The sequence below is a fragment of the Oleiharenicola lentus genome (assembly GCF_004118375.1).
Classification (GTDB): domain Bacteria; phylum Verrucomicrobiota; class Verrucomicrobiia; order Opitutales; family Opitutaceae; genus Lacunisphaera; species Lacunisphaera lenta.
Genome location: NZ_SDHX01000001.1, coordinates 1432983 through 1490653, shown reverse-complemented (window position 1 = coordinate 1490653; position 57671 = coordinate 1432983). Strand labels below are relative to the sequence as shown.

43 protein-coding genes and 2 tRNA genes (2 of these 45 cut by a window edge) are annotated in these 57671 nt (G+C 64.0%); 16 read left to right on the top strand and 29 right to left on the bottom strand.

Annotated features, from left to right (window positions below):
- From ESB00_RS06190 to ESB00_RS06155, 8 genes are all read left to right on the top strand, one after another.
- On the top strand, positions 1-398 hold the 3' portion of the coding sequence (locus ESB00_RS06190) for an ExbD/TolR family protein (protein ID WP_129046851.1). Its footprint begins 34 nt before the window's first position; 398 of the gene's 432 nt are visible here — the last part of the coding sequence; its start codon lies off the left edge, out of view; the stop codon is at positions 396-398.
- A gap of 5 nt (positions 399-403) precedes the next feature.
- Positions 404-1057 carry an energy transducer TonB gene (locus ESB00_RS06185; RefSeq protein ID WP_129046850.1) on the top strand — a complete coding sequence of 218 codons (654 nt, stop codon included), beginning with the start codon at positions 404-406 and terminating at the stop codon, positions 1055-1057.
- A 9-nt stretch (positions 1058-1066) separates the two neighbouring features.
- A complete protein-coding gene (locus ESB00_RS06180; RefSeq protein ID WP_129046849.1) occupies positions 1067-2449 on the top strand; it encodes a tetratricopeptide repeat protein in 1383 nt (460 codons plus the stop codon).
- A gap of 30 nt (positions 2450-2479) precedes the next feature.
- Positions 2480-3019, top strand: a complete 540-nt coding sequence (locus tag ESB00_RS06175; RefSeq protein ID WP_129046848.1) for a hypothetical protein — start codon at positions 2480-2482, stop codon at positions 3017-3019.
- A gap of 20 nt (positions 3020-3039) precedes the next feature.
- On the top strand, positions 3040-3582 hold the full coding sequence (locus tag ESB00_RS06170) for a hypothetical protein (RefSeq protein WP_129046847.1): 543 nt from the start codon (positions 3040-3042) through the stop codon (positions 3580-3582).
- A gap of 207 nt (positions 3583-3789) precedes the next feature.
- Positions 3790-5283 carry an ammonium transporter gene (locus ESB00_RS06165; protein ID WP_129046846.1) on the top strand — a complete coding sequence of 498 codons (1494 nt, stop codon included), beginning with the start codon at positions 3790-3792 and terminating at the stop codon, positions 5281-5283.
- Positions 5284-5304: 21 nt separating this feature from the next.
- Complete coding sequence (locus tag ESB00_RS06160) at positions 5305-5643, top strand: P-II family nitrogen regulator (protein ID WP_129046845.1); 339 nt, start codon at positions 5305-5307, stop codon at positions 5641-5643.
- A gap of 249 nt (positions 5644-5892) precedes the next feature.
- Positions 5893-6585 (top strand): TorF family putative porin, encoded by a 693-nt coding sequence (locus tag ESB00_RS06155; RefSeq protein ID WP_164976071.1) that lies wholly within the window; start codon positions 5893-5895, stop codon positions 6583-6585.
- A gap of 78 nt (positions 6586-6663) precedes the next feature.
- On the opposite strand, the gene ESB00_RS06150 is transcribed toward ESB00_RS06155, so the two are convergent.
- The 10 genes from ESB00_RS06150 to ESB00_RS06105 all read right to left on the bottom strand — a co-directional run bounded on the left by ESB00_RS06150 (position 6664) and on the right by ESB00_RS06105 (position 21544).
- Positions 6664-7875, bottom strand: coding sequence for a pyridoxal phosphate-dependent aminotransferase (locus ESB00_RS06150; protein WP_129046843.1), 1212 nt, complete (start codon positions 7873-7875; stop codon positions 6664-6666).
- Positions 7876-7913: 38 nt separating this feature from the next.
- Positions 7914-8987: a 3-isopropylmalate dehydrogenase gene (gene leuB / locus ESB00_RS06145; RefSeq protein WP_129046842.1), complete on the bottom strand. Its 1074-nt coding sequence runs from the start codon at positions 8985-8987 to the stop codon at positions 7914-7916.
- Positions 8984-10588: a citramalate synthase gene (gene cimA, locus ESB00_RS06140; protein ID WP_129046841.1), complete on the bottom strand. Its 1605-nt coding sequence runs from the start codon at positions 10586-10588 to the stop codon at positions 8984-8986. The genes leuB and cimA overlap by 4 nt, the downstream gene beginning before the upstream one ends.
- 3 nt (positions 10589-10591) lie before the next feature.
- A complete protein-coding gene (locus tag ESB00_RS06135) occupies positions 10592-12208 on the bottom strand; it encodes a 2-isopropylmalate synthase (RefSeq protein WP_129046840.1) in 1617 nt (538 codons plus the stop codon).
- A 224-nt stretch (positions 12209-12432) separates the two neighbouring features.
- Positions 12433-13443 (bottom strand): ketol-acid reductoisomerase, encoded by a 1011-nt coding sequence (ilvC, locus tag ESB00_RS06130; protein WP_129046839.1) that lies wholly within the window; start codon positions 13441-13443, stop codon positions 12433-12435.
- Positions 13444-13491: 48 nt separating this feature from the next.
- Entirely contained in the window at positions 13492-14055 is a 564-nt protein-coding gene (gene ilvN / locus ESB00_RS06125) for an acetolactate synthase small subunit (RefSeq protein ID WP_129046838.1), read from the bottom strand.
- Between the two features lie 12 nt (positions 14056-14067).
- Positions 14068-15924 carry a biosynthetic-type acetolactate synthase large subunit gene (gene ilvB, locus ESB00_RS06120; RefSeq protein WP_129046837.1) on the bottom strand — a complete coding sequence of 619 codons (1857 nt, stop codon included), beginning with the start codon at positions 15922-15924 and terminating at the stop codon, positions 14068-14070.
- A gap of 36 nt (positions 15925-15960) precedes the next feature.
- Positions 15961-17631, bottom strand: coding sequence for a dihydroxy-acid dehydratase (gene ilvD, locus ESB00_RS06115; RefSeq protein WP_129046836.1), 1671 nt, complete (start codon positions 17629-17631; stop codon positions 15961-15963).
- Positions 17632-17987: 356 nt separating this feature from the next.
- Positions 17988-20477 (bottom strand): bifunctional aspartate kinase/homoserine dehydrogenase I, encoded by a 2490-nt coding sequence (gene thrA, locus ESB00_RS06110; protein ID WP_218938690.1) that lies wholly within the window; start codon positions 20475-20477, stop codon positions 17988-17990.
- The gene (locus ESB00_RS06105) at positions 20474-21544 is read right to left on the bottom strand and encodes an alpha/beta fold hydrolase (RefSeq protein WP_129046835.1); all 1071 of its coding nucleotides are present in this window, start codon (positions 21542-21544) and stop codon (positions 20474-20476) included. Before ESB00_RS06105 ends, thrA begins: the two co-directional genes overlap by 4 nt.
- A 338-nt stretch (positions 21545-21882) precedes the next feature.
- On the opposite strand from ESB00_RS06105, the gene proB reads away from it, so the two are divergent.
- On the top strand, positions 21883-22647 hold the full coding sequence (gene proB, locus ESB00_RS06100) for a glutamate 5-kinase (protein WP_129046834.1): 765 nt from the start codon (positions 21883-21885) through the stop codon (positions 22645-22647).
- A gap of 5 nt (positions 22648-22652) precedes the next feature.
- Positions 22653-23924: a glutamate-5-semialdehyde dehydrogenase gene (locus ESB00_RS06095; RefSeq protein ID WP_129046833.1), complete on the top strand. Its 1272-nt coding sequence runs from the start codon at positions 22653-22655 to the stop codon at positions 23922-23924.
- 206 nt (positions 23925-24130) lie between these two features.
- Here the strand turns inward: ESB00_RS06095 and ESB00_RS06090 are convergent, their stop codons facing one another.
- Positions 24131-26134 (bottom strand): alpha-L-arabinofuranosidase C-terminal domain-containing protein, encoded by a 2004-nt coding sequence (locus ESB00_RS06090; protein ID WP_129046832.1) that lies wholly within the window; start codon positions 26132-26134, stop codon positions 24131-24133.
- A gap of 260 nt (positions 26135-26394) precedes the next feature.
- Here ESB00_RS06090 and ESB00_RS06085 point away from each other — a divergent pair, with 260 nt between their 5' ends.
- A complete protein-coding gene (locus ESB00_RS06085) occupies positions 26395-26655 on the top strand; it encodes a hypothetical protein (RefSeq protein ID WP_129046831.1) in 261 nt (86 codons plus the stop codon).
- 32 nt (positions 26656-26687) lie between these two features.
- Complete coding sequence (locus ESB00_RS06080; RefSeq protein ID WP_129046830.1) at positions 26688-28328, top strand: hypothetical protein; 1641 nt, start codon at positions 26688-26690, stop codon at positions 28326-28328.
- On the opposite strand, the gene ESB00_RS06075 is transcribed toward ESB00_RS06080, so the two are convergent.
- The 5 genes from ESB00_RS06075 to gltB (ESB00_RS06055) form a co-directional block, all read right to left on the bottom strand.
- Positions 28314-29081, bottom strand: coding sequence for an NIPSNAP family protein (locus ESB00_RS06075; protein WP_129046829.1), 768 nt, complete (start codon positions 29079-29081; stop codon positions 28314-28316). The genes ESB00_RS06080 and ESB00_RS06075 overlap by 15 nt on opposite strands.
- A 226-nt stretch (positions 29082-29307) precedes the next feature.
- Positions 29308-30423: an endo-1,4-beta-xylanase gene (locus tag ESB00_RS06070; RefSeq protein WP_164976070.1), complete on the bottom strand. Its 1116-nt coding sequence runs from the start codon at positions 30421-30423 to the stop codon at positions 29308-29310.
- Positions 30424-30602: 179 nt separating this feature from the next.
- Positions 30603-32093, bottom strand: coding sequence for a glutamate synthase subunit beta (locus ESB00_RS06065; RefSeq protein WP_129046827.1), 1491 nt, complete (start codon positions 32091-32093; stop codon positions 30603-30605).
- Between the two features lie 121 nt (positions 32094-32214).
- On the bottom strand, positions 32215-36825 hold the full coding sequence (gene gltB, locus ESB00_RS06060) for a glutamate synthase large subunit (RefSeq protein ID WP_129046826.1): 4611 nt from the start codon (positions 36823-36825) through the stop codon (positions 32215-32217).
- Positions 36826-36914: 89 nt separating this feature from the next.
- Positions 36915-41522, bottom strand: coding sequence for a glutamate synthase large subunit (gltB, locus tag ESB00_RS06055; protein ID WP_129046825.1), 4608 nt, complete (start codon positions 41520-41522; stop codon positions 36915-36917).
- A 336-nt stretch (positions 41523-41858) separates the two neighbouring features.
- Between gltB (ESB00_RS06055) and ESB00_RS06050 the strand changes: the two genes are divergently transcribed.
- Positions 41859-41935 (top strand) — tRNA-Pro (locus tag ESB00_RS06050).
- 35 nt (positions 41936-41970) lie between these two features.
- On the opposite strand, the gene ESB00_RS06045 is transcribed toward ESB00_RS06050, so the two are convergent.
- Positions 41971-42822 carry an MBL fold metallo-hydrolase gene (locus ESB00_RS06045; RefSeq protein ID WP_129046824.1) on the bottom strand — a complete coding sequence of 284 codons (852 nt, stop codon included), beginning with the start codon at positions 42820-42822 and terminating at the stop codon, positions 41971-41973.
- A gap of 60 nt (positions 42823-42882) precedes the next feature.
- Between ESB00_RS06045 and pyrE the strand changes: the two genes are divergently transcribed.
- Complete coding sequence (gene pyrE, locus ESB00_RS06040; RefSeq protein ID WP_129046823.1) at positions 42883-43452, top strand: orotate phosphoribosyltransferase; 570 nt, start codon at positions 42883-42885, stop codon at positions 43450-43452.
- A gap of 103 nt (positions 43453-43555) precedes the next feature.
- Here pyrE and ESB00_RS06035 read toward each other — a convergent pair whose 3' ends face one another.
- The 12 genes from ESB00_RS06035 to ESB00_RS05980 form a co-directional block, all read right to left on the bottom strand.
- Positions 43556-44968 (bottom strand): Do family serine endopeptidase, encoded by a 1413-nt coding sequence (locus ESB00_RS06035; RefSeq protein ID WP_129046822.1) that lies wholly within the window; start codon positions 44966-44968, stop codon positions 43556-43558.
- A gap of 69 nt (positions 44969-45037) precedes the next feature.
- A complete protein-coding gene (locus tag ESB00_RS06030) occupies positions 45038-46441 on the bottom strand; it encodes a phospholipid carrier-dependent glycosyltransferase (protein ID WP_129046821.1) in 1404 nt (467 codons plus the stop codon).
- Positions 46442-46593: 152 nt separating this feature from the next.
- On the bottom strand, positions 46594-47541 hold the full coding sequence (locus ESB00_RS06025; RefSeq protein WP_129046820.1) for a ribose-phosphate diphosphokinase: 948 nt from the start codon (positions 47539-47541) through the stop codon (positions 46594-46596).
- A gap of 40 nt (positions 47542-47581) precedes the next feature.
- Positions 47582-48610 (bottom strand): UDP-3-O-(3-hydroxymyristoyl)glucosamine N-acyltransferase, encoded by a 1029-nt coding sequence (gene lpxD, locus ESB00_RS06020; protein ID WP_129046819.1) that lies wholly within the window; start codon positions 48608-48610, stop codon positions 47582-47584.
- 104 nt (positions 48611-48714) lie between these two features.
- Positions 48715-49371: an OmpH/Skp family outer membrane protein gene (locus ESB00_RS06015; protein WP_129046818.1), complete on the bottom strand. Its 657-nt coding sequence runs from the start codon at positions 49369-49371 to the stop codon at positions 48715-48717.
- Between the two features lie 31 nt (positions 49372-49402).
- Complete coding sequence (gene bamA, locus ESB00_RS06010; RefSeq protein ID WP_246026414.1) at positions 49403-51787, bottom strand: outer membrane protein assembly factor BamA; 2385 nt, start codon at positions 51785-51787, stop codon at positions 49403-49405.
- Between the two features lie 31 nt (positions 51788-51818).
- Positions 51819-53243 carry a replicative DNA helicase gene (gene dnaB, locus ESB00_RS06005; protein WP_129046817.1) on the bottom strand — a complete coding sequence of 475 codons (1425 nt, stop codon included), beginning with the start codon at positions 53241-53243 and terminating at the stop codon, positions 51819-51821.
- Between the two features lie 146 nt (positions 53244-53389).
- Positions 53390-53866, bottom strand: coding sequence for a 50S ribosomal protein L9 (gene rplI, locus ESB00_RS06000; protein WP_129046816.1), 477 nt, complete (start codon positions 53864-53866; stop codon positions 53390-53392).
- 42 nt (positions 53867-53908) lie between these two features.
- Positions 53909-54367, bottom strand: coding sequence for a single-stranded DNA-binding protein (locus ESB00_RS05995; RefSeq protein ID WP_129046815.1), 459 nt, complete (start codon positions 54365-54367; stop codon positions 53909-53911).
- Between the two features lie 28 nt (positions 54368-54395).
- A complete protein-coding gene (locus ESB00_RS05990) occupies positions 54396-54692 on the bottom strand; it encodes a 30S ribosomal protein S6 (RefSeq protein WP_129046814.1) in 297 nt (98 codons plus the stop codon).
- Positions 54673-55272, bottom strand: coding sequence for an aminoacyl-tRNA hydrolase (gene pth / locus ESB00_RS05985; protein ID WP_129046813.1), 600 nt, complete (start codon positions 55270-55272; stop codon positions 54673-54675). Before pth ends, ESB00_RS05990 begins: the two co-directional genes overlap by 20 nt.
- Positions 55273-55331: 59 nt before the next feature.
- On the bottom strand, positions 55332-56108 hold the full coding sequence (locus tag ESB00_RS05980) for a 50S ribosomal protein L25 (protein ID WP_129046812.1): 777 nt from the start codon (positions 56106-56108) through the stop codon (positions 55332-55334).
- A 192-nt stretch (positions 56109-56300) separates the two neighbouring features.
- On the opposite strand from ESB00_RS05980, the gene ESB00_RS05975 reads away from it, so the two are divergent.
- Positions 56301-56375: transfer RNA gene (locus ESB00_RS05975), tRNA-Asn, on the top strand.
- Between the two features lie 102 nt (positions 56376-56477).
- Positions 56478-57671, top strand: partial view of a glycosyltransferase gene (locus tag ESB00_RS05970; protein WP_129046811.1) — the beginning only. It continues 2865 nt past the right edge of the window; 1194 of the gene's 4059 nt are visible here — the first part of the coding sequence; its start codon is at positions 56478-56480; its stop codon lies beyond the right edge, outside the window.

Genomic DNA, 57671 nt, shown 5'->3' with positions numbered 1-57671 from the left:
AGAAGGCGCGCATTGAGATCATTCCGCTCATCGACGTCGTCTTCTTCCTGCTGGCCACCTTCGTTCTCTTCACGCTCTCGTTAAACCGGATTCAGTCGGTCCCGGTGGACTTGCCGGTAGCCGCTCCTCAATCCTCGACTCCGCCTGACCCAAACAGCAACGTGACCATCCAGGTCTCCGGTGAGGGCGCGATCTTTTGGAACCGCGAGTTGATCGATCTGGGCGAAATCCCCTCCCGTCTGGCCTTCTTCAAAACTCAGACCGAAGATCCCCGCATCTTGATCGCTGGTGACGAACGCGCGCGCTTCGGAGCGACCGTGGCCATCCTCGACGAGGTACGCAAAGCCGGTATCCAGAAGTTCTCCGTCGAAACCCGCACCCGCCCGACCGGCAAATAAAGCCCATGAACAAAGATCTTATCATCGGTATCGTGGTTTCGCTGGGCATTCACGCCACCTTCCTCGGCGCCTTCAATCGCAAGACTCCGCCACCCGCCAAGGCGGCCCAAACCGAGGAGGCAGTCGTTCAGTTCGAAATGCCCCCCTTGGAGGAAGAGGAGACCGAACAGGTGGAGGAGCTGAGCGAGGAGGTCGTTGAGAACATCATGGCTCCCCCGAGCTTGGTTGACCTTCCCTCCGTCGTCCCGGTCAATGCCTTTACCCAGCCAATCGCTCCGCCCCCTCCCCCGGGTTTCACCGCGAGCAAGGGTGCCATCACCATCCCGGTGACCAAACCCGGAGCAAACTTTGGCAAAGGCATCAGCAATCTTTTCAACATCGGTGACCTCGACCAGCAGCCGGTTGCCCGCGTGCGCCAGGCTCCGACCTATCCCTACGATATGCGCCGCGCCGGTATCAACGGCACCGTGGTGGTTGAGTTCATCATCAACACGGAGGGTGATGTGATCCAGACCCAGGTCGTTCGCTCCTCCCATCGTGAATTTGAGATGCCCGCCCTCCAGGCGGTGCAGAAATGGAAGTTCAAGCCCGGCCGCAAGGGTGGCCGCGTCGTCAACGTCCGTGCCTCCCAGCTCCTCGAGTTTAACGCGACCGAGTAAACTGCCGTCATGCTTCCCTCTTCCCCCACTCTGTTCCGTCGCCTCACGCTCGCTTTTGCCGCGTTGGTGATGGTGTCCGTCACGCTCGCCCAACAACCCGAGCGCAACTACAGTCCGTCCGACGATACCGCCGAGGGCCTCATCAAGTACAAGGCCGCGATGGACGCCAAGCCGGCGAACTACGCTGAAGCGCACAACGTTCTCAACGGCCTGATGGCCAAGGTGGCACCGGACAGCTACGACGCCGCCCTGATCCACCAGTATCGCCTGCAGATCTTCCTCCAGCAGGGTGAATTCGCCAAAGCGATCGAACCGATGGAAAAGAGCCTGCTCCTTTCCGAAGCCAAGACCCCGACCTACTTCGACGAACGAGTTACCAAGGAGCTCTATTACTATCTCGTTCAGCTCTACTTCCAGGAGGCAAACAACACCAAGAATGCCACTCTGGCCGCCTCCCACATGGAGAAGGCGGACCGTTACATGGACAAGTGGTTGAAAATCGCCAAGGAGACAACCGCTGATGCCCAGCTTCTCTACGCTCAGCTCCTGCTCAGCCGAGGCATGCAGAATCCTGAGAAACCTGATCTACCCCTTATCAAACGCGCCTTGGATCAGGTTGATATTGGCCTCCTGCTGACCAACCGCCCGCGTGACACTTTCTATGTGCTTAAGCTGGTGTGCCTGCAGCAGCTTGATCGCAATGCCGAGGCCGCCGAACTGCTGGAATTGCTGGTCAAGATCAAGCCCGACAGCTCCACCTACTGGCAGCAGCTGGCTGGTATTTATCTCAATCTGGCCTCCACGCAGGACGGCAAAAACGCCGCCAAAGCCCAGTCCTACAGCCTACGGAGCATCGTTTCCATCGAGCGCGCCCAGTCCCATGGGTTCATGAACACGCCGAAAGACCACTACAATCTGGTCGGTATCTACTTCAACATTGCCCAGTATGAGAAGGCCGCCGAGTTGCTTGAGGCGGGGTTGGGCTCCGGCAAAATTGAGAGTGACCCCAAAAACTGGGAGTTGCTTGCACTTTGCTATCAGCAGCTACAGCGGCCCCTGAAGGGTATCGACGCGCTCAAGCAAGCCACCAAGGCATTCCCCCAATCCGGCCAACTCGAGCTGCAAGTTGCCAATCTCTATACCTCAATTGACAAGCAGGCCGAGGCTTTTACCCACCTGCAGGCTGCCATTGCCAAGGGTAACTTGAGCAAGCCCTATCAGGCCTACCTCTCCTTGGCCTTCACCGCCTACTCCCTCCAGAAATACGACGAAGCCCTTTCCGCCGCCCGCAAAGCCAAGGAGTTCCCCGAAGGTCTGCGCGACGGCCAGAACATGGAGAAAGCCCTCGAGGAGATCATCAAGGACCGCGAGGCCAAGAAAAAGAGTTCCTAACCCCACTTCCAACAGCGCAGCACCCGAACCATGAACAAAGTCTACATCATCATACCCCTGATCGCCCTCGCGGTATTCTACGGGTTCTTTCACAACTTCTCCAAGGGCTACGAGGCCAAGATCATTCTGGCGAAGCAGAAGATCGAGGACGAGAAGAAGGCGAAAGCCCAGCTTGAGATCGTGAATCGCGAGAAGGCGATTCAGGCCGCCATTGAAGCCCAGGCGAAGCGCAAGGCCGAACGTGAAGCCAAGGAAAAGCTCGATGAGGAGAAACGCGTCGCCCGGCAGACCGCCGAAGACAAGCGTGAGCGCACGTTCAGCGACCGCAACAAGCTCGCTGATCAGGCCCGACGCCTCAAGAAGGACTTGGAAGAAGTCCAGGAGGAGATCACCAAGATCGAAGGCCAGAAGAAGACGCTTCTTGATGAACAGGCCTTCCTAAAAAATTACGTCAAGCAGGCTGAGGCCAACGTAAAGTACTACCACGACCTGCTGGAAAAGATCGACCAAGCCGAAAAGGCGCGCGCCGCCGCCGCTGCCGCCGCCGCTGCCGCCGCCAAGAAGGGCTGACCCATCACATTCGCACCACCATGAAGAAGACTTTGCTCACCTATATCGTAATTCCCGGCATCATGCTGGGTATCTTCGTGTTCTTCTACCTCGGCGCCGTCGAGCAGATGAACGCCAAGGCCAAGACGCAGGCAGAAGCCAAGGCCTTGGCCGACGCTGAAGAGGCCAAGCGCAAGAAGGAAATCGAGGACAAGGCCACCGAGGATGCCGTTCGCCGCCAGCGCGAACGTGAGGCCGAGGAAGCGGCCAAGGCCAAGAAGAAGGAAGACGAGTATCAGGCCGTCATGACCCAATTGCGCAACGAGACCGCCGATTACAACACTCAGGCCGACAAGCTCGCCAAGGAGGTCGGTGATCTGGAAATCGCCATCTCCCAGGCCCGCTCCAACAAGGAAAAGCTGAACCGCGAGACCTTCGACCTCGCCAAGCAGGTCGAGCTCGACAAGATCGCGCGGCGCAACGCCGAGATCGAGATCCAGCGCATGGTCGAACGCACCGGAAAGAGAGTCGCAGACACTTCGGTCGCCACCCTGCCTCCGCCGCCGCCCCTTCCGGCGAACTGAGCGCTATTGCATTCCCCAAGCCGCACCCGGAAAGGTGCGGCTTTTTTATTTTCGTGGCCCAAGCACAAGTGAAGGGAATTTCTCCGGCCCTGTCCTTCGGGCCATTGGCACAAGCTGTGCTAAGTATAGGCGGCCTTGCTGGCGTCGTCTCGCAGCATGCAGCCCGTTGTTCGCACACCACACACAGCACCTAATCACTGCATCATTATGATCAAACTATCGAAGCCTACGCGCTTATTGTTCGGTTTGGTAAGCGGCTTGGCTCTCGCGGGATTCTTCTGCCCCGCCTGGGCCCAGGACGCCGCACCAGCCGCCCCCGCCGCCATTGATCCCGCCGCCCTCAGCGCCTTGCGCGTGGGCTTGGACACCGTCTGGGTGCTCGTCGCCGGCATGTTGGTGTTCTGGATGAATGCCGGTTTCGCCCTCGTCGAGTCTGGACTCTGCCAAGCAAAGAACTGCGTGAACATTCTGGCGAAGAACTTCGTGGTTTTTGCCCTTTCAACGCTTTCATTTTACGTCATCGGCTGGGGCCTGATGTTCGGAGACGGCACTCCGTGGCTCGGAACCTCGGGTCTGTTCTTTGTCAGTGGCGCGGACAATTCCCCGGCCTTGGGTTCGGCCTATGCCTCGATGAACCCATTTTCCACCGCAACTTATGAGGGTGTTTACAGTGCCATCAACTGGACTCCGGTACCTCTCTGGGCCAAATTTTTCTTCCAGTTGGTTTTCGCCGGCACTGCAGCAACTATCGTATCCGGCGCCGTGGCCGAGCGCATCAAGTTCAGTTCTTTTATTTGGTTCAGTCTGATTCTAGTGGCGGTGATTTATCCCATCTCCGGTCACTGGATCTGGGGCGCGGGCATCCTTGGTTCCACCCCCACTGAATCAGGAATTACCGCGTTTTTTGGAAACTTCCGTGACTTCGCCGGCTCCACCGTGGTCCACTCGGTGGGCGGTTGGGCGGCTTTGGCCGGTGTGATCGTGCTTGGTCCCCGCTTGGGCAAGTTCAAGAACGGCAAGATTCAACCCATTCCCGGCCACAACATGACATCCGCCGCTTTGGGTGTCCTTATTCTCTGGCTCGGCTGGTTCGGTTTCAACCCGGGCTCAACCATGGCTGCCATGGACGGTTCGGCAATCGCTCACGTCCTGGTCAACACCAACATTGCCGCCTGCACCGGCACTCTCGGTGCCCTGATCACGGCTTGGGTGCTCCTCAAGAAGCCCGATTTCTCCATGGTGCTCAACGGCTGCTTGGCCGGTTTGGTCGCCATCACCGCCCCTTGCGCCTTCGTGACCATTACATCCGGAGCCATCATCGGGTTTATTGGCGGTGTCGCCGTAGTTCTGGCCGTAATCTTCTTCGACAAGGTCAAGCTCGACGATCCGGTCGGCGCCCTCTCGGTCCATCTGGTCAACGGCATCTGGGGCACGCTCGCCTTGGGCCTTTTCTACAGCACCGACATCGCCAAGTCGGTTGCCGCACTCGATACGGGCCTGACCGCGGGCGGTCAATTTCTCGCCCAGCTCAAAGGCGTCCTGCTCGTCGGAGCCTTTGTTTTCCCTGCCTCCCTCGTCGTCTGGTATGTTCTCAAGGCCGTCACCGGTATTCGTGTGACCGCCGAAGAGGAGACCGAAGGCTTGGATATCGGAGAGCACGGCAACGAAGCCTATCCGGACTTCACCTCCGCCCACAAGTAATCCACCACCCAGAAATCTCCCATGAAACTCATCGTAGCCATCATCAAACCCTTCAAACTCGACGAGGTGAAAGAGGCTCTTTCCCAAGTCGGCATCGAGGGCATGACTGTTTCCGAGGTCAAGGGGTTCGGCCGCCAGAAGGGCCACACCGAGATCTATCGCGGCAGCGAATACACCGTGGACTTTCTGCCCAAGGTGAAAATTGAGGTCGCAGTGGCCTCCGACCAGGTCGCCAAGGTTGTCGAAGCCATCTCCAAGGGCGCCAAGACCGGCAAGATCGGCGACGGCAAGATCTTCGTCGTGCCACTGGAGGAAGTCCTCCGTATCCGCACCGACGAGCGCGGTGATTCCGCCCTGTAAGTAGCTTCCCGCACACACACCAGCACCAAACAGCCCCGTTAACGTCGTATGACGTTGACGGGGTTTGTTTTATAAGATCCGCCAGATTCCCCCAAAGACCTGACTGATACCCGGACATGAATTTGACTCATGGCTTGGCCTAGGGAGTGCTTTCCAAGGAATAATTCCATTCCGATGGCACCGGCTTTACAAATCGGTGTCCGCTCGGAACGGGACCCAACCAATCCCTACCAAACACCAAACCTACACATGAAAAAGACTGCATTGATCCTCGCGGCGCTCCTCACCGGCGCCTCGCTCAGCGCTGACGAATCCGCACCGGCCTCGTCCTACAACGTCACGGCGGACTTCTCTTACGCCACCAAGTATGTTTTCCGTGGCATCGAGTATGCCGAGGGCGCCTTCCAGCCCTCGATCAAGCTCACCACGGGTGACTTCTACATTGGAGTCTGGAGCAGCCTTCCCGCCGATCGCGGTTATGAGGCCGAAGTCGATTACTACGCTGGCTACGGCTTGAAGCTGTCCGACAGCGTTAGCCTTGATGTCGGTGCCACCGTCTATCACTACCCCGGCCTTGATGTCCCCGGTGCCGATGAGGCCACCTTCGAGGGCTACGCCGGCATCACCGGCAGCGTCGAGGGCGTGAACCTCGGTCTCTACCTCTACAACGACTTCACCCTCGATGTCGTCACCGTCCAGGGTAACCTCGGCTACAGCATTCCGGTCAACGACACCGTGTCGCTGAGTTTCACCGCTTCGCTCGGCCATGCCAAACCTGACGGCGGCGACGGTTACACCTACTACAGCGCCGGTCTTGCCCTGCCCTACAAGCTGAGCGACGCCGCTTCGCTGACTCTCGGCGTGAACTGGGCCTCTCACGACCTCGATGGCGTGGAGGACAACCACGCCTGGGCCAATGTCGGCTTCAGCTACACCTTCTAAGCTCCGGCTTAGCAGAGTTTGAAAAAAAGCCCGTCCCTGCTCACGCGGGGACGGGCTTTTGCTTGGCTAAAACAGTCTTCAGGCCGAGGCCTTGCTGCGACCGAGCGACGCGAGCATCTGCTCGATGCGGTCGCAAGCGGCGTTGAGCTTCTGCTCGTTCGCCGTGAAGCAGGCTCGCACGTGCCCCTTGCCGGCATCGCCAAAGGCCGTGCCAGGCACCACCGCGACCTTGAACTCCGTCAGCAACCGGCGAGCGAACTCACCCTCGTCCAGCCCGGTCGAAACGATCGAGGGAAAGGCATAGAACGAGCCGCGCGGCGCATGGCATTTGATGCCGGCCGCGTTGATGCGGCGGACAAACAGGTCGCGGCGCTCGCGGTAGCGGTCGCGCATGAACTTCGTGGCATCATCACCCAGACGCAGCGCGGCGAGCGCACCTTCCTGGCTGATGCTCGGGGCGCACAGCATGGAATACTGGTGCACCTTCATCATGGCCTCGATCAGCGGCGCCGGGCCGCAGGCGTAGCCCAAGCGGAAGCCGGTCATCGCAAAAGCTTTGGAAAAACCGTGCAGCAGCAGCGTGCGCTCACGCATGCCGGGCAGGCTGGCAATGCTGGTGTGTGTGCCCTCGAAGATCAGCTCCGAGTAGATCTCGTCGCTGATCACGATTAGGTCCTTCTCGATGGCGAATTTCGCGATGCGCTCCAGCTGCTCCTTGGAGCAGACGCCGCCCGTCGGATTGCAGGGCAGGTTCAGGAGCAGCAGCTTGCAGCCGGGCTGCCAGGCCGCGCGCAGGGCGGGCTCATCGAGCGAGAACTGCTCGGCCGCGCTGGTCGCCACGGGCACACCGACGCCATGCACGAGTTCAACGGTCGGGGCATAGGAGACGTAGCAAGGCTGGTGATAAAGCACCTTGTCGCCCGGGTTGAGCAGGGCGCGCAGGGCCAGGTCGAGCGCTTCGGAGACGCCAACGGTCACGAGGATTTCGTCTTCCCAGCTGTAAGGCACATGGAAGTAACCTTCGACGTAGCGGCTGATCTCCTTGCGGAGGTCGGGCTGACCAAGGTTGGAGGTGTAATGGGTCTTGCCCGTGTCCATCGCCGTTTTCACGGCATTGCGGATGGGTTCAGGGGTGTCAAAATCAGGTTCGCCGATACCGAGTGAGATGACGCCGTCGGTCTTCGCGACCAGTTCAAAGAAGTCTCGGATACCGGAGCGGCGCAGACCGGCCACATGACGCGCGATGAAGCGGGTCGTGTCGAGTGGCGGCTGATTGGAGGAGGAAGACATGGAAGGGAGAGTTTAGATCGGCCATCAAGGCCGTTGGCTTAGCGTTTGAGGCGTGCGCGGACTGCATCGCCCATTTGGGTCGTGTTGACTGGCTTGGCCGCACCGAGGTCGCCGGTGTGGATGCCTTCGTCAATGGCGGCGCTCACGGCCGCCTCAATAGCTCGGGCCTCGGCCTCCAAACCGAGGGAGTGACGCAGCAGCATGGCGGCGGAAAGGATGGTGCCCGTGGGGTTGGCGATTCCCTTGCCCGCGATGTCGGGCGCCGAGCCGTGGATGGGCTCGTAAAGACCCAGCTTGCCGGCGCCAAGCGAGGCGCTGGGGAGCAGACCGAGCGAACCGGCCAGCACGGCGGCCTCGTCGGTCAAAATGTCGCCAAACATGTTCTCGGTCACGATCACGTCGAACTGCGCGGCGTGCGTCACGAGGCGCATGGCGGCGGAATCCACGAGCTGGTGCTCCAGCTTAACATCGGGGAACTCCTTGCCGACCTCCATGGCGATCTTGCGCCAGAGGCGGGACGATTCGAGCACGTTGGCCTTGTCGATCGAGGTGACGAGCTTGCGGCGGTTGCGCGCGAGCTCGAATGCCAGACGCACAATCCGTCGGATCTCAACGTCGGTATAGACGAGCGTGTCCACGGCCTGCTCGCCGCCCTCGGGCGTCGTGCTGCGACCTTTCGGCTGGCCGAAATACAGGCCGCCGGTCAGCTCGCGGATGACAATGAAATCCACGCCGGCCACACGCTCGGGTTTGAGCGGAGACAGCTTCGCCAGCGACGGGATCGCCTTTACCGGGCGAAGATTCGCGTAAAGGCCAAGGCCCTTGCGGATGGCAAGCAGACCCTGCTCCGGACGCACCTTGGCCTGCGGATCGTCCCATTTCGGGCCGCCGACGGCACCGAGCAGCACGGCATCGGCCGCCTGGCAGGCCTTGAGCGTGGCGTCAGGCATGGCGGTGCCGGTCGCGTCGATGGCGCAGCCACCGAGCAGATGCGTGGAATAAGAGAAGCTGTGCCCGAAGAGCTTGGCCACCGCGTCGAGGACGAGGCGGGCTTCATTGACGACTTCAGGACCGATGCCGTCACCCGGCAACAGGACGATATTGGCGTTCATGCGGAAACTTCCTTCTTGTGCGCGGCCGCCTCGGTCAGCGCATATTCGTAGCCGTCCGCGAGTGCCAGCCAGGTGGCGTCGAGGATGTTGGTGCCAGCGCCGACCGTGCTCCAGCGGCGCTCACTGCCGTCGTGCCAGTCGATCAGCACGCGAGTGATGGCACCGGTGCCGGAATTGCTGTTGAGGATGCGTACCTTGTAGTCGGCCAGCTGGATCTGATCAACCTGCGGGAAGAAAGGATGCAACGCCTTCCGCAAGGCCGTGTCGAAGGCGTTCACCGGGCCATTGCCTTCGGCCACCATGTGGACCTCGCGGCCCTGGACGGTGAGCTTGATCGTGGCCTCGGCCGCCTGGCGATCGCCGTGGCGGCTGACCATGCCGCGATAATCGAGCAGCGTGAACAGCGGCTGGTAACCCGTCGTGAGGCGGCGCACAAGCAGCGCGACACTGGCCTCCGCCGCCTCGTAGGAGAATCCCTCGTGTTCCTTGGCCTTGATGAGTTCGACGACTTTCGCACCAAGCTTGTCGTCGAGCCCGGTCAGGCCGAGTTCGGTCGCCTTCTCCACGATGTTGGAACGGCCGGAAAGTTCGCTCACCACGACGCGCATCTCGTTGCCGACGAGCTTAGGATCGATGTGCTGGTAGGCGTCGGGATGCCGCTGCATCGCCGAAACGTGCACGCCGGCCTTGTGCGCGAAGGCGCTATAACCGACGTAGGCCATCTGGTTCGCCGGCGCGAGATTCGCCACCTCGGCCACAAACGCCGCCACTTCATGCAAACGGGCCAAGTGTCCCGCCGGCAGCGCGCGCAGCTTGAGCTTCAGCTCAATGTTCGGAATGACAACGCAGAGGTTGGCGTTACCGCAACGTTCGCCGTAACCGTTGATCGTGCCCTGCACATGCACCGCGCCGGCATGGATCGCCGCAACGCTGCTGGCCACGCCGCAACCGGTGTCGTCGTGCAAGTGGATGCCGACGCGCACGCCCGGGCCGAAGTGTTTCTGCACGGCCTGCACGGTGGCCGCGACTTCCCAAGGGAGATGACCGCCGTTGGTGTCACACAGCACGAGTGTCTCCGCCCCACCCTTGTGGGCGGCGCCGAGGCATTTCAGGGCGTAATCGGGATTCCGATCGAAACCGTCGAAGAAGTGCTCGCCGTCGTAGATCACGCGCTTTCCCTGCGAACGCAGGTAGGCGACGGTCTCCTCGATCATCCGGAGGTTCTCCTCGAGTGTGGTGCGCAGCACCTCCTCGACTTGCAGCACGGACGACTTGCCGAAGATGCAGCACACCTCGGTGCCGGCATCGACCAGAGCGCGGACGCTCGGATCTTCTTCCGGTTTGAACTTGGCCCGGCGGGTCGCGCCGAAGGCCACGATCTTGGCGTGCGTCCACTTCTCCTTGCGCGCCTGCTCGAAGAACAGCGCGTCCTTGGGGTTCGAGCCAGGCCAGCCGCCCTCGATGAACGCCACGCCCAGCTCGTCGAGTTTCCGCGCAATGCGCAGCTTGTCGTCGACCGAGTAGGAAATGCCCTCGGTCTGACCCCCGTCGCGAAGCGTGGTGTCGAAGATCTCGATGTGACTGGGCTGGGCGTTGGACATAAATCAGGCGCGGACCTCCGGGGTCTCGACGGTCTTCTGCGGGTGCTGCGCGCGGACGTTGGTGTGGCGCGAGAGCACGTGATTGATCGCGGCCACGTAGGCCTTGGCGCTCGCCACCACGATGTCGGTGTCGGCGCCGTGGCCGTGGCTGGAGCGCTGTTCATCGTGCCGCACACGCACGCTGGCCTCGGCGAGGGCGTCGATGCCCTCGGTGACGCCGTTGATGCCGAACTCGAGCAGCTTGACCGGCACTTTCACGATGGCGTCGATCGCCTTGTAGGTGGCATCCACCGGACCGGTGCCGACGCAGGCCTTGACGTGCGTCTTTCCGTCCGGGTCGCGCAGGCGGACCGTCGCGGTGGGCAGGCCGGTCGTGCCGCAGACGACCTGGAGTGTCTCCAACGCCCAGAGTTCGGGCACGGTGGCACGCTCGTCGGAAGCGAGGGTGATCAGATCGGCATCAAGCACGGCCTTCTTGCGGTCGGCGAGCTTCTTGAATTCGTTGAAGGCCTTGAGCAGCGCGTCGCCCTCGAGCGGATAGCCCAGCTCGGCGAGGCGCTTGGAAAACGCCGCGCGGCCCGAGTGTTTGCCCAGCACGAGCATGGTTTGCGTCGCACCGACGTCCTCCGGACGCATGATCTCGTAGGTCTGCGCGTTCTTGATCATGCCGTCCTGGTGGATGCCGGACTCGTGGGCAAAGGCGTTGGCCCCGACGATGGACTTGTTGGGCGGCACCGGGTAGCTGGTGCTGCGGGAAACGAGCTTGCTCGTGCGGCAGAGCTGGGTGGCGTCGATGCCGGTCTGCAGGCCGATTTTGTCGGCGCGGGTGCGCAGCGCCATGACGATCTCCTCGAGCGACGCGTTGCCCGCGCGCTCGCCGATGCCGTTGATGGTGCACTCCGCCTGACGGGCGCCGGCACGGAGGCCGGCGACGGAGTTGGCCACCGCAAGGCCAAGGTCGTCGTGGCAATGCACGGAGATGATCACGTCCTTCGCGCCCGGGGTATTTTTGATGATGCCGGCAATAAGGGCACCGAACTCGTCGGGCATCGTATAGCCGACGGTGTCCGGGATGTTGAGCGTGGTGGCGCCGGCCTTGATGACAGCTTCCAGCACCTTGTAGAGAAATTCCGGGTCGCTGCGTCCGGCGTCCTCCGGGGAGAACTCGATGTCGGCGCACAGCGAACGGGCGTAGGTGACCATCTCGACCGCCTTGGCCGTCATCTCCTCGCGCGTCATCCGGAGCTTGTGCTTGAGGTGCAGGTCGCTCGTGGCGAGAAACGTGTGGATGCGGGGGTGCTTGGCACCCTTGACGCCCTGCCAGGCGGCATCGATGTCGTTCTTGGTGCAGCGGGCGAGGCCGCAGATGATCGGCGGCTCGGCTTGCGGGCGGCCGGCCACGGAAGTCTGCCCCACCTCGGCGGCGATGGTCTGCACTGCCGCGAGATCGTCGGGCGAGGCGGCGGGAAATCCGGCCTCGATGACGTCCACGCCCAGGCGGGCCAGCGCACGGGCGACCTCGAGCTTTTCGGCCGAGGTCATGGAAGCCCCGGGCGCCTGCTCGCCGTCGCGAAGGCTGGTGTCGAAGATTCTGACGTAATTCTGGGCTGAAGTGTTCATGAAAGTAAGAGTGTTCGGACTGGTTAGTGGTTAGACGACAACGGATGAACCAGGCAGGAGCTGGCCGCCAGTCTCAGGGTGATAAGCCATGAAACCAAGCGACAGCTCCCGGCTAAGTCGCAGTCGAAGACCCCGTGCGCCCATGCCCTGCCCCATCGCCCGAGAGGAGGCGTTGGAGCAGTGACTGGAAGCGCGCTGGGTCATGTTACACTCTCACTTTCCGGTCACTTCGAGATGACGACCGGATTCAGGAACGGCATCATCGCGCGCAGCTTGGCGCCGACGACCTCGATCTGCTGGCCGCGCTCCTTGTTGCGGAACTTGGTCATGGTCTTGCGGCCATACTTGTTGTTCTCGTCGATGAAGCGCTTGGCGAACTTGCCGTCGGTGATGTCCTTGAGGACCTTTTTCATCTCCTTCTGGGTCTGCTTGGTGATGATGCGCGGGCCGGTCACATAGTCGCCCCACTCGGCGGTGTCCGAGACGGAGTAACGCATGTAGTTGAGGCCGCCGCGATACATCAGGTCCACGATGAGCTTAAGCTCGTGCATGCACTCGAAGTAGGCGATCTCGGGCTGGTAGCCCGCGTCCACGAGGGTCTTGAAGCCGGCCTTGACGAGCTCGGCGCAGCCGCCGCACAGCACGGCCTGCTCGCCGAACAGGTCGGTCTCGGTCTCTTCCTTGAAGGTGGTCTCGAGCACGCCGGCGCGGGTGCAGCCGATGCCGCGGCCGTAGGACAGCGCGAGCTTCTTGGCGTTGCCGGTGGCGTTCTGATAGACGGCGATGAGGCCGGGGACGCCGCCGCCCTCCTGGAACACCTCGCGCACGCGGTGGCCGGGGGACTTCGGGGCGATCATGGTCACATCCACGTTCTTGGGCGGAACGATGCCCTTGAAGCGGATGTTGAAGCCGTGGGCGAACATCAGCATCTTGCCGGCGGTCAGGTGCGGGGCGATCTCCTCGCGATAGAGGCGGGCCTGGACGTGGTCCGGCACGAGGATCATGATGACATCGGCCCAGGCGGCGACCTCGGACACTTCGCCGACGGTGAGGCCGGCCTTCTTGGCCTTGGCGACGGACTTGCTCTTCTTGGAGAGACCGACGCGGACCTTCACGCCGCTGTCCTTGAGGTTGAGCGCATGGGCGTGGCCCTGGGAGCCGTAGCCGATGATCGCGACGTTCTTGCCGCGGATGAGCGAGAGATTCGCGTCCTTGTCGTAGTAGATTTTAGCCATGGTGATATAAATTGGGAGTTAGTGATTCGGAGTTCGGAGATCGGGAGATTAAACGGACATCGAGAGACCGGAGGTGTCGTGGTGATGATCGGAGTCGGCCGTGCGCACGAGCGGCGGAGCGGACGAGACTGGCTCGTGGCCGCGGGCCATGGAGACGGCGCCGGTGCGAACCATCTCAGCGATACCGTAGGGGCGCAGGATCAGCTCGAACTTGGCGATCTTCTCGGGCGTGCCGGTGACTTCGGCGGTGATCGTCTTCTCATCCACGTCCACCACGCGGGCGCGGAAGACATCGACGAGCTGGAGGATCTGGGCGCGGGTCTCGGGGGTGACCTTGACCTTCACCAGGCCCAGCTCGCGGGTGAGCGAGGCCTTGTGGGTGAGGTCGTCCACGCGCAGCACGTTGACCAGCTTGTAGAGATTGGCCTCGACGATGCGGGCACCGGCCTCGGTGGTCTCAACGACAACCGTCAGGCGGGAAACGCCGGGCTTGTCGGTGCCGCCGACCGTGAGCGAATCGATGTTGAAGTTGCGGCGACGGAAGAGCGAGGCGACGCGGTTGAGCACGCCGGGCACGTCTTCCACATAGGCGATGAGGGTATGTTTGGCCATGACGGTAGGGAGTTAGCGGCGGTTGGACTTCGCGGGTTTGGCGGCCTTGCGGGCCGGCGCGGCTTTGCCGCGACCGTTGAGGGCCTTGGCTTCGACCTTTTTCTCGGTGAAGACGTTCGGCAGCGGCGAAGTGGGCATCTCCCACTCTTTGTCGGAGCCGGACTCGAGCATCACGTCCTGCTTCGGGCGGCGGATCATCTTGTCGAGGTCGGCGCCGGCGGGAACCATCGGGAACACCGTGTCTTCCTTCTCGACCACGAAGTCGATGACGACGGTCTTCTTGTCAGCAAGGGTCTTTTTCACTGTCTCGGCGACGTCGGGACGCTGGTTGCAGCGCAGGCCGGTGAGGCGGTAGGCCTCGGCGAGCTTCACGAAGTCGGGGCCGGTCATCGGCGTGGCGGCGTAGCGCTTGTCGTAGAAAAACTCCTGCCACTGGCGCACCATGCCGAGGAACGCGTTGTTGATGATCGCGACGTTGACCTTGATCCCTTCCTGCTCGGCCGTGGCCAGTTCGCAGGAAGTCATCTGGAAACCGCCGTCGCCGACGACGACCCACACGTCCTTCTCAGGGCAGGCGAACTTGGCGCCGATGGCCGCCGGCAGGGCGAAGCCCATGGTGCCGAGGCCACCCGAGGTGATGAGCGAGCGGGGCTTGTCGTGGTGGAAATACTGCGCTTCCCACATCTGGTGCTGGCCCACGTCGGTCACGACGATGGTGTCGCGCTTCTGCGTCAAACGCCAGATGTCGTTGATCACATGCGCGGCGTAAAGGTGGCCGCTGTCCGGCAGGTTCTTGATGTCGCGCACCGCCGAGTCGCCACGGTTGACGGCGATGGCGGCCCACCAGTCGGCGTGGTCGGACTTCTTCACCTGCGGAGTGAGCTCGCCAAGGACCTCCTTGAGGTCGCCGATGAGGGCAACGTCCACCGGAACGTTCTTGTTCACCTCGGTCGGGTCGATCTCGACGTGGATCTTCTTCGCGTTGAGCGCGTAGGTCTTGAGGTTGCCGGTCACGCGGTCGTCGAAGCGCATACCGAGTGCGATCAGCAGGTCGGCCTGCTGGATCGCCTGGTTGACCCAGGCCTCGCCATGCATGCCCATCATGCCGAGGTTCAAATCGGAGGAGGCCGGGATGGCGCCGATGCCGAGCAGCGTCGTGGTGATCGGAATGTTGGCCTGCTTGGCGAGCGCGAGCACCTCGGCGGTGGCGCCGGACTTGATGATGCCCTGGCCGGCGAGGATGAGCGGGCGCTTGGCGGAATTGATCAGCTCGGCGGCCTTGGTGTATTCGGAGGCCGGGGCCGTGTGGTTCGGGCGGTAACCGGGCAGCTTGGGCTCGGCCGCATCCCAGTCGAAGTCGGCGGTGAGCTGCTGCGCGTCCTTGGTGATGTCCACGAGCACGGGGCCGGGGCGTCCGCTCTTCGCGATGTAGAACGCCTCGCGGATGGCACGGGCGATGTCGCCGGGCTTGGTGACGAGGTAATTGTGCTTGGTGATCGGCAGCGTGACGCCCGTCACGTCGGTCTCCTGGAAGGCGTCCGTGCCGATCGCCTTGGAGCCCACCTGGCCGGTGATGCACACGATCGGGGACGAGTCCATCATCGCGGTGGCGATGCCGGTGACCATGTTGGTCGCACCCGGGCCGGAGGTCGCGATCGCGACACCGACCTTGCCGCTGGCGCGCGCATAGCCGTCGGCCATGTGCGTGGCGCCCTGCTCGTGGCGGACGAGCACATGGTGGATCTTGGGGTATTTGGTCATCGCGTCGTAGGTCGGCAAAATGGCGCCGCCCGGATAACCGAACACGACATCGACGCCCTCCCGCTGAAGGCATTCCCAAACGATTTCTGCTCCGGTGAGTTTTTTCATGAGTGTTCCCTGATTTTTGGGGTGGGTGTCTAAAGGTTAGGAGGTGACGGCGCCGACGGAGGCCGACGAAACGGTGTTGGCGTATTTGGCCATGACGCCGCGTGCGTAGCGCGGAGCCGGGGCCTTCCAGCCGGCCTTGCGGCGGGCGAGTTCATCGGGGGCGATGGCGACCTGCAGTTTGCGCGCAGGCACATCGATTTCTATGGTGTCGCCCTCCTTCACGAAGGCGATGAGACCGCCCACGAACGCCTCAGGCGCCACGTGGCCGATGGAAAAGCCGCGCGTCGCGCCGGAGAAACGTCCGTCGGTGAGCAGCGCGACCGAGTCGGCCAGCCCCTGCCCCGCCAGCGCGGCGGTCACGCCAAGCATCTCGCGCATGCCGGGACCGCCCTTGGGCCCCTCGTAGCGGATGACAACCACGTCGCCGGCCTTGATCTGCTGGGCGTTGGCGGCGGCCATGGCGGATTCCTCGTTCTCGAAAACGCGGGCCGGGCCCGTGATCTTTTCGCGCGAGCTGCCGGCGACCTTGAGCACGCAGCCCTCTTCGGCGAGATTGCCGCGGAGGATGACGAGGCCACCGGTGGGTTTGAAGGCCTTGTCGGTCGGGCGGATGACCTGCTGGCCCGGGGTCTCGGGAGCGTTCCTCACGGCCTCGCCGAGCGTTTGCCCGGTGACGGTGATGCAATCACCCTTGAGGTAACCGCCCTCGAAGAGACGGCGCAGAAGCAGCGAGATGCCGCCGGCCTTGTGCATCTCGACGGCGGTGTAGAGACCGCCGGGCTTGAGCGTGGCGATGGTCGGGGTCTTCGCGCAGATGGCGTCGAACTCGTCGATGGTGAGTTTCACACCGGCTTCCTTGGCGAGACCGAGCAGGTGCAGCACGGCGTTGGTCGAGCCGCCGGAAGCCGCAACCGACGCGATGGCGTTCTCGAACGCCGGTCGCGTCATGATCTGCGAGGGCTTAAGGTCCTTGCGCACGAGCTCCATGACAAGCTCGCCGCAGCGGTAGGCGGCCTTGTTTTTCTCCTCGGCCGTGGCCGGGATACCGTTGAGGCCGACGGGCGAGATGCCGATGGCCTCCATGATCGTCGCCATGGTGTTGGCGGTGAACTGGCCGCCGCAGGCGCCGGCGGTCGGGCAGGCGGCGTTCTCGACGCACTTGAATTCCTTCGCGTCGATTTTGCCCGCGCTGAACGCACCGACGGCCTCGAACACGTCCTGCACGGTCAGGGCCTTGCCGTTGTGGTGGCCGTGATCAATCGAGCCGCCGTAAAGGGCGAGTCCGGGAATGTCGCAACGCGCGAGCGCCATCATGACGCCGGGATTGGTCTTGTCGCAGGAGGAAAGACAGACGAGGCCGTCGAGGCTGTTGCCGCGCGCGACGAGTTCGATGGAGTCGGCGATCAGCTCACGGCTGATGAGCGAGGTCTTCATGCCCTCGGTGCCCATCGTGATGCCATCGGAGATGGAAACGGTGTTGAACTCCAGCGGTGTGCCACCGGCGGCACGGATGCCGGCTTTTACATGCTCGGCCAGGGACCGAAGGTGGAAATTGCAGGGCCCGATCTCGGTCCAGGTATTGGCGATGCCGATGAGCGGTTTGCTCAGATCCTCATCGGTAAAACCGACCGCCTTCATCATGGCGCGGGCGGGCGCCCGGTTCGGACCTTCGGTGACTACGTGGCTGTGGCGTTTGCCGGAATCCATAGGGAAATGGTCATTCCACGCTACCGGAACATTTCCGGCAGGGCGAGGATGGGGTTTTAAGGGTCTGCGTCATAAGGGCTGGAGAATAAAAAAGCCGCCCTTTTCGTGGGCGGCTTCATCTTTTTTCTGTTTTCTCTTTTAGGAGTTTGAGACTTCGGCGAGCCGCCCAGTAGAATTTGTGTCCACGGCAACAAGGGCCAGGACGACGGTAATAAGGGCAATGGCGACGACGCTGAACATTTCAGAATTGAGCGGTGAACGTGCGTATCGGCACAAACGCTGTCAACCCTCAGTTTTTAGAATCTTCGGGAACCTTGGCGCGGGATGTGTAAAAAGCCGCGCCCAATTCCCCTCTATCACCCCCGCCCGCGTATGTTCTGGGCGAGGCGAAGGATGTCAGCGAGCACACCGGCGGCGGTGACCGCCCCACCGGCGCCCGCACCGCGGACGACCATCGGGTATTCCTTGTAACGCTCAGTGTGGAAAGCCACGAAGGCTTCGGCACCGCGCAGAGCTGCGGCAGGGTGCGAGCTGTCCACCTCGACCGGGCCGACTGTGACCTTGGCGCCTGCGGCCCCGGGCGTGATGCGCGCGAGGTAGCGCGGAAGTTTCCCCTGCCCCTTGCTGGCGGTCACGCGGGCCGCCACCTCGGCATCGAGCTGGGTCAGCGACTGCATGAACTGCTCCGGATCATCCTCCTTGAGGAACGACTCGGGCACAAAGGGTTTCAGACCGACATCGGTCAGGTCGAGGCGAAGGCCGAGCTCGCGGGCGAGGATCACAGCCTTACGCGCCACATCGAGACCGGAGAGATCGTCGCGCGGATGAGGCTCGGTGTAACCGAGTTCGCGGGCGGTGCGCACGGCCACGGACAGCGGCGTGCCCTTGGCGAGCTGGTCGCACAGGTAGCCGAGCGTGCCGGAGAAAGCGCCCTCGATCGTGATGACGTGGTCGCCGGTGCGGACGAGATTCTTGAGCGTCTCGATGACGGGCAGCGCGGCGCCAACGGTGGTTTCGTAGTGGTAGGCGCGGAAATGTTTACGCGCTTGGCCGAGCAACCCGTCGCGCTGCGCCTGTGGGAGCGCCAGCGGTTGCTTGTTGGCCGACACGACGTTCACGCCATGGTCGAACGCGGCAAGGTAGACCTTCTCCATGCCCGGCGCGGCGGAACAGTCCACAAGCACGGGATTGGGGAGACGGGCGAGCTTGCCGAGCAGCGAGATCACGTCCTTGACCGTCTTGCCCTCCTCGACGGCGGACTTCTGCAGCTCGACGGCCTTGTCGGTGGACAGGCCGTGTTCGTCGAAGAGCACACCGCCACTCGACCCGACGCCGAGGAGCCGGATCTGCACGTCATGCTCGCGGCCGAGGGTCTTGTTCTGCTGGTCGATTTGCTTGAGCAGCGAGCCGCCGACCACGCCCTTGCCGAGCAGCAGAACGCTGATCTCGGTGTGGGAAAGGTTGAATGCGCCGTGCACCGTGCGCACGGCCGTGGCGGTTTGGTCGGCGTCCACCACGCAGGAAATGCTGCGGGCCGACGCGCCCTGCGCGAGCGCGCGAACGTTGATGCCGGCCGAGCCGATGGAATTGAGGAAACGGCCCGCGACGTTCGGCCGGCGACCCATGTTCTCACCAACGAGCGTCACCATCGTCACGGGCGACAGCACAGGCTCGATGCGCAGGTCACCGGTCTGGATTTCCGCGACGAGCGCCTCGGCGATACTCTGCTTCGCCTTTTGCTCGTCGGTTTCGGGAATCACGACGGAGAACGACTGGCCGAGCGTGGACTCGGTGGTCATCCAAACGCGCACGCCGGCCTCGCCGAGCGCGGCGAGAATGCGTCCGCCCACGGGCTTGCTGAGACCGGTGCGGCGCGACTGCACGCCGATGAGCGCGAGCCGCTCGAGGCTGGTCACACAGGTCGGACGGTTCGGATCGGGGTTGCCGGTCGCATCAATGCGCGTGCCGGGGGCCTCGGGCTGGGTCGTGCTGCGGATCACCAACGCGGCGCCGCACTCGCGGAGCGGGATGATCGTGCGCGGGTGGAACATTCTCGTGCCGAAATACGCCAGCTCCAGGGCCTCGTCGTAGGAAAGACGGTCCACCGGACCAGCTTCGCGCACCAGCGCAGGGTCGGCGGTCATCACGCCGAGCACGTCGGTCCAGACCGTGACTGCGCTCGCCTTGAGCAGACCGGCCACGAGCGTGGCGGTGTAATCGGAGCCGTTGCGGCCGAGCGTCGTGGTGTGGCCGTCGCGCGTGCGCCCGATGAAGCCGGTGATGATCGGCACGGTGCCGCCCCACTTCGCGGACACGGTGGCAAACTTCGCGGAAGTCTCGTTCTTGTCCACGGTCGCGGCGCCGTGCGTGGCGTCGGTGACGACAAAGTCACGTGCGTCCACGGCGATGGCGTTGACGCCCTTTTCCGATAGGGCACGGGAAACGATGGCCACGGAAATGCGCTCGCCCACCGAGATGATGGAGTCGAGCGTGCGCGGCGAGCACTCGCGGGTGAGTTCGATGCCGGAGAGCAGGCGCTCGACCGGGGTCAGGATCTCGTCGAGGTCGTATTTGAAACCCTTCTGGCCCGGTCCGCCAAGGACGGTGCGGGCGATGGTCGTGGCGAGTTCCTTGGCCTGGCCGAGTTCGCGGCGGGCCTGGCTGATGTTGCCGCTCTCGGCGGAACGCGCGCACAGGATCAGCCAGTCGGTAGTGTCGCCGGGGGCGGATACGACGACCGCGAGCGATTTCGGCGCGCTGGCGACGAGATCGAGAACCTTGGGCAGACGACCGGGCGTTCCGATCGAGCTGCCGCCAAATTTATAAACCTGCCAGGTTTCGCTCATGATGCGGGTGCCTCCAGTTGCAGGGCACGGGTGAGGATCGGTGCGAGTGTTTCCCACTCCATCAGGAAGGCGTCGTGACCGTGCAGGCTGCTCATGGTCGCGCGCTCGACGCGGGCGCCGGCCTTGCGCAGGTGTCCGGCAAGCACCTCGGCCTGCGCCGGGGTGAAGAGCTGGTCGGTGTCGATATCCACGACGAGTGTCGTCGCATGCACGCGGCTGATCGCGGGCCGGTTGTCACCCGGCAACGGCTGCAACAGGTCGTGGTGATCCATCGTCGCGAGCTGCAGCTCGTAGGCCTGCGCGGCGAAACGGTTGCGCAGCTTCGCGCCCTGATGCTCGAGGTAGCTCTGGATCGGATATCCGCCGCTGGCGGAATTGGCGAAAGCCGGGCGCGGCTGGCGGACGTCGAGGCCGGGTTCGGCACGGTAGGTCAGGATGGCGAGCTGGCGGGCGATCTCGAGGCCGCGGCCGATATTGTCCGGATAACCCGGATCGAGCCGCAGGATCTGGCGGGCCACGTGGTTCCATCCGACCACCCACGCGCTCGCGGCCACGCTCGTGGCGAGCGGAAGGATCCGTTCAAAGCGCGCCGGCGCCAGCGCGGCCAGGGTGAGCGTCACCATGCCGCCCAGCGAACCACCGGTCGTGAGGTGAACTTTCGTGATGCCGAGCTTGTCGAGAGCGAGCAGCTGCGCCCGCGCGATGTCGATGCTCGTGAGCTCGAGGTTGCGCACCGTGGGGAATCCATCCGAACCCGGGCCACTGCTGCCGTAGCAGGAACCGAGGTTGTTGAAGCAGATGATGCGAAACTGGTCCGGATCGAGCGCCCGGCCCGGGCCGATGACCGGCTCCCACCAACCGCCCTGACCGCCGGCCTGCGCACTGCCGGTCAGCGCATGGATGAGCAACACCGTGGGCACACCGGGTTGAAGGCTCTCGGGCGTATCGCCCTCGCGGCTCCACCACCAACCGCGCGCACGGTGCGACCGGACCATGCCGCCCCGCTCAAGGGCGAGGTCGGGCAAAGCCAGTTCAAAGATACGCGGTGACGCGGCTACAGTCGGCATGCAGGCGATGGAGGGATCGCCTCGACGTCAGCCAACCATCTGCGGAACTTCGTGGGTCTCCGCGCCAATCAACCCGCCACATAGCCCAGCGATGCCCGGTTTGGGCGGGCGCTTGGCCTTGGCGGATGATGGTGTTGATGGAAGCATGACAGGAAGAGGCTGGTAATTTTTTCTGACGACTAAAGGACGCCACCCGCCTTGTCGAGACAAGGGAGGAAGCTGTCATACTTAAGTGAGTCACTCAGAAACGTGTCATAGTTAACAACCCATCACACTGACACGCAGCGCGCAGGATTCCGGCTTGTTGCGAGAGCACCGGCGACTACTATGAACCCTCCATGTCCAAACGCTCCCAACGCATCGTGCTGAAGTTCGGTTCCGGCATTCTCTCCAAGGAGAAGGGCGTCGGCTTGAGCCGCCCGCAGATCGCCCGCCTCGCGCGCGAGGTCGGCGCCCTGGTGCGCGCCGGCCACGAGTGCGTCATCGTGTCAAGCGGCGCCGTGGCCGCGGGTCTGGCCACGCTGGAGCTGTCCGCCAAGCCCAAGGAACTCGCGGCCAAGCAGGCCTGCGCCGCCGTCGGCCAGTCGCAGCTGATGCACGCCTACGCCAGCGAGTTCGCCAAGCAGGACATCGCGGTCGCCCAGCTGCTGCTAACCCACAACGACCTCGACAGCCGCGTGCGCCACCAGAACGCCCGCAACACCCTCGCCCACCTGCTCTCCCGCGGCAACGTCGTGCCGATCATCAACGAGAACGACTCCGTCGCCGTCGAGGAACTGAACTTCGGCGACAACGACCGCCTTTCCGCCGAGGTCGCCACACTCATCAACGCCGACCTGCTCATCATCCTGACCAGCGTGGACGGGCTCCAGGACGCCGCCGGCCAGGTCGTGCCGCTCGTGCGCGATTTCAGCGAAGTCTCCGGCCTTGTACGCTCCGACAAGGGCCACGTCTCCACCGGCGGTATGGTCACAAAGCTCCAAGCCGCACAACTCGCCGTGAAAGCCGGCATCCCGGTCAACATCGCCAGCGGCCGCAAGGCCGGGCTCGTCTACCAAATCGTCGCCGGCAAGCGCGTGGGGACCTACTTCCCCGCCAAGTAATTTCCATGGCCGATCTCGCCCAGCTCGTTGCTCAACTCGGATCGCAAGCTCGTGCCGCCGCGCGCGTGCTCGCGACCACGCCGGCCGCGCGCATTGACGCCGCGCTGCTGGCCATGGCAGAGGAACTGCTCGCCGCGGAAAAAGTCATCCTCGCCGCCAACGAGCTGGATGTAGCCGCGGCCAAAGCCAACGGCCAAACGCCCGCGCTGGTGGACCGGCTCACGCTCGACGCCAAGCGCCTCGCTGCTTGCGCCGAGGGCCTGCGGCAGGTCGCCACCCTGCCCCATCCGGTCGGCCAGATCCTGCGCGAGTGGACGCAACCGAACGGCATCAAGATCGCCAAGGTTCGCGTGCCGCTCGGCGTCATCGGCTTCATCTACGAATCACGGCCCAACGTCACCGTGGACGCCGCCGGCCTCTGCCTGAAGAGCGGCAACGCCGTCATCCTGCGCGGCGGCTCCGAGGCGCTGCGCTCAAACACCGCGATAGCCAACACCCTTTCCCGCGGCCTCGCCCAAGCAGGTTTGCCCGCCGCGGCTGTGCAGCTCATCCCTGTCGCCGACCGTGACACCGTGCGCCTGCTCGGCGAGTCCGTCGGCACCGTGGATCTGCTCATCCCGCGCGGCGGTCGCGGCCTGATTGAGGCCGTCGTGCGCACCGCGCGCGTGCCGGTCATCAAGCACTACGACGGCATCTGCGCTCTTTACGTGGACAAGGCCGCCGACTTCGCCATGGCCGAGCAGATCGCGCTCAACGCCAAGGTCCAGCGCCCCGGCGTGTGCAACGCCATCGAGACGATGCTTGTGCACCGCGACGTGGCCGACAAATTCCTCGCGCAAGCGGGCAAGGCCCTCGCGGCAGCCAAAGTCCAGCTGCGCGCCGAACCACTCGCCCTCGCCGCCTTGCAGAAGGCCGGCGTCGCCGCCGTGCCCGCCAAGGATGAGGACTTTCGCACCGAGTTTCTCGACCTCATCCTCGCGGTGAAGGTCGTGGACGACTGCGCCGCCGCCATCGAGCACATCGAAACGCACGGCTCGCGCCATACCGAGACCATCGTCACGGCTGATGCCGCGACCGCCGAACATTTCCTGAACAACATCGACAGCGCCGTCGTGCTCTGGAACGCCTCGACGCGCTTCAACGACGGTTTCCAGTTCGGCTTCGGCGCCGAGATCGGCATCAGCACCGACAAGCTCCACGCCCGCGGCCCGATGGGCCTCGAGGAACTGACGTCCTACAAATACGTGGTCCGCGGCTCCGGCCAGGTGCGGAGCTGAAAAGGACGGCGCCACGGCTTGAAGTAGCCGCGTTGGAGCACAGCGACAACGTGGCCTCGCGCTCGGCCACGCTTTCATCCCGCCAAGGCGGGATTTAAGCGCGGCTACGAATAATTCGCTCCGCAAATGAATAGGTGGAGTCCTGAGCCTCCGCCTCGGAAACGACCGGCGTGGTTTGGAGACCACGCCCTACAGCAAATCCGGAATCACTCCAGCGGCACCTCGAAGAGCGCGACGCTGAGCGCAGGGACTTGCAGCTGGCTGGCTTTCGCGTCCGTGCGCTTGATGTCCACGACGCGCGGCAAACCCGGCGTGTTGTGCGACTCGGCGTTCGGACCGGTGATGTGCCAGCGGGTCGCGGGGCCGGCATACTTCAATCCGGCCAGGGCCAGTTTGAGGTCCACGGCCTCGCTGGTCGGATTCACCACGCCAACCGTGAGCGTCTTGCCATCCTTGGTCAGCGCCGCGGCCACGTCGAGCGGACCGGCGTCATGCGAGACCACGAGCGGCTTCTGGCCGAATTTCTCGCGGTAGAGCTGGAGCACAAGGCCGGTGGTCTCCATCTCGGCGGCCACCTTGCTGGTCTTGATGGCACCGATGACGTTTACCGTCTGCGCGTAATGCGCCATCTGGATGAGGTCGCTCTGGCGGAAGAACTCGTGAAGGCCGGCGGCGATGCCGAGGCCGTCCTGCAGTTCATAAACACAGCCGAGCTCGCCGTAGGCGTATTCGCGGTGCCAGTAGTTCCACTCGTCCATGGCGATCGGCATGAGCTTGCCCTTCAGGTTGGGCAGGCTGGCCTGGAGCTTGCGGTGACCGTCGGCCTTCTCGCGGATGGCTTTGCTGACCAAACCAACATGGGAGAGCACATCGGTGCGGCCGTTCTTGTTCCACGGCACGCGACCGACGTAGAAGTGCTCCGAAAGGTAGTTCATGTGCTCGGCACACTCCTCGAGCATGATGTGCGAGCAGGTCTTGCCGGAGCGGGCCTGCGCAGGGTCATGGTCCTTGTTGATCGTGGTGAGATCGCCGACGGCGACGAGCTGGAGCGAGGGATCGACCTTCCACATGTATTCGGCGACCTCGTTGTGCTTTAGCGTGTAGTGCTGCATCTGCATGAAACCGAGCTGCCACGGGCCGAACATCTCGTTGCCCACGCACCAGTATTTCACGCCGTAAGGCTGGGCATTGCCGTTCTTCGCGCGCCAGCCGCCGGCAACGGTGTTGGCGGCGCCGTTGGTGTATTCCACCCACTGGGCGGCGGAGTAGGCGTCGCCGAAGCCGGTGTTGGCGGCGATCATCGGCTCCGTGCCGATCTCGCGGCAGAACATGATGAACTCGTCGGTGCCGAAGTCGTTGTGCTCGACACCGGTCCAGGCCGGGTTCTTGCGCGGCGGGCGACGGTCGCGATCCCCAATGCCGTCGCGCCAGTCGTAGCCGCTCACGAAGTTGCCACCCGGCCAACGATAGACGGTGCCGTTGAGCTGCTTGAGGAGCGCGAGCGTGTCGCGGCGCATGCCCTTGAAGTTGTCGGAAGGCATGAGCGACGGGGGCCCGAGGAGCACGTCGCCACCGGTCACGCGCAGTTCGAGCTGGGCGCCCTTCTCGGAACCGGCCGCGGGTGTGAGCGCGAAGGTCTGCTTTGAGTAGTCGTTGCCGCTGAAGGAAAGCTTGGTCGAGGCGCGGTCAGCCGCGCCCTCGCCCCAGACGAGCGTCACCTCGATCTCGGCCTTGCCGGAGAACGGTTTGGCCCAGACGTATCCATCGTAGCGCAGACCAGCTTTCACGCCGAGATCGCGCTGGCGGATGCCGGCGCCGGCGTTCACGCGCGGCGAGTGTTTGCCGACGAAGGCGCCTTCCTTGACCATCGTCACCGCCGAGGCGTCACCGATGATCTGCCAGGGCGAGGCACCGACGACAGGGAAGCCGCGTTCCACGACCTGGCCAGGGAAATCAGCGTTCTCGATCGCCCGATAGGGGGCGTATTTCGCCGTGATCGGAAAGTAGAACTTCCGGTCTTCCAGCATCTCGGCCCAGATACCGCCGTAGATACAGCGGCCCATGTGCTCGATGAACTGGCCATAGATGAACGGATTGATCGGAGCGCCGGTTTTGGCGGCGTCCACCTTGACCTCGAGGGGAGCAGCTTGAAGCGCGGTCAGGGGAAGCAGCGACATTGCTGCCAACAGGGACAGTTTGAGGGATTTCATGGGGTAAAGAAACTCGGAACGATGCGCCCCGAGCAGGAATCAGCGGTAGCGAATACGCCTCCTCCGCAATCGCCAGTCGCTTCGGCAGCGAAGCCATGTGACCGTCAAGGATTCGGCGGGAAATCTGCCGCGCGCGGCGTGGGTTGCCCACGGAACACACGGAAAACACAGAAAGCCATGCCCCGGGATTCAGGCGTTGAACGGAAGGCGCGCTTCGGCTGTTCTGTCCCGCGGGCCGAATTTCCACTTACCCCACTCCCATGATCGCCCTCATCGTCCTGGTCGGACTCTTTGTGCTGGTCGTCGTCCTCGCCAAGCTCTTCGGCTCGGGCGGCCCGGGAACCCGCTCTTCCCAAGGTAGTCCCGGAGATTCCGGTTACATCCCCATGGATCCCAACGGCGGCCACTCCGCGCATCACCACACGCCCGATTGCAGCCATGGTGATGCCGGTGGCGGAGATGCGGGCGGAGGTTCCGATGGCGGCGGCGGAGATGGTGGCGGCGGCGGGGGATCAGACTGAGCCTCGATGACCCGGGCCGCATTAATGCTACGATGGAACCCATCGTCCGCCCTGTGAAAGTGCTCTGCTGCATGGCTGCCTGCGTGCTTGGCGGACAATTGTGGGCCGCGCCCGAGCCCAAGGTGGAGATGTCGGTCCAGCTGCCGCCATTCATCATCGAGCAAGCGGCTGGACCGAAGTGGCGCTACACCCGGATTCCGCGATTCGAAATTCTGTCCCGCTGCAACGACCTGACGACGGAGCAACTCGCCCTCGCCTTCCACCGCGCCAACCAGTTCCTGGGCCTGGTGCTGCCTGAACATTTCCAGATCAAGCTCGACGTGCCGCAAGCGCTGATCTTCTACGACGAAAAGCTCTGGCCCATCGCAGAGCAGCAGGCTGTCGCAGCCATGTTGAAGGCTCATCCGCCTGCACGCGCTGACGGCCTGCCGCCCTCCGGCGCTCTTCCTCGCGTCCGGCTCGAACCGATCACCGGTGCGAAATGGCTTGGCCCGGAACCGACAGCGCAGACGACCGCCCCGGACAGCTTCTTCAGCAACCTGATGCTGTCCGACGCCGACTCCATCACGACCTTCGCCTTGGTCTCGGCTTCCACCCTCGATCCGCAGCGGAGCTACCTGACGCCGGCCTACGTGGCCAATCTGCTGGAACAACGCACTCCCGCTCTGCCCGACTGGTTCACCACCGGTTTCCTGCGGCTCTACGAGAGGATGGAATTTCAGGACAACACCGTGACCGTTCGCCCCATCCGTTGGTTTTTTCAGAACGAGAAACCCTCCGGCACCAAGATCGTCGCCCCTGAGCCGGACCTGATTCCGCCCGCGGTGTTTTTCGCCGGAAAGCAGTCGCCCGACTACGACGCCGTTACTTGGCTCGCCCAAAGCGAGCTGTTCGCGAGCTGGGGACTTGATCCTGCGCAGGACCGTGCGAAGGCATTCTGGAAATTCGTGGAGCGAACCGCGACCGAGCCGGTCACTGAATCCGCGTTTGCGGAATGCTTCGGCCTTGATTGGGCCCGGGCCTGGGACCGGCTCGCCGCCCACGCCACCCACCATCCGGGACTGCGCTGGACCCTGCCCGCAGCCTTCGCTCGTCCGCCCGCCGACCCGGTGGAAGACGCCACGCCCCGGCAAATCGCCCGCCTCAAGGGTGAATGGGAACGCCTCGAAGCGCATTACGTGCGGAAGAACCAGCCCGATCTCGAAGAGCACTACGTGACGCTCGCCCGCCGCACCCTGCGCAAGCCCTACGACCGCGGTGATCGCGACCCACGCCTGCTCGCCTCGCTCGGCCTGCTGGAACTTGACGCCGGCAACAAGGCGGAGGCCATTCCGCTGCTGGAGCAAGCCGTGCAAGCCGGCGTTATCCGTCCCCGCGCCTACTATGAAATCGCCCGCCTGCGTTACGACGCCCTCGTGGGCCGCTCCACCCGCAACGACGGCAAATTTACAGCCGAGCAAGTGGCGCCCGTGGTGGAGCCTCTGCTCGCCGGCATGAAGCAATCACCCCCGCTCGCCGCCGCCTACGAATTGCTCGCCCATATAACCACCCAAAGCGTTGCTCCGCCGTCCGAAGAGGTGGTTACCTCCTTGGCCGAAGGCGCACGTCTCTTCCCGCAGAAAAGCGACCGCCTGCTCAAACCGGCCATGCAGGCCAGACTACTTCAGTTTTGAGAAATCGACCGGAGTCAGGAAAATCGAAGACGGCGGGCTGACGAGGATCGGGCCGGGGGCTTCTGATTCGGTGCGGACTTTGACCCAGTCGGGGTCCTGTCGGAAAGAATTGAAGGAGGCTTTGGCAGCGTCCACGGACTTGTGGGCGAGGAGGTAGATCAGCGTTTTGCCGGCGCCCTTGTTTTCGTCGGTCGGATGGAAATACGGGAGGTTGGTCATGCCGTGTTTCTCGAAGAGCTTGAGCGTGTGGTTTCGGAAACGAGCGTCGAGGGCGGCGAGCTTGCCGTCGTTGCAGACGTAGGTGCGGAGCTCGAAGACGCGCGAGCCGGCGGAAGCGCTGGCGGGCCAGCCGGGCGAATAGTCGGTGGTGGCCAGATACACCGAGTCCACCTTGCTCACGATCTTGCCGGCGGCCTCGGAAGCATCGCGGACGGCGTGCCAGGCAGGGTCGTCCACGAAGGCTTTCCATGAGGCCTTGGCGGCATCGCGGCTCTGGTGGCGGAGGATGTAGTAGAGTTTGTCCTGGTCCTTTTCCTCCACGGGCAGCCCATAGATGATGTTCTCCATGCCGTGCTTCTCGAAGAGGGCGCAGGTGTGCTCGCGGAAGCGCTTGAGCAGGTCGGGCATTTTACCCGGGTGCGTGTAATAGATGCGCAGCTCATAGACGGGAGCCGGAGCGGCGGTGTCGGCGGCGACGCCGGGCGATACGAGGCAGGAGAGAACACCAAGGAGCAAAGCAGCGAAGCGTTTCATGGGGGTATTGGTCACCACGAAACACACGAAATACACGAAAGGCAAAGGTGGGATTGGTCTAACCACAGAGTGCCAATCCAAGGCAGGATGCCCAGGGAACACACGGAATGCACGTAAACCGAACCAGCCTTCCGTGTATTCCGTGTGTTCCGTGGGCCAAACATCCGGGGTGCGGGAGCCACGGCTTCATTAGCATAGGCTTCGCCTGTTTTGTGGTGCCCTCGGGTCAGGGTTGCGTCGCGGTCTCGATCACCGCGTGGAAGGCGGGCTTGGGCTGGCCGGCGCGGTCAAAGAGCAGCGGGTGGTTGGTGCGGCCGCGCACGGGCCAGTTGTTCAGCCAGGAGTCGCCGTCGGTCACGCCCCAGAAGGTCACGCGCTCGATCACATCGTCGTTTTTGAGGAAGAGCGCGAAGATGTCGGCGTAGCGCTTGGCCAGCTTCTCCTGGATCTCGGGAGGGAGACCGGCGGTGTAGGGATCGTTCTCGGGCGTGCGCTGCTCGCGCATGGAGATCTCGGCACCGTTGACACGGCGCGGCAGCACCTCGACGTCGAGCTCGGTGAAGTGGACCTTCACGCCGGCGTCGCGCAGGGCGACGATGCTCGCCTCGATCTCGGCGATCGTCGGTGTCTCCAGGCGCCAGTGCGCCTGCGAGCCGACGGCGTCGATTCGGAGCCCCCGGGCGCGCAGGTCGTGCACGAGCTGCACGACAGATTTGAGCCGGCCGGGCGTCTCCATGTTGTAGTCGTTGTAGAGGAGCTGGATGTTTTTCGGCAGTTCCTCGGTGGCGATCTTGAAGGCCTCGATGACCCAGTCGTCGCCGAGAATGCGGCTGAAGGAAGTCTTGCGGACCGAGCCATCCTCAATGATGGCCTCGTTGACCACGTCCCAGGCATCGGTGCTGGGGCCGTAGAGCTTGGCCACGCGCTGCACGCGCTCGCGCATACGCTTGAGCAGGGCGTCCCGCGACAGGGGCTGGCCCTCGGAGTCCTCGTAGACCCACTTCGGCGTCTGCGAATGCCAGAACAGCGTGTGCCCGACCATGTGCATGCCGTGGGCCTTGCCGTAGCCGAAGAAAGCCCCGGCCTCGGCGTCGTTGTATTCGCCCGGCTGGGGGTTGTAGGGGCCCCATTTCATGAGGTTGGTGGAGACAAGGGAGTTGAAATGTTTCTCAACCAGCGGGCGCAACGGGTGGCCGGGCTGCAGGGCGACGTTGGAGCCGACCGCGCCGCCGATGAGGAATTTGCCGGCGAAGACGTCCTTGAGCGCGGGCAGGTCATCCCCGGCGCGAAGTCCGGCGGTGGCAAAGGCACAGAGGGCAAGCAGGGACAGCAGAGGTTTCATGGTCAGATTCGCGCGAACGAAAACACGGTGCCGCAGGAAACAAACGGCCTGCCGTGCGAACAAGAGACTGGAGTGGACGCGTTGCCCCCGACCGAAGGGCGGCAAAGAAAAAGGCGCTCCGGGTGGGAGCGCCTGAAGTAAGCTGGATCGCCACGGCGCGATGCGCCTCGCGATGACCATCAAGGCAGGTCGGTCGAGCCCATCAGGTAACGGTCGCACTCGCGGGCGGCGCCGCGACCTTCGTTGATGGCCCAGACGACGAGTGACTGGCCGCGGCGGCAGTCGCCGGCGGCGAAGACGCCCTTCACGCTGGTGGTGTATTTCTCGTGCTCGGCCTTGATGTTGGAGCGCGGGTCGGTCTCGACGCCGATGTCCTTCACGAGGGCCTGCTCGGGCCCGAGGAAGCCCATGGCGAGCAGCACGAGCTGCGCGGGGCGGGTTTTCTCGGTGCCGGGGATCTCCTGCGGCACGAACTGACCCTTGTCGTTCTTGCCCCACTTGATCTCGACGGTGACGAGCTCCTTCACGTTGCCGTTGGCGTCGCCGACGAACTTCTTGACCGTGGTGAGATAGACGCGCGGGTCGGCGCCGAACTTCGCGGCGGCCTCCTCCTGGCCGTAGTCCATCTTGTAGGTCTTGGGCCACTCGGGCCAGGGATTGTCGGCCGCGCGCTCGGTCGGCGGCTTGGGGAGAATCTCGATCTGCACGAGGCTCTTGCAGCCGTGGCGGAGGGAAGTGCCCACGCAATCGGTGCCGGTGTCGCCGCCGCCGATGACGACGACGTCCTTGCCCTCGGCGTTGATCGGCGCCTTGCCGTTCGCGAGCACGGCCTTGGTGTTGGCGGTGAGGAACTCCATCGCGAAGTGCACGCCCTTGAGGCTGCGGCCCTCGATGGGCAGGTCGCGCGGCTGGGTGGCGCCGGTGCAGATGACGGTGGCGTCGTATTCCTTGAGGAAGATGGCCGGATCGACGTTGTCGTTGTCACCCGTGCCGACGCTGGCGTTGCACACGAACTTGATGCCCTCCTGCTCCATGAGCTTGATGCGTCGGAGGACGACCTCCTGCTTGTCGAGCTTCATGTTGGGGATGCCATACATGAGCAGGCCGCCCGGACGGTCGGCGCGCTCGAAGACGGTGACGGTGTGACCGGCGCGGTTGAGCTGCGCGGCGGCGGAGAGACCGGCGGGGCCGGAACCGATGACAGCGACCTTCTTACCGGTGCGGACCGCGGGGGCCTCGGGGATGACCCAGCCCTCCTCCCAACCCTTGTCGATGATGGAGGCCTCGATGTTCTTGATCGTGACCGGCGGGTTGTTGATGCCGAGCACGCAGGAGCCCTCGCAGGGCGCGGGGCAGACGCGGCCGGTGAACTCCGGGAAGTTGTTCGTCTTGTGCAGGCGGTGCAGCGCCTCGTGCCAGAGACCGCGGTAGACGAGGTCGTTCCACTCAGGGATGAGGTTGTTGATCGGGCAGCCGGATGCCATGCCGCTGATCAGCTTGCCCGTGTGGCAGAACGGGACGCCGCAATCCATGCAGCGCGCGCCCTGCGTGCGGAGCTTCTTCTCCTCCATGTGGTGGTGGAACTCCTTCCAATCCTTGACGCGCTCGGTCGGGGTGCGGTCGGTCGGAAGCTCGCGGAGGTATTCGATGAAGCCGGTTGGTTTGCCCATGGGAGGAAAGTTGAAGTAGGAAGTTTAAGTTTAAGAATTAAACTTCGGACTGGGAATGAGTTCGAGGTGGGTGGCGAAGGATTGAGCTTAAACTTAAACTTTCAGCTTAAACTGTTGGCGGTTAATTGCCGCCGACACGGGAGGTGTCGCGGGCGTTTTCCTCGAAGGCGGACATGATGGCCTCGTCGCCGGTGAGGCCCTGGGCCTGGGCGCGCTCTATGCAGGCGAGCATGCGCTTGTAGTCCTTGGGCATGACCTTGACGAACTTCGGCACGAACTTGTCCCACGCGGCGAGGACGGCCTTGGCCTTCTCGCTCTTCGTGTAGTCGAGGTGCTTCTGGATCATCGCCTTCACGGCGGCGATCTCCTTGCCGTCCTCGAGTTTCTCGATGCCGACCATCTGGGTGTTCACGCGGCCGGCGAAATCGCCGGCCTCGTCGAGCACGTAGGCGATGCCGCCCGACATGCCGGCGCCGAAGTTGCGGCCGGCGCGGCCGAGCACGACGACGTTGCCGCCGGTCATGTATTCGCAGGCGTTGTCGCCCACGCCCTCAACCACGACGGTGACGCCGGAGTTGCGGACCGCGAAGCGCTCGCCCGCGAGACCGCGGATGTAGGCCTCGCCGGCGCTGGCGCCGTAGAAGGCCACGTTGCCAATGATCATGTTCTCCTCGGCCTTGAACGGAGCCTTGGCATCCGGGAAGACGATGAGCTTGCCGCCCGACAGGCCCTTGCCGAAGTAGTCGTTGGCGTCGCCCTCGATGGAGAGGGTGACACCGCGGGTGACGAAGGCGCCGAAGCTCTGGCCGGCGGAGCCCTTGAACTTGAAGCGCACGGTGTCCTCAGGGAGGCCCTTGGCGCCGTGCTTGCGGGTGATCTCGCTGGAGGTGATCGTGCCGGTCACGCGGTTGACGTTGCGGATCGGGAGCTCGGCCACGACCTTCTCGCCCTGCTCGATCGCGGGCTTCGCGAGTGCAACGAGCGTGGTCATGTCGAGCGAGCGGTCGATGCCGTGGTCCTGCTTCTGCGAGCAGAAGCGGCCGACCTCGGGGCCGACGTCGGGCTGGTAGAGGATATTGGAAAAATCCAGACCCTTGGCCTTCCAGTGGTCCACGGCCTTCTTCGCCTCGAGGCGGTCGGTGCGGCCGATCATCTCCTCGATGGTGCGGAAGCCGAGCGAGGCCATGAGCTCGCGGATGTCCTCGGCGATGAACTTCATGAAGTTCACCACGTGCTCGGGCTTGCCCGCGAACTTGGCGCGGAGCTGCGGATCCTGCGTGGCGACGCCGGCCGGGCAGGTGTTGAGGTGGCACACGCGCATCATGATGCAGCCCGTGGCGACGAGCGGCGCGGTGGCGAAACCGAACTCCTCGGCGCCGAGCAGCGCGGCGATGACGACGTCGCGACCGGTCTTGAGCTGGCCGTCGGTCTCCACCGCGATGCGGGAGCGGAGGTTGTTGAGCACGAGGGTCTGGTGGGTCTCGGCGAGGCCGAGTTCCCACGGGAGGCCCGCGTGGTGCAGCGAGGTCATCGGCGACGCGCCGGTGCCGCCGTCATAGCCGGAGATGAGCACGACATCGGCGTGCGCCTTGGCGACGCCCGCGGCGACGGTGCCGACACCCACCTCGGACACGAGCTTCACGGAGATGCGCGCGTGGTGGTTGCCGTTCTTGAGGTCGTGGATGAGCTCGGCAAGATCCTCGATAGAATAGATGTCGTGGTGCGGCGGGGGCGAGATGAGGCCCACGCCGGCGGTGGTGCCGCGGGTCTTCGCGACCCAGGGATAGACCTTGGTGCCGGGCAGCTGGCCGCCCTCGCCGGGCTTGGCACCCTGGGCCATCTTGATCTGGATTTCGCGCGCATTGACGAGGTATTCGCTCGTCACGCCGAAGCGGCCGGAGGCGACTTGCTTGATGGCGGAGTTCTTGGAATCACCCAGCTCGTTGGTCCAGGTGAAGCGCGCGGGATCCTCGCCGCCCTCGCCGGTGTTGGACTTGCCGCCAATGCGGTTCATCGCGATGGCGAGCGTCTCGTGGGCCTCGCTCGAGATGGAGCCGTAGGACATGGCGCCCGTCTTGAAGCGCTTCATGATGCTCTCGATCGGCTCGACCTCCTCCAGCGGGATGGCAGGGCCGGCCTTGAACTCGAGCAGCGAGCGCAGCGTGCACAGGCGGCCGCTCTGCTCGTTCACCAGCTTGGCGTAGCTCTGGTAGGCGGACTTGTTGTTCGTGCGGACGGCCTTCTGGAGGGCGTGCACGGACTCGGGCGTGAAGAGGTGGGCTTCGCCGCTGGCGCGCCACTGGTAGAGACCGCCGACGGGCAGCACATGGCCGTTGACCTGGCGGTCCGGGTAGGCCGCGCGGTGACGGAGGAGGATTTCCTGCGCGATGACGTCGAGGCCGATGCCGCCGACGCGCGAGGGTGTCCAGGTGAAGTAGTGGTCCACGACATCCTGGCGGAGGCCGAGGGCCTCGAACACCTGGGCGCCGCGGTAGGACTGGATCGCGGAGATGCCCATCTTGGACATGACCTTGATGACGCCCTTGGAGGCGGCCTTCACGTAGTTGGCGCAGGCCTTCTTGTGGTCGATGCCCGTGAGCATGCCCTCGCGGATCATGTCGTCGATGGTCTCGAACGCCACGTAGGGGTTGATGGCGGTGCAGCCGTAGCCGATGAGCAGCGAGAAGTGGTGCACCTCGCGGGCGTCACCGGTCTCAACGACGAGCGACACGCGCGTGCGCAGGCCCTCGCGGATGAGGTAGTGGTGCAGGCCGGCGACGGCGAGCAGCGACGGGATCGGCGCGAAGTCCTTGGTGACGCCGCGGTCGGAGAGGATGAGCACGTTGACCTCGTCCTCCTCGATCATGCGGCGGGCCATGACGGAGAGCTCCTCCATGGACTTGGCGAGACCCTTTTCGCCGCGCGCGACGCGGAAGAGGATGGGCAGCACGCCGGTCTTGAGGCCGGGCAAATTGGTGCGGCGGATCTTGGCGAACTCCTCGTTGGTGAGGACGGGCCACTTCAGCTCGACGCGGCGGGCGGCCGTGGGCTGCGGGTTGAGCAGGTTGCCCTCGGAACCGAGGCGCGACTCGGCGGAGGTCACGATCTCCTCGCGGATCGAGTCGATCGGCGGGTTGGTGACCTGGGCGAAGAGCTGCTTGAAATAATCGTAGAGCAGGCGCGGCTTGTTGGAGAGCACCGCGAGGGCGGCGTCGTTGCCCATCGAGCCGATGGCCTCAACGCCATCCTTGGCCATGGGGGCGATGATCACGCGCTCATCCTCAAAGGTGTAGCCGAAGGCGATCTGACGCTGGAGCAGTGTCTCGTGGTCGGGCACCTCGACGGTCGGGGCCGGGGGCAGGTCGCTGAGGTGGACCAGGTGCTCCTTGATCCACTCGCCGTAGGGCTGGGCGGAGCAGATGGCGCGCTTGATCTCCTCGTCCTCGATGATGCGGCCCTGCTCGGTGTCCACGAGGAACATGCGGCCGGGCTGCAGGCGGCCCTTCTGCACGATGTCCTCGGGCGGGAACTCCAGCACGCCGGCCTCGGAGGCCATGATGACGATGCCGTCCTTGGTGACGTAGTAGCGGGAGGGGCGCAGGCCGTTGCGGTCGAGGATGGCGCCGATCTGGCGGCCGTCGGTGAAACCCATCGAGGCGGGACCGTCCCACGGCTCCATCAGGCAGGAGTGATACTGGTAGAACGCGCGGCGCTCCGGATCCATGGACTCGTGGTTGGACCACGGCTCGGGGATCATCATCATCATCGCGTGGGCCAGCGGACGGCCGGCGAGCACGAGGAGCTCGAGGGTGTTGTCGAACATCGACGAGTCGGAACCGTTGGGGTTCACGATCGGAAGGATCTTCTTGATGTCGTCGCCGAAGAGCGGGCTCTCGAACAGGGCCTGACGGGCGTGCATCCAGTTGATGTTGCCGCGGAGGGTGTTGATCTCGCCGTTGTGCGCGAGGTAGCGGTAGGGGTGCGCGCGCTCCCAGCTCGGGAAGGTGTTGGTCGAGAAACGCGAGTGGACCAGCGCCAGCGCCGACTCCATCGCCGGGTGCTTCAGGTCGGGGAAATAGTTGTCCACCTGGTCGGTGGTGAGCATGCCCTTGTAAACCAAGGTGCGGGCGGACAGGGAGGCCACATACCAGGCCTCGGCACCGGCCAGCGTGGAGGTGCGGATGTCGCTGTAGGCGCGCTTGCGGATGACGTAGAGCTTCCGCTCGAAGCCCAGTTCGTCGAGGCCCTCGGGGCGCTCGATGAAGGCCTGGCGCATGAACGGCTCGGAGGACTTCGCGGTGTCGCCGAGCGAGGCGTTCTTGGTCGGCACGGTCCGCCAGCCGAGGAACTTGCAGCCCTCGGACTGCACGACCTGCTCAAAACGCTCCTCGACCTTGCGGCGGACGGTGGCGTTGCGCGGCAGGTAGATCAGGCCGACGCCGTAGTTGCCGGCCTCGGGGAGGGTGAAACGCAGGGTCTTGCCGATGTCGGCGAAAAACTTGTGGGGGACCTGGATGAGGATGCCGGCGCCGTCGCCGGTGTTGATCTCGGCGCCGCTCGCACCGCGGTGGTCCAGGTTGCGCAGGATCTGGAGGCCGTCGGCCACGATCTTGTGCGACTTGCGGCCTTTCATGTCCACGATGAAGCCGACGCCGCAGGCATCGTGTTCAAACCAAGGATCGTAAAGGCCCTGCTTGCCGGGCCGGCCGGTGGGAACGGTGGTGGTGGACATGGAAGAGGAAGATTGGCCGGACATCGTGATGGTGAAAGGCGACGAAACGGCCCCCGCGCGGCGGAGGCAAGGCAAGAGGTGGGTTGTGACTAAGTCTGGACGGAGGCGGCCGACGCGGGTTGGGCGCCGAACTCCTCGAAACGGTAAACCGGCTCGGGCATGTCGGCGACGGGGGGCACCGGCACGACCTTCCAGAATTTCGCGGACTCGGCCGGCCAGTTGGCGGCGAGGAAGGCCGCATGCGGGCTGCCGGTCAGCTCGGCGTGGAGCGAGACGAGGCGGCGGAGGGCGGTGCTTTCCGCGGCGTCCTCGAGGCGCACCGGACGGATGAGGGCGGGATTGTAGCGGTCGGAGAACGTGCCCTGGTCGTCGTAGACGAAGGCCAGGCCGCCGGACATGCCGGCGCCGAAATTGAGACCGACCTCGCCGAGCACGACGACCGTGCCGCGGGTCATGTATTCGCAGCCGTGGTCCCCCACCCCCTCGACCACCGCGGTGGCGCCGGAGTTGCGCACCGCGAAGCGTTCGCCCGCGCGGCCAGCCGCGAAGAGCGAACCACCGGTGGCGCCGTAGAGGCACGTGTTGCCGACAATGGAGTTGTCGCGCCAAATGAACTTCTCGACGGGCTTGGGGTGGACGATGATCTCGCCGCCCGCCATGCCCTTGCCGACGTAGTCGTTGGCCTCGCCGATGAGGCGGAGCCGCACGCCCTGCACGAGGAACGCGCCAAAACTCTGGCCGGAGCTGCCGGTGAACTGGAGGTCCACGGTGCCGGGGGGCAACGCATTGTTGCCGCGGGCGTAGGCAATCTGGCCGGAGAGGTAGGTGCCGACGTCGCGGTTGGCGTTCTCGACCTTGTAGCGGCCGGTGAGCTTGGCCGCGTGGCCGGTGATGATGTCGCGGGCCTCGATGACGATGGCCTCGTCGAGCGTGCCCTCGTTGCCGAAACGGGCGTTGCGCTCGCGCGTGTGGTAGCGCTCCGACTGGCCGCTCGGGTCGGGATCGTGGAGCACGCCGGAAAGGTTGATCAGGCGCGTCTTCGGGTTGGCCGGATCGTCGATCTGCTCGAGCAGATCCACGCGGCCGATGACCTCGTTGAGCGTCTTCGCCCCGAGGCGCGCGAGGTAGCGGCGCACCTCCTCGGCGACGGCGTTGAAGTAATTGATGACGTTCTCGGGCTTGCCGCGGAACTTCGCGCGCAGGTCCTCCCGCTGCGTGGCGACGCCGACCGGGCAGGTGTTCTGGTGGCAGACCCGGAACATCGCGCAACCCGCCGCGATGAGCGCCGAGGTGCCGAAGTTGAACTCCTCCGCGCCGAGCAGCGCGGCGACCACGATGTCGCGGCCGGTCTTCATGCCGCCGTCGGTGCGGAGCACGACGCGGCTGCGGAGGCCGTTCATCATGAGCACCTGGTGCGCCTCGGCGACGCCGAGGACCCAGTCGGAGCCGGCGTTCTTGATCGAGCCGAGCGGCGAAGCGCCCGTGCCGCCCTCGTGGCCGGAGACCAGGATGACGTCGGCGTAGGCCTTGGCCACGCCGGCGGCGACGGTGCCGACGCCGGATGACGCGACGAGCTTCACGCAGACCTTGGCGCGCGGGTTGACCTCCTTGAGGTCGAAGATGAGCTGCGCGAGATCCTCGATGGAATAGATGTCGTGGTGCGGCGGCGGCGAAATGAGCATGACCCCCGGAACGGAGTAACGGAGGCGCGCGATCAACGGCGTGACCTTGGCGCCGGGCAGCTGGCCGCCCTCTCCCGGCTTGGCGCCCTGCGCCATCTTGATCTCGATCTCGCGGGCGTTGGACAGGTATTCCGCCGTCACGCCGAAGCGGCCGGAGGCGACCTGCTTGATGGCGGAGTTGGCGCTGTCGCCGTTTTCGCGGACCACGAAACGCTTCGGGTCCTCGCCGCCCTCGCCGGAATTGGACTTGCCGCCAATGCGGTTCATCGCGATGGCCAGCGCCTCGTGCGCCTCGGGCGAGAGCGCACCGAGCGACATGCCGGCCGTGGTGAAACGCTTGCGGATGTCCTCGATCGGCTCGACCTCGTCGAGCGCGACCGGCTGCTCGGCAAACTTGATCTTGAGCAGGTCCTTGAGGGTGACGGGCGCGTGTTCGTCGGCGGTCGTCGCGAAGGTCTTGTAGGCCTCGGCGTCGGGGTTGCGCACGAACTTGTGCATGCCCGCGACAACCTTGGGATTCCAGCCGTGGAACTCGCCCTCGCCGCGCTTGTTCACGCGGTAATAGCCCTCGTTGTGCATCGCCGGCGCGGTGGCCTGGCCGACCTGGTCGGGATCGGCCGGATCGAGCTTCGGGAATCCGCGCTCGTGTCGCGCGATGGTTTCCTCGGCGATCTGGCGGTAGCCGATGCCGCCCATGGGCGAAGGGGTTCCCTTGAAGCAGTCCTCAATGACCTTGTTGCCGATGCCGAGCGCTTCGAACATGTGGGCGCCACGGTAGCTCAGCAGCGTGCTGATGCCCATCTTGGCCATGACCTTCAGGAGGCCGGCATCGATGGCAGACTTGTAGTTCTGCTCCGCCTGCGCGGGCGTGACCGGCACGGAGGTCTTACCCGAGGCCGCGAGGTCGCGGACGGTCGCGAGTGCGAGCCACGGGTTCACCGCGGCGGCGCCGTTGCCGATGAGGCAGGCGATGTGGTGGACGTCGCGCGCCTCGCCGGTCTCAGCCACGAGGTCGCAACGCAGGCGCAGACCCGCGTTGACGAGCTTCGTCTGCACCGCGCCCATCGCGAGCAGCATGGGAATGGCGACCTGGCCGCGGCCGACGCCGCGGTCGGAAAGGATGATCACGCGCGAGCCGTGGGTCTGCACGACGCTGAGCGCACGCTTGGCGAGGTCCGCGAGGGCATTCTCCAGCGCATCGGATCCGGTCGCCGGATCGAACAGCACGCTGAAGCGCGCCACGCGGCCACGAAGGAAACTGATTTCCGACAGCGCCGTCAGCTCGTGGTCGAGCAGCACGGGCGTGTCGAGCGTCACCAAGCCGTCGAAGTCGGGCTGGTTCTCGAACAGGTTCAGGCGGCCGCCGATGCCGGACTGGATCGACATCACGGATTTCTCGCGGATCGAGTCGATCGGCGGATTCGTGACCTGCGCGAAGAGCTGCTTGAAATACTGGTAGAGCAGGCGCGGCCGGCGGGAGAGCACGGCCAGCGGCGTGTCGTCGCCCATCGAGCCAACGGGTTCTTGTCCTTCCGCCAGCGGCGCGAAGATGAGTTCGAGCTCGTCGAGGTCGTAACCGAAGGCGAGCTGCTGGTCGAGGGCGGCCGGCGCAGGCGTGAACGGCACGGCCGACTCGGCGACCTTCTTCGTGTAGGTCTCGGCGAACTTGTGGAGGTTGACGAGGTGCTTGTCGCACCACTCGCCGTAGTTGAAATGCGCCTCGGCCACGACCGCGGCCTTGATCTCGGCGTCCTTGAGCAGCTTGTTGGCCTTGAGGTCCACCGCGATCATGCGGCCCGGCCCGAGGCGGCCGGACTCCACGACCTTGCCCGGCAGGTCGGCGACGACGCCGGCCTCGGAGGCGAGGACGAAGTAGCCGTCGTCATAAACCTTGTAGCGCGCGGGGCGCAGGCCGTTGCGGTCGAGCGAGGCGGCCACGAAACGGCCATCGGTGAACACGAGCGCGGCCGGGCCGTCCCAGGGCTCCATCAGGTGCGAATGGTAGCGGTAGAAATTGCGCAGCTCGGGCGGCAGGGCCTTGTCCTTCTCCCACGCCATCGGGACCGTCATCATCATGGCGTGGAGCGGTGAGCGGCCGCCGAGGATCAGCGTCTGCAGGACGTTGTCGAGGCTGGCCGAGTCGGACATGCCCGGCTGCACGATCGGGTGCAGGTCGGCGAAGCGCGCGCCCCAGACGCCGCCGGCCATCGAGCGCTCACGTGCGTCCATGCGCACGCGGTTGCCGCGGATGGTGTTGATCTCGCCGTTGTGCGCGAGGGCGCGGAACGGCTGCGCGAGGTGCCAGGTCGGGAAGGTGTTGGTCGAGTAGCGCTGGTGGAACAGCGCGAAGGCCGTGCGGTAGTCCTTACGGCGCAGGTCCGGGTAGAACTTGCGCACCTGCGGGGCGTTGAGCAGGCCCTTGTAAACGATGGTGCGGCAGGAGAAACTGCACACGTAGAAGCCGTCGATGCGCGCCGCGAGGCAGCGACGCTCGGCAACCATGTGAGCGAGGAACAGTTTCCGCTCAAATTCCTCCTCGGTGAGCTCCTCGAGCCGAGCGACGAGGGCCTGCGCGATGACCGGCACGGACTCGGCGGCCTTGCGGCCCAAAATGGAAATGTCCACCGGCACCTCGCGCCAGCCGAGGAAGGCGAGGCCCTCCTCCTTCACGGCCTCAATGACGATCTTGCGCGCGTGGGCCTGGGCGAGGTCGTTGCCGCGCGGCAGGAAGATCATGCCGACGCCCAGCTCGTTGTCGGCCGGGGCGGTCTTCTTCTGCGTCTCGAAATGCTCGCGGAAAATCTCGTAGGGCAACTGCGTGAGGACGCCGGCGCCGTCGCCGGTGATGGCATCGGCATCGATGGCGCCGCGGTGGGCCAGGGCCTTAAGCGCACCGAGGGCACGGGCCAGCACGTCGTGGCTGCGTTCTCCGGTAATGCGGGCGACAAAGCCGACGCCGCAGGCGTCGTGTTCAAACTCGGGATTATAGAGCGGAGATGGCCGGATTTTGCTCACTAAGGTTGTTGGTCGGAGGTTAATCAACGCGCACCGCCGCCGGCTCTGGCAATAGCGTTTTTTGCCGGACGACAGTGCGGCTTAAACAGGTGCGCGCGGCAGAGCGGAGCACAGATTTGGAACATCGTGGTGAAGCCTGTCATAAGCGTGTTTCAGGCCAGCCGCGGAAGGAATTCAGGTCGGGCTGGCAGGAGCGGACCAGGTCATGGCCTTTACACAAACTGGTCGTGATCGCGAATGGTTCGGCGCGGCGATCATGACGATCGGCGTTCGACTCAAAATTTTGTTTGCTACGTCCGATTCTTTGGGGTCTGGTTGCCGCCCTTCGGTCGAAATCGGGACGTAGCTTAGCCTGGTAGAGCGCTTGCTTCGGGAGCAAGAGGTCGAGAGTTCGAATCTCTCCGTCCCGACCATTTTGGATCCGGTTCGCGAGTGCTTTGCGAACTAACTAGGCGGAGAGGAACGGGTTGAAGCGTCTTTCATTGGCCGCGGTCGTCAGTGGTCCGTGACCCGGCGCGATGACCGTATCGTCCGGCAAGAGGTCCATGATGCGGCGCGAGTGCTTAAGCTGGCGCTGGCAGCAGAAGTAGCCACCGCCTAGCGAGCCGGCAAAGATCAGGTCGCCGGAAATCAGCACCGCCGGGGCCTGGGGCCGAGCGGAGGATTTAATGAGGTAGCAGTTGTGTTCATCCGCGTGGCCGGGGGTGCTGAAGGCCGTGATGACGAGTCCGGCGTATTCGACCGTCTGCCCCTCGCCCAGCCCGCGACATTGCGGCCAGCGCCCGCTGGGCGGACCGTGAAACAAGCCAAGTTCGGATTCCCGCAGCACCACGTCCAAGCCGCCGACGTGCTCGGCTTCGTAATGCGTGACGAAGACCGCTTCGAGCCGTTGGATGTGCTCCGGCCAAGCCCGGTGCAACTCGGCGTGGCTGGCGCCGGTGTCGAACAGCAGCGCGCTGTCGCCGCCACTGGACAGGAGGTAGGCGTTGGCCACGCCCACGCCGAAGGGCATGCGCAGCGGGTGCAGGGCAAAGGGCAGGCCCGCGGGCTCGGGCAGCGGATATCGTCCCTGGGCAAGCGCAGTGAGACCGACTTCGTTGAGATTCAGCACCGAAGCGAGCCGCGACAGTTCGGCCAAGGTGAGGTCCGGGCGGTAATCGAAAGCGTCCTTGAGCCGGCCGGGGTCGAGGTTGGCCGCGGCAGCCAGGCTCTCCAGCGAGAGCGGCACGTTGCGGGCGGCCTTCTCCAACACGTCGCCCAGCTCGTCTTCGAGGGCTGGCTGGGCGGTGAGCGGCGGCATGCCGGGCAAGATAGGGAAAATCGCCTTTCATTCCAGCGGCGAATATCCCACGTTTCGCGCATGGACGCTGTTCAACAGGAAGTCACCGACATCTTCATCCGCACCAAGGCGCTGCTGCAGGGCCATTTTGTGCTGCGCTCGGGTCTGCACAGCGGACACTTCTTCCAGTGCGCCCAGGTGTGCCAGGACATGCCCGCCGTCGAGCGGCTTGGCACGCTGCTGAAGCAGAAGCTCGGCGGTCTCGCCTACGACACGGTGCTGGCCCCCGCCATGGGCGGACTCGTGATCGGCCAGGAAGTGGCGCGCCAATCGAAGAGCCGGTTCATTTTCGCCGAGAAGGAAAACAACGTGCTCGTGCTGCGCCGCGGGTTCACCTTCAAGCCGGGCGAGAAGGTGCTCGTCGTTGAGGACGTGATCACCCGCGGCGGTCGCGTGCAGGAGTGCCTCGACATCGTGCAGAAGATGGGTGGCACGACCGTGGCCGTGGCCGTGCTCGTGGACCGCAGCGCGGGCAACGCGAAGTTCAACGTGCCGACCTATTCCCTGCTCGAGATGAGCTACCCCACCTACCCGGCCGACCAGGTGCCGCCGGAAATCGCCAAGATCCCGGCGACCAAGCCGGGCAGCTGAGGGCCCAGGCGTGGCCATGACGGTGCGCGCCATCCTCTCGCCCCAATATACAAAAAGGCGCACCGGACGGTGCGCCTTTTCAATTTCTGGCGGACAGTGGAAGTCAGCGTGTGCTGTTGTTGAACGGCACGTAACGGAAACTGCCGCGGTAGTAGATGAACGCTAGGTTACGGCCCGGACGCAGGAGCTGACGGGCGGAGTTCACATCCACCACGGACTCGCGGTTGATGCTCACGATGACCACGCCGCGGGCAAAGATACCCTGATAAGGAGAGTTGTCGTCCAGTCCGGTGACGATGATGCCTTCCACGTCGTTGTTGACGCGATATTCGCGGCGCAGATCGGCGGTCAGGGCCTCGACGTGAACACCGGGAAGAAACTCACCGCTCGCGACCACGTCGTCGGGCCGCTGGCCCAGGGTCACTTCCTTGGTCTCCTGCTTGCTGTCGCGGATGATGGTGAGGGTGACCTTGGTGCCCGGGGTGAACTGGGCCACGATCAGGCGCAGGTCTTCCACCGTGGAAACGGGCCGGCCGTTGATGGCCGTGATGACGTCGTCGCGCTTGAGGCCGGCCTTGGCGGCGGGGCCGTCGGCGGGCATGTCGGCGACAATCACGCCCTTGGTTTCCTTGGGCAGCTTAAATTCTTCCGCCAGATCGGGCGTGACCTGGGTGGTGGAAACGCCGAGGTAGCCGCGGGCCACGGTGCCTGTCTCGATCAGGCTGTGCATGATGGCGCTGGCCAGGTTGATCGGAATGGCGAAGCCGATGCCAATGTTGCCCTGCGAAGTGGAGAGGATGGCGGAGTTGATGCCCACGAGCCGTCCGCGGGCGTCGATCAGCGCGCCGCCGGAATTGCCCTGGTTGATGGCGGCATCCGTCTGAATGAAGTCCTCATAGCCCTGGACCTCGTCGAGAATGCCAACCTTGCGGCTCGTGGCGGAGACGATGCCCATGGTGACGGTCTGGCCGACACCGAGCGGATTGCCGATGGCGAAGACCACATCGCCGACGCGGAGCGTGCCACTGTCGGCCAAGGTGACGGCGGGAAGATTTTCGCCCTCGATCTTGAGCACGGCGACATCGGTCTTGGGATCGGTGCCGATGACCTTGGCGGCGAACTTGCGCTCGTCATTGAGCGCCACCTCCACCTCGTCCGCGCCCTCAACCACGTGGTTGTTGGTCAGAATGTAGCCATCGGTGGAGACGATCACGCCGGAGCCAAGGCCCTTCTGGGTCTGCTCCCGGCCCTGGTAGCCCTGCCGGCGGAAAAACTCGGGAATCTGCTCACGCACCACCTTGGTGGAATAAACCGAGACCACCGCCGGCCGGATCGGATCGAGCACGTCGGCGTAGCTGGTGACGACGTTGGACTTCACGGCCGCGACGGGCGTGGAGTCGATCTTGAGTTCGGGTTTCTTGTTGGCGGCCTTCTTTTCGGCGGCGATCAGGCCAAGAGAAAGTCCGGCAATGCCGGAAACCAGAGCGAGCAGGGTGGCGAAAGACTTTGTTTTCATGCGGAAATGAGTGCGGGCACTGACATTAACCAACCCAGATGGTTCCGCCAGACAGACATTGGAAGTCGCCTAAATCCAGCGATTAAACCACATCAGGCGGTAATATTGCCCAGCGGGTAGTTCGATCCCGAAGATCAAGGGGAGCCAATAGATCAGCGCAGCGAACACAGCCCCCACCGCCAAGATACCAGGCAACTTGAGCCACCATCGCCGGTCTATCCATGCGTGGCCGCAATACCAGGCCAGAGCCAAGAAGGCAAAAACCGAGGCGGACTGATAATGGTAGAGGAAGAGACAGCGATTCACCAGCGCCCACGGCATCAAGTTGGACCCGTAGCCCAGCAAAATTACCGAAGTCACCAGCCAAGAAGGGGAATACTTGCCGGTCCGGAACCAGCCAACCGCTTGGCAAACCCACTGACCGGACATGGTGAGAATTGAAACGAGGGACAGCCAATAGAGCACCGGATTACCGAACAAGTGCACGCCCGAGAAGTAACGGACGGTCTGGCCATCGTCAGCAACTGCCTCCCTTACCTTGAAGTAATAGCTTATCGGGCGCTCCATCAGGGGCCAGAGATACCATTTCGAGCAATAGGGATGTTCGCCCACGGCGGCCGCCGATGAATGATAATCGAGGATCTGCCCATGGATTCCAAAGAATCCATACTGGTTGTTGAACTCGCGGTCGGGTATCCACAGGAAGCAATAGATAACCAGCGGGACGACCAACAGGCAGAACCATAGCATCAGGGGACGAACTGGCAGATGAGGCGATGCTTGGGTCGGAGCGGCGCCCAGCCTTGCAGGTCGAAGTCCTTCCGTGACCTGAATCAACTTGAGGCCCACCAGCAAGACGGACAGTGCCAGCATGTAACCCAATCCGTTCCACTTGATGGAAATCACACAGCCCAAAGCTACACCCGCCGCCAACAGCCAAGCGGAGGCCCGTTCCGGGTTTTGCAGGCTGCGCCCGACACACCAGTAGGCCAGAAAACCAAACACCGGCAGGAAAATATTATTCAGCGCAAAGCGCGAATCGACCACCAGGGAGCCGTCTACGGCGACAAAAAATGCCGCCAGCAGGGCGACAATGCGTTGGCCGGTAAGCTGACGGGCGAACATCCCCACCAGCAGGATCAGTCCGGTGCCTGCCAATGCATTAATCCAGCGATAGCTCAGTACGTCGATCTGCTCAAACCCCAGCGCGCAGACCGCTGGCAGGTCAAGCCACGGAAGGTGGTAATAAAGCCAGATCGAAATCGCCGACAGATAGTTGTAGAGCGGAGGGTGGACATGCAAAAACTGTGTGCCGACCAGATAGTCATATCCATACCGTGCGAAATGCACCTCATCAAACACCGCTGTCTGGATTGTCCCAATGTCGTGCGTGCGAAGAATCCCACCCATCAGAACCACGGCCCACAGCCCGATACGGAAGCCTCGGTCCCAGCGGATGGAATTGGAGGACATGGGGCAGGCCGGGTTTGATGCAGAGAGATGCCTGGCCGTCGGCTTCAGCGCCGCCGGCAGCAGTCAGTGGGACCGTCTTGGCGGGAAGGGAAAGATCAGCATCTGATTTTCACCATCCTAGCCAGTTAGGCCTTTAGTCCCGGACATGGGCGTCAAAATCCCTTGATTTTGAAAAGGCTGGTGACGCTCTCGTTCGTATTGATGCGCAGGATCGCTTCGCCCAGCAAAGGAGCGACGCTCAGAACCGTGATGGGCAGGCCGCGGGTGTCGATCGGCACGGAATTGGTCGTGATGAGTTCGTCAATGAGGCCGGTCTTCAGACGTTCGTAGGCCAGTTCGTTGAGCACGCAGTGGCTGACGGCGGCACGGATGCTCTTCGCGCCATGCTCCTTCAGGATCTTGGCGGCGGCCGTGAGCGTGCCGGCAGTCTCGGTGATGTCGTCCACGAGGAGCACATCGCAACCGGCAACCTCGCCGACGATGTTGATGGCCTCGACCTTGGTCGCGCTGGTGCGTTTCTTGGCCACAAGGCCCAGAGACGCGCCCAGGACATCGGCATAAGCCGCCGCCATCTTCATGCCGCCGACATCGGGCGAGAAAACCACGAGGTTGTTGCTGCGCTTGCTGGCGAGATACTGGAAGAAGACCGGCGAGGCGAAGAGGTGGTCCACCGGGATGTCGAAGAAGCCCTGGATTTGCTGGCTGTGCAGATCCATCGCGAGGACGCGGTTGGCACCGGCGGACATGAGCAGGTTGGCTACAAGCTTGGCGGTGATGGGGACGCGCGGCTGGTCTTTGCGGTCCTGGCGCGCGTAACCGTAGAACGGTATCACGGCCGTGATGCGCTGGGTCGAGGCGCGCTTCGCGGCATCGATCATGATCAGCAGCTCCATCAGGTGATGGTTCGTCGGCGGGCAGGTGGACTGGATGAAATAGGCGTCGGCGCCGCGGATGTTCTCGTTGATCTTAACGAAGGACTCCCCATCGGGGAAGCAGTTCACGGTCGCGTCGCCGAGCGGCACGCCGATGCTCTGGCAGATTTCCTCCGCCAGGGCGCGATTGGATGAACCGGAAAAGATCTTGAGCTTCGTGTCCCTCATTGCGGCCGCTTGGTAGCCGAGAAGGAGACGAGCGGGAAGTTTATTCTGGCTTTTCGAGCCGCTCGACGCGCTTGAAGAGGTCCGGCAGCCGCTGGTGGAGCACCGCCAGCCGCCGCTCCAGCATGTAGGGGATGGCGGGCGTGCCGTTCACGTAGGCGCCGGGGGCGACATCCGAGGTCACACCGGCCTGGCCGCCGGCCTTGCTGCCCTTGCCGAGGGTGATGTGGCCGGCAATGCCGGCCTGGCCGCCCAATATGACGTAGTCTTCCAGCGTGGTGCTCCCCGAGATGCCGACCTGGGAGCAGAGGATGCAGTGCTTGCCGATGACCACATTGTGGGCGACCTGCACCAGATTGTCGATTTTGGTGCCCTCCCCCACCACGGTGCGGCTGAAGCGGGCCCGGTCCAGGGTCGTGTTTGCCCCGATCTCAACATCATCTCCGATGACCACGGTGCCGATCTGGGGGACCTTCTCATGCCGTCCCTTGACGAATTCATACCCGAAGCCGTCGGCCCCCACGACCACGCCGGGTTGCAAGCGAACCCGGGCGCCGAGTTCGCAGGTCGTGGCAATCACGCAGCCGGGCATGACAAAACACCCGGCGCCGACGCGCGCATCCCGACCCACAAAAACCGAGGCCTGCAAAACCGTGCCCGCCCCGATCTGGGCGCCGTCCTCAATCACACAAAGGGGGCCGACATGCGCGGTCGTATCCACGACTGCGCCCGCCGCCACGACCGCGGAGGGATGGATGCCCGGCGCGGGCTTGGGCCAGAGGGCTTGTTCGATGCGTGCGCACAACCGGGCCAGTGCGGCGGAAGGATTCTCCACATGGAGGAAGACCTGCCCGGCCCGGGGTTCACCGACATAGTCCAAAGGCAGGAGCAGGACGGTAGCCGCACTGTCGGGGACCTGGGAGCGATACTTGGGATTGCCCAGAAAGGAAAGATCGCCGGGATGCGCGGCGGACAGCGAGGCAATGTCGGTCACCGACCGGTCGGCGCTGCCGGCGACTCGCTGGGCGCCAACGATGACGGCGATTTCCTCTGGGGTGTAGTTTACCTGCATGGCTTATTCGGGGAGGCCACTGGCCGGGCGGAAGTTCAACCCGACTGGTCCGGGCACAAAAAAGCCCTGTTCGGGTGAACAGGGCTTGGCAAGATAGTTGTGCCTCACTTCTTGGGTTCGGAGACACCGGGCACCGTGAACTGGGTGCCGGAAGCCGCCGGAGCGGCGGGCGCGGCGGCCGGGGCCGGGCGATCCTTGTTCACCTCGGCCAGCACGGCTTCGGTGATGTCGTAGCTCGGGTCGGCATAAAGCACGCTCGGGATGCCGAAGAGGGTCGGACCGGACTTGTCGAGCACGAGGGTGGCGCCGGTGCGCTTGGCGATGTCGGTGACCACCTTGCTGATTTCCTCAAGCAGGAGATCGCGATGCGTCTTCAGGCGTTGCTGCAGGGAGCGCTGCGTGGTTTGGCGAAACTGTTGCACCTCGGCCTGCTTGCGCTGGATCTCCTCGCCCTTCTTCTGGGCATCGGCCTCGGCCTTCGAGCGGGCCTCGGCGGTGAGGAGCGTGTTCTTGGACTGCTCGATCAACTCCTGGTATTCATCGACGAGTGCCTTGCCCTGCTTGTTGTATTCCTCGACCTGCTCCTGTGCCTTCTGCTCGAGATCGCGGAATTTGGCGGTCTGCTCCTCGGTCTTGTAATGGTTGTCGTAAACCCGGGCCATGTCGACCACGACGAGTTTCACGACCGGTTGGGCGTGCAGCGCGGCGAGGCCGGTGAACAGGGTGGCCAGGAGGGCGAATGAGCGAATCAGCTTATGCATAGGGACGGGATGAGATGAGGGGATTGAACGTTTAGAAGCGGGTGCCGAAGGAGAAATTGAACTGGTTGCCCTTGTCGTTGAAGCGATCCGTGGTGAGCGGAATGCCGAAATCGAGGCGGAGGGGCGCGCCGGCGACGAAGAGCATGATGCCGACGCCGATGTTGTCGTTGTAGTTCACCGGGCTGAAATCATACGCATCGGTGTTCACAAAGCCAGCATCGTAGAAGAAGGCCATGCGCATCGGCTTCACCAGGTCGAAGGAATACTCGAGGCTGAAGAAACCGTAGCTCTTGCCGCCCAGCGGCTCGCCAAAGTTGTCCTTCGGGCCGACATCGCGGAACTCAAAGCCGCGCAAATCGTTGGGGCCACCGAGGAAGTAGCGGTCGTAAAACGGCACGCCGGGGACAAAGGGCCCGAAGCTGACGGGGGCGCCCGTGCTCGGGTCGGTGATGGTGCGGAACTGCGGCTTGTCGCTGTCGCCGAAGCTCTCGACGACACCCACGCGGCCGATGAGGGCGAGCACCTGGTCCTGGAATTCGGCGACCGGGAAGAACTTGGAGCCGCGGAACTCGACGCGGTAATAATGATTGTCGCCACCGAAGGGGCCGCCCGCCAGGTCGAGGTTCAACGAGGTATAGTGACCGCGGGTGGTGCTGATGATCTTGTCGCGCGTATCCTGGGTGAGAATCAGGCCAACCCGCGAGGTGGTGGTGTTGCCCTCAAGAAGACGGAACGAAAGCGGCGCGCTCGGATCGACGTTGTCGATGTCCACGATTTCGTAGGTGTAGGACAGGCGCGACTCGAGCCAGTTGAAGAGGCGCTTGCGGGCGTAGATTTCGCCACCGGTGCGGATTTCCTCGTAGTAGGCGCTGTTGTAATCGGAGGTCGTGCGGTAGAGCTGGAAGCCGGTCGCAAGCTCGCGCTCGAGGAAGTAGGGCTCCTCGAAGGCCATGATGAGCTCGCTGGACTGCGAACCGATCTGGAAGCGCAGGCGGAACTTCTGGCCGTCGCCTTGGAAGAACGAGCGGCGGTTGAAGATGTCGAAGTTGGACTGCGTGACCTCGGCGAAAACCACGGCGCGCTCCAGTGAGCTGAAGCCGGCGCCAAAGGTCAGGTTGCCGGTGCGCGCCTCCTGCACGGAGATCTTGAGGGTGCGGCGTCCGGGGATGTTGGTGGACTCGTCGGTGACGTTGACCGGGTCCTCGAAGAAGCGGGTGTTCTCGAGGCGCAGCTTGCTGATCTTGAGACGCACGCTGTCGAAGACATCGCCGGGACCCAGCACGAGTTCGCGCAGGATCACGATGCTCTTGGTCTTGGTGTTACCCTCGATCTTGACCGACTCGACCTGGATGCGCTCGCCCTCGGTGATCTGGTACTCGACGTCGATGTTGCCGGTCTCCAGGTTGGGCTTGCGAACAAGGCGGACACGGGTGTCGGGCGGCAGGTAGCCGGCTCGGCCATAGAAGTCCTCGACTGACTCGCTGTCCTTGTCGAGGAGCGAGGGCTTGAACACGGCGCCCTTGCGCTGGCGGGGGATGAAGCGCAGCAGCGTCTCCGGATAGAGCTTGTTGCCGGTGAAGGAAATGTCGCCCACGCGATACTGGCGGCCCTCGTTGACGCGGATCGTGATGACCAGCTTGCCGGGTTTCGGGTAGTCGAAGGTGATCTTGTCCTCGGCGATCTCCACGTCGAGGAAGCCCTCCTCCTTGTAGAAGTCGCGCAGCTTGTTGAGATCCTCGTCAAACTCGTCGTCCTTGAGGCGGCCGGTGCCCATGAGCCATGAAATCCAGCTCCATTTCTTCGTCTCCATCTCCTTGCGCAGGCGGCGGGCCTTGACGCTGTCGTTGCCGACGAACCGGATGGTGTCGATTTTCACGCGGGCGCCTTCGCGCACCTTGAAGGTGACGGTGCTGAAGCCGGTCGAGCGGTTGCGGTCGATCGCATAGGTGACCTGCGCCTGGTTGAAACCGCGCTTCTGGTAATACTCGTAGATCTTCTGGCTGTCCTCCTTGATCTGGCGCTCGTCGAGCACGCCGTTGGCCACGGTCTTGGCCTCCTTCATGAGGCGGCGCGGCTTGATGGCCTTGGCGCCCTCGAACTCGACATTCAGCACGCGGAATTTCGGAGTCACTTCGAAGACAAAGTTCACGACGTTGCCGGCCGACTCGTCACGCTTGACCTCGATGAACTCGAACATGCCGGTGCGGTAGAGCGAGCGGATGTCGCGGTCGATCACGGCCTCGTCCAGCTCGGTGCCCTCGCGCAGGATCATGTTGGCGCGCACGATCTGTTCGCTGACACTGGCCATGCCGATGAACTTGATCGTGACGGTGCCGACCCGGGCGGGGGCGGCCTCTTCCTGAGCGGCCCCGGGGCCGGCCTGCGCCCGCAGCGCAGGGCTGAGAAGCGCGGTCAAAATGCAGACAAAAACAGCCCGGTTAACCAGGTTACGGAGTAAAGTTTTCAAAGCGCGTAATTTCTTGAAGGAAAGTCAGTTTCAAATCACCTACCGGTCCGTTACGTTGCTTGGCAACGATTAAATCCGCTGCGCCGGCAGCGGTCTGGAATTTTTCGTCGGCATCCTTGGGGCGGGACAGCATCAGCACTACGTCGGCATCTTGCTCAATGGAGCCGGATTCGCGCAAGTCCGACAAGCGGGGCGTGCGGTTTTCCTTTTCCGATGAGCGGTTGAGCTGGCTGAGGACCAGCACGGGCACGTCGAGTTCCTTGGCGAGGGCCTTTAATCCACGGGAGACCTCGGCAACCTGCTGTTCGCGGGGCGCGCGCGGATCGGTGCCGCTGAGCAGCTGGAGGTAGTCCACGATGACCATGCCCAGCTTCTTCCGGGCATGGATGCGGCGGGCCTTGGCCCGGAGCTCCATGATCGTGAGGTTGCTGGCGTCGTCGATGAGGATGGGGGCGCGCTTGAACTCCTCGGCGGTCCGTCCGAGGGCATTTACCTCGGCGCCGTCGCGGCTCACGAGGCCGTCGCGCAGCAGCTTCATGTTCACACGCGAACGGGCGCAAAGCATGCGCAGGGCGAGCTGGGAAGAGCTCATTTCAAGCGAGAACACCAGCACGGCCACCGGGTCGCCCTTCTTGGGCATGGCGGCGGCCTCGGCGATGTTCAGGGCGAAGCTGGTTTTGCCCATCGAGGGGCGGGCGGCAATGATGATCATTTCCTGCCGCTGGAAACCAAAGGTCATCGCATCGAGGTCCTTGAAGCCCGAGCTGACGCCCGTGAGCTCGCCCTTCTTCATGAGCAGCTTGGCGATGACGGTATTCGCGTCCTTGATCGCCTCCTTGATCTCCTGGGCGTTGTCGCTCACGCGGTCCTGGGTGACCTTGAAGAGGTCCTGCTCGATCTTGTCCACGAACTCCTCCAGCCCGCCGGTGAAGCTGTAGGCCTGTTCGACGGCCCCGGTGGCGGTCTTGATCAGCTCGCGCAGCAGGTGTTTTTCGCGTACCTTCTCGATGAAATAGCCGGCGTGCGCGGTGGTCGGGATCTTGCCCGTCACCTGCATCAGGTAGGGAAACCCGCCGACGGCCTCCAGCTGGCGCCGGGTCTTCAGTTCCTCGGCCAGGATTTCCAACGAAACCGGCGGACTCTTCTGGTAGAGTTCGAGCATGACCTCGAACAGCAGCCGGTTCTGCGGGAGGTAAAAGGCTTCCGCCGTGACGCGGGATTCCAGGCAGCGGGCAATGGTGTCGCTGCCGTCGAGCAGACAGCAGGCAATCACGTGTTCCTCGGCCTCCGCGCTGTGCGGGGGCGAACGATCCGGGGCGGCGGAGGGCAACGTCTGGGCACGCTCGGCGGAAGACGGGTAGCGCAGCACCTTGCCGGAGCGGGGATCGTTGCTGGAATCAGCCATGAGACGGTTCAGTGAGTGGGGCGCGACTCCGTGCCGCAACCCCCGATTATGAACATTTTCTTCATCGTGGGCTCAGGCGGCGGCGGGGTGTCCGGGCAAAAAAAAGCTGCGGGGTTAGCCGCAGCTCGGGAGTGACTCGGCCGCGCTCAGGAAGCGGCGGGCTCGATCGGGTTTTCGGAGACCACGTCGAAGTTGAGCTCGACGGTGACCTCGGGGTGCAGGCGGATGCTGACGGTGTGCTTGCCGAGCGTCTTGATCGGCTGGCCGAGGTGGATGCGCTTCTTCTCCACGGTGATGCCGGCGGCGGCCAGCTTGTCGTGGATGTCGTTGCCGGTGACGGCTCCGAAGAGCTTGCCGCCCTCGCCGGTCTTCACGGCAATGGCGATGCCAGCCTTCTCGATCTGCTTGGCGAGCGCCTGGGCGCCGTCGAGCTCCTTGGCTTCGCGGAGACCGCGGGCCTTCTTGAGGGCCTCGACCTGCTTGCGGTTGGCCACGGTGAGCGGCACAGCCTTGCCCTGGGGCAGGAGGAAATTGCGCGCATAGCCGGCGCGGACTTTGACCTGGTCGCCTTCGGCGCCGAGACCGTCAACGGGTTGAATGAGGAGGACTTCGCTGTTAGCCATGATGGGATTGGTTTAAATTTTCGGTTGGGACTCTGCGCGTGCTCAGAAGGGCACGTCTTCGTCGAGATTTTCCTGCGGCGCCGGGGCGGTCGCGGGACGCGGAGCGGCGCTGCGGGGGGCATAGGAGCGGGCTTCCCCACCCTCGCCGCCAGCACCACCTTCGGCACGACCGCTGCCGAGGAACTGGAAGTTCTCGAGGACGACCTTCATGCGGCTGCGCTTTTCCTTGGTGTTTTTGTCCTCCCACTGGTCGAGGCGCAGGCGGCCTTCGACGAAGAGCGGGCGGCCCTTGGTACAATACTTGGAGATGTTCTCGCCGGATTTGCCCCAGGCCTCGATGTCGATGTAGGTGACCTCCTCACGCTCGCCGCCGCTCTCGTCCTTGAACTTGCGGTTGACCGCGAGGCTGAACGTGCAGATGGCGGTGCCCTTCGGCGTGACCCGGAGCTCCGGGTCGCGCGTGAGGTTGCCGATGAGCATCACTTTGTTGAGATTGGCCATGGGGCGGAGGCGACGGGCGGAAACGCGCTCAGGCGTTCTGCACCTTGGCGCGGTAAACGGTGTCGTTGAGACGGAGACGCTCCTGCAGCTGGGCGGGGGCGGCGGCGGGGGCCGAGAAGGCCACCTGCACATAGACGCCGGCGGGGAACTTGGGGTCGGTCTTGCGCGCGAAATCGCGGCGGCCGAGGTTTTCGACGGCGGTGACGTCGCCCTGCACGGCGGCGATCTCCTTCTTCACGCCCTCGATGATCTGGTCCACGGAGTCTTCGCGGCCGCGGTTGTCGAGGATGAAGGTGGCTTTGTAGTTACGCTTGTTCTGGCTCATTGGTTTCTCGGCGGTTAAGTAAGTTCATGGCGCGGGCCGGTCCTTGGTCGAGAAGGAGGCGGAGGCCGTCCACGAGGGAATTGATTTTTTGGTCGATGAGGGAGTTTTCTGGAGGAGTGAATTTGCCCAACACGAAGTCTTTGAGGTCCATCCCGGCGGGGCGCGGGGCGCCGATGCCGAGCCGGTAGCGAACGAAGCCGTCGCCGACGTGCTCGAGCAGGCTCGCCACACCGTTGTGGCCGCCGGCGCTGCCGGTAACCGACACCTTCACGAGGCCGAGGGCGATGTTGAGATCGTCGTAGGCGGCGATGAGGGTGTCGGGCGAAACCTTGTGAAAGTCGAGCAAGGCGCGGAGGGCGCGCCCGCTTTCGTTCATGAAGGTCTGGGGCTTGACGAGCAGTCGCGTGACACCGGGGCGAACATCCCAGCGGGCGGTTTCGGCCTCGAAGCGGGATTCATGTTTCCACTTGAGACCTTCAGCGGCCGCCAGCGCCTCGACCACGGCGAAGCCGAAGTTGTGGCGGGTGGCGGCGTATTCGCGCCCGGGGTTGCCCAGTCCAGCGATCAGCGTGACGGACATGACTCAAAGAACAGCGAGCAAAACGGTCCGCCCACCGGAGCGGGCGGACCGGGAAAAGATTACTTCTTGGCGGGAGCGGCGGCCGGCTTGGCACCGGCGGCCGGAGCAGCGGCCTTGGCACCCGCGGCGGGGGCGGCGGCCTTGGCGTCGCCCGGCTTGGCGCCGGCGGCGGGAGCCGCGGCACCCGCGGCGGCGGGGGCGGCAGCACCCTCGGCACCGGCGGCGGCGGGAGCGCCTTCGCCCGCGGTCGGGGTCGCGACGGCGGCGACTTCCTCTTCCGGCGGGGCCACGCAGAGAACGACGGCCTGGCCAGGATTGTCGAGGAGCTCGACGCCGGCACCGACCTTGATGTCGCTGACATGGATGGCCTCACCCATCTTCAGCTCGGTGACGTTCACCTCGATGAAATCGGGCAGGTCCTTCGGGAGAGTGCGGATGCGCAGGCGCTTCGTGGCGGTGTCGAGCACGCCACCTTCGGTCTTGACGCCATAGGCCTCGCCGACGACGCGGACGGAGACGCTGATGACCATCTTCTCGTTTTCCTTCACTTCCTGAAGGTCAACATGGAGGTAGCGGTCGGTGATCGGGTCGCGCTGGATTTCCTGGAGAAAGGAGAGGGCGCTGGCGCCGGCATCGCGCTTGAGCTCGATGAGGGCGGCGCGACCGGCGATCTCCTTGAGGAGCTTGACGAACTCGGGCGCGTTGACGGCCAGAGTCTCGGGCTTCGTGTGCTTGCCGTAGAGGATGGCGGGAATCTGCTGGGCCTTGCGGAGGCGGCGGGAAGCGCTGCGGCCGGTGCCTTCGCGCGTGCTGACGGTGAGTTGGAATTTCTTCATGGTTTCGTTCCCCCTGTGACTCCGGAATTGGAGGCAGGCGTAATGGAAAAGAGGGCGAAGTTGTAGGACCGACCGGGGGCGAAGCAATCAAAACTTTGAAAGTGGCTGAACTTTCCGGGATTTTACACGATACGAGGATTGACAAGGCCTACAGCGGACCTCTTTTTGGCCGTTCCCTTTGGGGAGCCACGTTGCCCGGTAGCTCAGTGGCAGAGCAGGTGACTGTTAATCACTTGGTCGCTGGTTCGATCCCAGCCCGGGCAGCCATTCTTGGTCAGTGAGATGAGCAGGTAATCCGGCAAAAGCTAGGGCCACTAGAAGCTTTACTCTCCAGTCGGCGCCCCCGCTTAATTCGGGCTCAACCAGCCCATGCCCGATCCGGTTCAGCCCCAGTTTCATATCGACAGCCCCGCGGCATGGCGGCCGACCACGGCAAGCTTTGAGATCGCCGGCTGGCTTTACCCGGGCGAGGCTGTCCGCTGCCTCGACATCCGCGCCCGCGTGGACAAGCGACCCTCCTTGGGGCTTTACGGACTGGAACGGTCGGACACGCAGCAGATTTTCGGCGGTTCAGAAGCCGCGCTTAAAACGGGTTTCCTCCAAAGGGTGCAGGTCTGGCGCGGGGCCTCGACCCTAGCCTTGGACTGGCACGACGGCACGCAATGGCGGGAATTTTTCCGCACCCCACTCGATACCTGGGGCCTGCCGCCTTCCGCCACCAAGCCCGTACGCGTGCTCCGCGCGGCGCTCGTGCCGCAAACGCTCCATTATCTCTACCGGCATTTTCACCGCTCATCGTGGAGCGACCTCTGCCGCGAAACCGACCATGTCCTGGCCGAAATCCTCATGGCCAACACCGATGTGCCGGCCGGCGATCATTTTGTCGGCCACATCGAGAATCCCGGCCACTGGGTCAACGTTCTCTACGAGAAATTCCGTCTGACCGGCTGGATCTGCGGCCAGGGCGACCGCACCGTCGTCCGCCTCGGCGCCACCACCAGCGTGCTCGGCGAGAGCCGGCTCGTCTACCCCAAGGACCGTCCCGATGTCGCGGCCCACCGGCCCGATCTGCCCGGAGCCTCCAAATCCGGTTTCTACGGCCTAGTGGACATCCGCAAGGACTCCCCCAGCCCGGCCAACCTCGTCGTCGTCGCCGAAACTGCCGACGGACACCGCTCGGTCGCCTTCGCCCGCCGGCTCCACCTCGACCGCCGCGACGAACACTCCGGGCCGGTGCCGGTCTTCAAGCCGTTCCTCTTCTACCGAGTCGTCGCCGCCTTCCTGCGCGGCCGCCTGCTCGGCCGCTACCGGTTCGACAGCTGGCCCGACACGCGGGCCGAGATCGCCCGGCTCAAGGCCCAGCTCGCCTCCACCCTCAGCCACGGCGAGGACAAGAAAATCCCCGCGGCCATCGTGCGCCGCAAAGACCAGGACCCCTACACCCGTTGGTGCTGGCACAATCGCCTCACCCCGCGCCTGCGCTCCGTGTTGCAACAGGACGCCGCGGCCGCCGTGCAGGCCGGCGGTCCGCTCATCAGCGTGGTCGTGCCGGCCTACAACACG

Bases quoted from the DNA above. Each gene is read 5' to 3' on its own strand.
- ESB00_RS05990 (WP_129046814.1), bottom strand. From the start codon at position 54,692: ATGAGCCAGAACAAGCGTAACTACAAAGCCACCTTCATCCTCGACAAC.
- ESB00_RS05980 (WP_129046812.1), bottom strand. From the start codon at position 56,108: ATGAAGAAATTCCAACTCACCGTCAGCACGCGCGAAGGCACCGGCCGC.
- ESB00_RS06030 (WP_129046821.1), bottom strand. From the start codon at position 46,441: ATGTCCTCCAATTCCATCCGCTGGGACCGAGGCTTCCGTATCGGGCTG.
- ESB00_RS06075 (WP_129046829.1), bottom strand. From the start codon at position 29,081: ATGAAACGCTTCGCTGCTTTGCTCCTTGGTGTTCTCTCCTGCCTCGTA.
- ESB00_RS06035 (WP_129046822.1), bottom strand. From the start codon at position 44,968: ATGAAAACAAAGTCTTTCGCCACCCTGCTCGCTCTGGTTTCCGGCATT.
- ESB00_RS06185 (WP_129046850.1), top strand. From the start codon at position 404: ATGAACAAAGATCTTATCATCGGTATCGTGGTTTCGCTGGGCATTCAC.
- ESB00_RS06095 (WP_129046833.1), top strand. From the start codon at position 22,653: ATGGCCGATCTCGCCCAGCTCGTTGCTCAACTCGGATCGCAAGCTCGT.
- ESB00_RS06180 (WP_129046849.1), top strand. From the start codon at position 1,067: ATGCTTCCCTCTTCCCCCACTCTGTTCCGTCGCCTCACGCTCGCTTTT.
- lpxD (WP_129046819.1), bottom strand. From the start codon at position 48,610: ATGCAGGTAAACTACACCCCAGAGGAAATCGCCGTCATCGTTGGCGCC.
- ilvC (WP_129046839.1), bottom strand. From the start codon at position 13,443: ATGGCTAAAATCTACTACGACAAGGACGCGAATCTCTCGCTCATCCGC.
- ESB00_RS06135 (WP_129046840.1), bottom strand. From the start codon at position 12,208: ATGAACACTTCAGCCCAGAATTACGTCAGAATCTTCGACACCAGCCTT.
- ESB00_RS06150 (WP_129046843.1), bottom strand. From the start codon at position 7,875: ATGTCTTCCTCCTCCAATCAGCCGCCACTCGACACGACCCGCTTCATC.
- ilvB (WP_129046837.1), bottom strand. From the start codon at position 15,924: ATGAAAAAACTCACCGGAGCAGAAATCGTTTGGGAATGCCTTCAGCGG.
- ESB00_RS06175 (WP_129046848.1), top strand. From the start codon at position 2,480: ATGAACAAAGTCTACATCATCATACCCCTGATCGCCCTCGCGGTATTC.
- ilvD (WP_129046836.1), bottom strand. From the start codon at position 17,631: ATGGATTCCGGCAAACGCCACAGCCACGTAGTCACCGAAGGTCCGAAC.
- ESB00_RS06090 (WP_129046832.1), bottom strand. From the start codon at position 26,134: ATGAAATCCCTCAAACTGTCCCTGTTGGCAGCAATGTCGCTGCTTCCC.
- dnaB (WP_129046817.1), bottom strand. From the start codon at position 53,243: ATGGCTGATTCCAGCAACGATCCCCGCTCCGGCAAGGTGCTGCGCTAC.
- pyrE (WP_129046823.1), top strand. From the start codon at position 42,883: ATGGACGCTGTTCAACAGGAAGTCACCGACATCTTCATCCGCACCAAG.
- gltB (WP_129046826.1), bottom strand. From the start codon at position 36,825: ATGTCCACCACCACCGTTCCCACCGGCCGGCCCGGCAAGCAGGGCCTT.
- ESB00_RS06080 (WP_129046830.1), top strand. From the start codon at position 26,688: ATGGAACCCATCGTCCGCCCTGTGAAAGTGCTCTGCTGCATGGCTGCC.
- ESB00_RS06070 (WP_164976070.1), bottom strand. From the start codon at position 30,423: ATGAAACCTCTGCTGTCCCTGCTTGCCCTCTGTGCCTTTGCCACCGCC.
- ESB00_RS06015 (WP_129046818.1), bottom strand. From the start codon at position 49,371: ATGCATAAGCTGATTCGCTCATTCGCCCTCCTGGCCACCCTGTTCACC.
- ESB00_RS06155 (WP_164976071.1), top strand. From the start codon at position 5,893: ATGAAAAAGACTGCATTGATCCTCGCGGCGCTCCTCACCGGCGCCTCG.
- ESB00_RS06170 (WP_129046847.1), top strand. From the start codon at position 3,040: ATGAAGAAGACTTTGCTCACCTATATCGTAATTCCCGGCATCATGCTG.
- pth (WP_129046813.1), bottom strand. From the start codon at position 55,272: ATGTCCGTCACGCTGATCGCTGGACTGGGCAACCCCGGGCGCGAATAC.
- ilvN (WP_129046838.1), bottom strand. From the start codon at position 14,055: ATGGCCAAACATACCCTCATCGCCTATGTGGAAGACGTGCCCGGCGTG.
- ESB00_RS06045 (WP_129046824.1), bottom strand. From the start codon at position 42,822: ATGCCGCCGCTCACCGCCCAGCCAGCCCTCGAAGACGAGCTGGGCGAC.
- ESB00_RS06105 (WP_129046835.1), bottom strand. From the start codon at position 21,544: ATGCCGACTGTAGCCGCGTCACCGCGTATCTTTGAACTGGCTTTGCCC.
- ESB00_RS06065 (WP_129046827.1), bottom strand. From the start codon at position 32,093: ATGGGCAAACCAACCGGCTTCATCGAATACCTCCGCGAGCTTCCGACC.
- ESB00_RS05995 (WP_129046815.1), bottom strand. From the start codon at position 54,367: ATGGCCAATCTCAACAAAGTGATGCTCATCGGCAACCTCACGCGCGAC.
- thrA (WP_218938690.1), bottom strand. From the start codon at position 20,477: ATGAGCGAAACCTGGCAGGTTTATAAATTTGGCGGCAGCTCGATCGGA.
- ESB00_RS06025 (WP_129046820.1), bottom strand. From the start codon at position 47,541: ATGAGGGACACGAAGCTCAAGATCTTTTCCGGTTCATCCAATCGCGCC.
- leuB (WP_129046842.1), bottom strand. From the start codon at position 8,987: ATGAACGCCAATATCGTCCTGTTGCCGGGTGACGGCATCGGTCCTGAA.
- ESB00_RS06085 (WP_129046831.1), top strand. From the start codon at position 26,395: ATGATCGCCCTCATCGTCCTGGTCGGACTCTTTGTGCTGGTCGTCGTC.
- ESB00_RS06165 (WP_129046846.1), top strand. From the start codon at position 3,790: ATGATCAAACTATCGAAGCCTACGCGCTTATTGTTCGGTTTGGTAAGC.
- rplI (WP_129046816.1), bottom strand. From the start codon at position 53,866: ATGGCTAACAGCGAAGTCCTCCTCATTCAACCCGTTGACGGTCTCGGC.
- proB (WP_129046834.1), top strand. From the start codon at position 21,883: ATGTCCAAACGCTCCCAACGCATCGTGCTGAAGTTCGGTTCCGGCATT.
- ESB00_RS06160 (WP_129046845.1), top strand. From the start codon at position 5,305: ATGAAACTCATCGTAGCCATCATCAAACCCTTCAAACTCGACGAGGTG.
- cimA (WP_129046841.1), bottom strand. From the start codon at position 10,588: ATGTCCAACGCCCAGCCCAGTCACATCGAGATCTTCGACACCACGCTT.